69 protein-coding genes and 1 pseudogene (1 of these 70 running past the window's edge) are annotated in these 55,475 nt (G+C 38.3%); 11 read left to right on the top strand and 59 right to left on the bottom strand.

Annotation, left to right across the window (positions count from 1 at the left end):
- A protein-coding gene (locus ADH02_RS04910; protein ID WP_048783018.1) for a UDP-N-acetylglucosamine 1-carboxyvinyltransferase crosses the window boundary here: on the bottom strand, positions 1-589 show its 5' portion. It extends 671 nt beyond the left edge of the window; 589 of the gene's 1,260 nt are visible here — the first part of the coding sequence; its start codon is at positions 587-589; its stop codon lies beyond the left edge, outside the window.
- A gap of 169 nt (positions 590-758) precedes the next feature.
- Here ADH02_RS04910 and ADH02_RS04905 point away from each other — a divergent pair, with 169 nt between their 5' ends.
- Both ADH02_RS04905 and ADH02_RS04900 read left to right on the top strand, forming a co-directional pair.
- A complete protein-coding gene (locus tag ADH02_RS04905) occupies positions 759-1,751 on the top strand; it encodes a biotin--[acetyl-CoA-carboxylase] ligase (RefSeq protein WP_048783016.1) in 993 nt (330 codons plus the stop codon).
- 19 nt (positions 1,752-1,770) lie between these two features.
- A complete protein-coding gene (locus tag ADH02_RS04900; RefSeq protein WP_048783014.1) occupies positions 1,771-2,298 on the top strand; it encodes a biotin transporter BioY in 528 nt (175 codons plus the stop codon).
- A gap of 56 nt (positions 2,299-2,354) precedes the next feature.
- Here the strand turns inward: ADH02_RS04900 and ADH02_RS04895 are convergent, their stop codons facing one another.
- The 8 genes from ADH02_RS04895 to pepF all read right to left on the bottom strand — a co-directional run bounded on the left by ADH02_RS04895 (position 2,355) and on the right by pepF (position 9,333).
- Positions 2,355-3,200, bottom strand: a complete 846-nt coding sequence (locus tag ADH02_RS04895) for a PTS system mannose/fructose/sorbose family transporter subunit IID (protein ID WP_048783012.1) — start codon at positions 3,198-3,200, stop codon at positions 2,355-2,357.
- Positions 3,190-3,996, bottom strand: coding sequence for a PTS mannose/fructose/sorbose/N-acetylgalactosamine transporter subunit IIC (locus ADH02_RS04890; protein ID WP_048783011.1), 807 nt, complete (start codon positions 3,994-3,996; stop codon positions 3,190-3,192). Before ADH02_RS04890 ends, ADH02_RS04895 begins: the two co-directional genes overlap by 11 nt.
- 28 nt (positions 3,997-4,024) lie before the next feature.
- Entirely contained in the window at positions 4,025-4,501 is a 477-nt protein-coding gene (gene agaV, locus ADH02_RS04885; RefSeq protein ID WP_048783009.1) for a PTS N-acetylgalactosamine transporter subunit IIB, read from the bottom strand.
- A 290-nt stretch (positions 4,502-4,791) separates the two neighbouring features.
- Positions 4,792-5,277, bottom strand: a complete 486-nt coding sequence (locus ADH02_RS04880) for a hypothetical protein (RefSeq protein ID WP_048783007.1) — start codon at positions 5,275-5,277, stop codon at positions 4,792-4,794.
- A gap of 11 nt (positions 5,278-5,288) precedes the next feature.
- On the bottom strand, positions 5,289-5,564 hold the full coding sequence (gene yajC / locus ADH02_RS04875) for a preprotein translocase subunit YajC (RefSeq protein ID WP_048783006.1): 276 nt from the start codon (positions 5,562-5,564) through the stop codon (positions 5,289-5,291).
- Positions 5,564-6,010 carry a PTS sugar transporter subunit IIA gene (locus ADH02_RS04870; RefSeq protein ID WP_053091399.1) on the bottom strand — a complete coding sequence of 149 codons (447 nt, stop codon included), beginning with the start codon at positions 6,008-6,010 and terminating at the stop codon, positions 5,564-5,566. The genes yajC and ADH02_RS04870 overlap by 1 nt, the downstream gene beginning before the upstream one ends.
- 177 nt (positions 6,011-6,187) lie before the next feature.
- Complete coding sequence (locus ADH02_RS04865) at positions 6,188-7,339, bottom strand: iron-containing alcohol dehydrogenase (RefSeq protein WP_048783004.1); 1,152 nt, start codon at positions 7,337-7,339, stop codon at positions 6,188-6,190.
- Between the two features lie 185 nt (positions 7,340-7,524).
- Entirely contained in the window at positions 7,525-9,333 is a 1,809-nt protein-coding gene (pepF, locus tag ADH02_RS04860; RefSeq protein ID WP_048783002.1) for an oligoendopeptidase F, read from the bottom strand.
- A 92-nt stretch (positions 9,334-9,425) separates the two neighbouring features.
- Here pepF and ADH02_RS04855 point away from each other — a divergent pair, with 92 nt between their 5' ends.
- Positions 9,426-10,151 (top strand): N-formylglutamate amidohydrolase, encoded by a 726-nt coding sequence (locus ADH02_RS04855; protein WP_048783000.1) that lies wholly within the window; start codon positions 9,426-9,428, stop codon positions 10,149-10,151.
- A 79-nt stretch (positions 10,152-10,230) separates the two neighbouring features.
- Here ADH02_RS04855 and ADH02_RS04850 read toward each other — a convergent pair whose 3' ends face one another.
- From ADH02_RS04850 to ADH02_RS04820, 7 genes are all read right to left on the bottom strand, one after another.
- Entirely contained in the window at positions 10,231-10,494 is a 264-nt protein-coding gene (locus ADH02_RS04850; protein ID WP_048782998.1) for a hypothetical protein, read from the bottom strand.
- Positions 10,495-10,542: 48 nt separating this feature from the next.
- Positions 10,543-12,090 carry a ClC family H(+)/Cl(-) exchange transporter gene (locus ADH02_RS04845; protein ID WP_048782996.1) on the bottom strand — a complete coding sequence of 516 codons (1,548 nt, stop codon included), beginning with the start codon at positions 12,088-12,090 and terminating at the stop codon, positions 10,543-10,545.
- Positions 12,091-12,186: 96 nt separating this feature from the next.
- Positions 12,187-12,969: an ABC transporter ATP-binding protein gene (locus tag ADH02_RS04840; protein WP_048782994.1), complete on the bottom strand. Its 783-nt coding sequence runs from the start codon at positions 12,967-12,969 to the stop codon at positions 12,187-12,189.
- Positions 12,970-13,866: an ABC transporter permease gene (locus tag ADH02_RS04835; protein ID WP_005606919.1), complete on the bottom strand. Its 897-nt coding sequence runs from the start codon at positions 13,864-13,866 to the stop codon at positions 12,970-12,972.
- A gap of 106 nt (positions 13,867-13,972) precedes the next feature.
- Positions 13,973-15,007: a tryptophan ABC transporter substrate-binding protein gene (trpX, locus tag ADH02_RS04830; RefSeq protein WP_048782991.1), complete on the bottom strand. Its 1,035-nt coding sequence runs from the start codon at positions 15,005-15,007 to the stop codon at positions 13,973-13,975.
- 547 nt (positions 15,008-15,554) lie between these two features.
- The gene (locus ADH02_RS04825) at positions 15,555-15,785 is read right to left on the bottom strand and encodes a hypothetical protein (protein WP_048712831.1); all 231 of its coding nucleotides are present in this window, start codon (positions 15,783-15,785) and stop codon (positions 15,555-15,557) included.
- 61 nt (positions 15,786-15,846) lie between these two features.
- Positions 15,847-16,293, bottom strand: a complete 447-nt coding sequence (locus tag ADH02_RS04820) for a flavodoxin (RefSeq protein WP_048712835.1) — start codon at positions 16,291-16,293, stop codon at positions 15,847-15,849.
- Positions 16,294-16,648: 355 nt separating this feature from the next.
- On the opposite strand from ADH02_RS04820, the gene ADH02_RS04815 reads away from it, so the two are divergent.
- Entirely contained in the window at positions 16,649-17,533 is an 885-nt protein-coding gene (locus ADH02_RS04815; protein ID WP_048782989.1) for a cation diffusion facilitator family transporter, read from the top strand.
- Between the two features lie 42 nt (positions 17,534-17,575).
- Here the strand turns inward: ADH02_RS04815 and ADH02_RS04810 are convergent, their stop codons facing one another.
- From ADH02_RS04810 to ADH02_RS04800, 3 genes are all read right to left on the bottom strand, one after another.
- Positions 17,576-18,334, bottom strand: a complete 759-nt coding sequence (locus tag ADH02_RS04810) for a class A sortase (RefSeq protein WP_048782987.1) — start codon at positions 18,332-18,334, stop codon at positions 17,576-17,578.
- A 3-nt stretch (positions 18,335-18,337) separates the two neighbouring features.
- A complete protein-coding gene (locus ADH02_RS04805) occupies positions 18,338-18,958 on the bottom strand; it encodes a class I SAM-dependent methyltransferase (protein ID WP_048782985.1) in 621 nt (206 codons plus the stop codon).
- A 250-nt stretch (positions 18,959-19,208) separates the two neighbouring features.
- On the bottom strand, positions 19,209-19,487 hold the full coding sequence (locus ADH02_RS04800) for a GNAT family N-acetyltransferase (RefSeq protein ID WP_082161707.1): 279 nt from the start codon (positions 19,485-19,487) through the stop codon (positions 19,209-19,211).
- A 168-nt stretch (positions 19,488-19,655) separates the two neighbouring features.
- Between ADH02_RS04800 and cbiM the strand changes: the two genes are divergently transcribed.
- From cbiM to ADH02_RS04780, 4 genes are all read left to right on the top strand, one after another.
- Positions 19,656-20,636: a cobalt transporter CbiM gene (cbiM, locus tag ADH02_RS04795; protein ID WP_048782982.1), complete on the top strand. Its 981-nt coding sequence runs from the start codon at positions 19,656-19,658 to the stop codon at positions 20,634-20,636.
- Positions 20,629-21,417: an energy-coupling factor transporter transmembrane component T gene (locus tag ADH02_RS04790; protein WP_048782980.1), complete on the top strand. Its 789-nt coding sequence runs from the start codon at positions 20,629-20,631 to the stop codon at positions 21,415-21,417. Before cbiM ends, ADH02_RS04790 begins: the two co-directional genes overlap by 8 nt.
- 12 nt (positions 21,418-21,429) lie before the next feature.
- A complete protein-coding gene (locus ADH02_RS04785; RefSeq protein WP_048782978.1) occupies positions 21,430-22,155 on the top strand; it encodes an energy-coupling factor ABC transporter ATP-binding protein in 726 nt (241 codons plus the stop codon).
- A 207-nt stretch (positions 22,156-22,362) separates the two neighbouring features.
- Positions 22,363-22,908 carry a hypothetical protein gene (locus tag ADH02_RS04780; protein WP_048782977.1) on the top strand — a complete coding sequence of 182 codons (546 nt, stop codon included), beginning with the start codon at positions 22,363-22,365 and terminating at the stop codon, positions 22,906-22,908.
- Positions 22,909-23,041: 133 nt separating this feature from the next.
- Here ADH02_RS04780 and ADH02_RS04775 read toward each other — a convergent pair whose 3' ends face one another.
- Genes ADH02_RS04775 through ADH02_RS04760 form a run of 4 tightly spaced genes read right to left on the bottom strand, consistent with a single transcriptional unit; the run spans position 23,042 to position 26,576 of the window.
- Entirely contained in the window at positions 23,042-24,091 is a 1,050-nt protein-coding gene (locus tag ADH02_RS04775) for a HAMP domain-containing sensor histidine kinase (RefSeq protein ID WP_048782976.1), read from the bottom strand.
- Entirely contained in the window at positions 24,084-24,767 is a 684-nt protein-coding gene (locus tag ADH02_RS04770; RefSeq protein ID WP_048782974.1) for a response regulator transcription factor, read from the bottom strand. The genes ADH02_RS04775 and ADH02_RS04770 overlap by 8 nt, the downstream gene beginning before the upstream one ends.
- 38 nt (positions 24,768-24,805) lie before the next feature.
- A complete protein-coding gene (locus tag ADH02_RS04765; RefSeq protein WP_414717659.1) occupies positions 24,806-25,495 on the bottom strand; it encodes an ABC transporter ATP-binding protein in 690 nt (229 codons plus the stop codon).
- Positions 25,485-26,576, bottom strand: a complete 1,092-nt coding sequence (locus tag ADH02_RS04760) for an ABC transporter permease (RefSeq protein WP_048782972.1) — start codon at positions 26,574-26,576, stop codon at positions 25,485-25,487. Before ADH02_RS04760 ends, ADH02_RS04765 begins: the two co-directional genes overlap by 11 nt.
- 156 nt (positions 26,577-26,732) lie before the next feature.
- On the opposite strand from ADH02_RS04760, the gene ADH02_RS04755 reads away from it, so the two are divergent.
- Together ADH02_RS04755 and ADH02_RS04750 are read left to right on the top strand one after the other, a co-directional pair.
- On the top strand, positions 26,733-27,509 hold the full coding sequence (locus tag ADH02_RS04755; protein WP_239681741.1) for a hypothetical protein: 777 nt from the start codon (positions 26,733-26,735) through the stop codon (positions 27,507-27,509).
- A gap of 42 nt (positions 27,510-27,551) precedes the next feature.
- Complete coding sequence (locus tag ADH02_RS04750) at positions 27,552-27,959, top strand: GNAT family N-acetyltransferase (RefSeq protein WP_048712804.1); 408 nt, start codon at positions 27,552-27,554, stop codon at positions 27,957-27,959.
- 284 nt (positions 27,960-28,243) lie between these two features.
- On the opposite strand, the gene ADH02_RS04745 is transcribed toward ADH02_RS04750, so the two are convergent.
- Together ADH02_RS04745 and ADH02_RS04740 are read right to left on the bottom strand one after the other, a co-directional pair.
- On the bottom strand, positions 28,244-28,507 hold the full coding sequence (locus ADH02_RS04745) for a SemiSWEET family transporter (protein ID WP_048714079.1): 264 nt from the start codon (positions 28,505-28,507) through the stop codon (positions 28,244-28,246).
- A gap of 260 nt (positions 28,508-28,767) precedes the next feature.
- Entirely contained in the window at positions 28,768-29,610 is an 843-nt protein-coding gene (locus ADH02_RS04740; protein WP_048714076.1) for an aldo/keto reductase, read from the bottom strand.
- A 157-nt stretch (positions 29,611-29,767) separates the two neighbouring features.
- Between ADH02_RS04740 and ADH02_RS09620 the strand changes: the two are divergent.
- Positions 29,768-29,923 (top strand): annotated as a pseudogene (locus tag ADH02_RS09620) (site-specific integrase); the annotation flags it as partial.
- A 397-nt stretch (positions 29,924-30,320) separates the two neighbouring features.
- Here ADH02_RS09620 and ADH02_RS04735 read toward each other — a convergent pair.
- From ADH02_RS04735 to ADH02_RS04580, 34 genes are all read right to left on the bottom strand, one after another.
- Positions 30,321-31,466: a low temperature requirement protein A gene (locus tag ADH02_RS04735; RefSeq protein ID WP_048782970.1), complete on the bottom strand. Its 1,146-nt coding sequence runs from the start codon at positions 31,464-31,466 to the stop codon at positions 30,321-30,323.
- Positions 31,467-31,797: 331 nt separating this feature from the next.
- Positions 31,798-32,001, bottom strand: a complete 204-nt coding sequence (locus ADH02_RS04730; protein ID WP_048782968.1) for a hypothetical protein — start codon at positions 31,999-32,001, stop codon at positions 31,798-31,800.
- Between the two features lie 182 nt (positions 32,002-32,183).
- Positions 32,184-32,315 (bottom strand): hypothetical protein, encoded by a 132-nt coding sequence (locus tag ADH02_RS09710; RefSeq protein WP_275043193.1) that lies wholly within the window; start codon positions 32,313-32,315, stop codon positions 32,184-32,186.
- A 122-nt stretch (positions 32,316-32,437) separates the two neighbouring features.
- Positions 32,438-33,421 (bottom strand): N-acetylmuramoyl-L-alanine amidase, encoded by a 984-nt coding sequence (locus tag ADH02_RS09725; RefSeq protein ID WP_048782966.1) that lies wholly within the window; start codon positions 33,419-33,421, stop codon positions 32,438-32,440.
- Positions 33,422-33,470: 49 nt separating this feature from the next.
- Positions 33,471-35,042 carry a hypothetical protein gene (locus ADH02_RS09360; protein ID WP_048782965.1) on the bottom strand — a complete coding sequence of 524 codons (1,572 nt, stop codon included), beginning with the start codon at positions 35,040-35,042 and terminating at the stop codon, positions 33,471-33,473.
- Between the two features lie 59 nt (positions 35,043-35,101).
- Entirely contained in the window at positions 35,102-35,365 is a 264-nt protein-coding gene (locus ADH02_RS04715; protein ID WP_048782963.1) for a phage holin, read from the bottom strand.
- Positions 35,365-35,652 carry a hypothetical protein gene (locus ADH02_RS04710; protein ID WP_239681740.1) on the bottom strand — a complete coding sequence of 96 codons (288 nt, stop codon included), beginning with the start codon at positions 35,650-35,652 and terminating at the stop codon, positions 35,365-35,367. The genes ADH02_RS04715 and ADH02_RS04710 overlap by 1 nt, the downstream gene beginning before the upstream one ends.
- A gap of 145 nt (positions 35,653-35,797) precedes the next feature.
- Positions 35,798-36,412, bottom strand: coding sequence for a hypothetical protein (locus ADH02_RS04705; protein ID WP_048782960.1), 615 nt, complete (start codon positions 36,410-36,412; stop codon positions 35,798-35,800).
- A 3-nt stretch (positions 36,413-36,415) separates the two neighbouring features.
- Positions 36,416-36,559: a hypothetical protein gene (locus ADH02_RS09520; protein WP_160312862.1), complete on the bottom strand. Its 144-nt coding sequence runs from the start codon at positions 36,557-36,559 to the stop codon at positions 36,416-36,418.
- An 11-nt stretch (positions 36,560-36,570) separates the two neighbouring features.
- A complete protein-coding gene (locus ADH02_RS04700) occupies positions 36,571-39,522 on the bottom strand; it encodes a phage tail spike protein (protein ID WP_048782958.1) in 2,952 nt (983 codons plus the stop codon).
- Entirely contained in the window at positions 39,519-40,304 is a 786-nt protein-coding gene (locus ADH02_RS04695) for a distal tail protein Dit (protein ID WP_048782957.1), read from the bottom strand. The genes ADH02_RS04700 and ADH02_RS04695 overlap by 4 nt, the downstream gene beginning before the upstream one ends.
- 11 nt (positions 40,305-40,315) lie before the next feature.
- A complete protein-coding gene (locus ADH02_RS04690; protein WP_048782955.1) occupies positions 40,316-43,552 on the bottom strand; it encodes a tape measure protein in 3,237 nt (1,078 codons plus the stop codon).
- Between the two features lie 16 nt (positions 43,553-43,568).
- A complete protein-coding gene (locus tag ADH02_RS04685; RefSeq protein WP_048782953.1) occupies positions 43,569-43,802 on the bottom strand; it encodes a hypothetical protein in 234 nt (77 codons plus the stop codon).
- A gap of 89 nt (positions 43,803-43,891) precedes the next feature.
- The gene (locus ADH02_RS04680) at positions 43,892-44,239 is read right to left on the bottom strand and encodes a tail assembly chaperone (RefSeq protein WP_048782951.1); all 348 of its coding nucleotides are present in this window, start codon (positions 44,237-44,239) and stop codon (positions 43,892-43,894) included.
- Between the two features lie 62 nt (positions 44,240-44,301).
- A complete protein-coding gene (locus ADH02_RS04675) occupies positions 44,302-44,841 on the bottom strand; it encodes a phage major tail protein, TP901-1 family (protein ID WP_048782949.1) in 540 nt (179 codons plus the stop codon).
- Between the two features lie 17 nt (positions 44,842-44,858).
- Positions 44,859-45,245, bottom strand: a complete 387-nt coding sequence (locus ADH02_RS04670; protein ID WP_048782948.1) for a phage capsid and scaffold protein — start codon at positions 45,243-45,245, stop codon at positions 44,859-44,861.
- Positions 45,242-45,634, bottom strand: a complete 393-nt coding sequence (locus ADH02_RS04665; RefSeq protein ID WP_053091398.1) for an HK97-gp10 family putative phage morphogenesis protein — start codon at positions 45,632-45,634, stop codon at positions 45,242-45,244. Before ADH02_RS04665 ends, ADH02_RS04670 begins: the two co-directional genes overlap by 4 nt.
- Entirely contained in the window at positions 45,627-45,932 is a 306-nt protein-coding gene (locus ADH02_RS04660) for a hypothetical protein (protein ID WP_048782945.1), read from the bottom strand. The genes ADH02_RS04665 and ADH02_RS04660 overlap by 8 nt, the downstream gene beginning before the upstream one ends.
- Positions 45,929-46,246, bottom strand: a complete 318-nt coding sequence (locus tag ADH02_RS09200; protein ID WP_053091397.1) for a phage head-tail connector protein — start codon at positions 46,244-46,246, stop codon at positions 45,929-45,931. Before ADH02_RS09200 ends, ADH02_RS04660 begins: the two co-directional genes overlap by 4 nt.
- A gap of 1 nt (position 46,247) precedes the next feature.
- Positions 46,248-46,433 carry a Rho termination factor N-terminal domain-containing protein gene (locus tag ADH02_RS04650; RefSeq protein ID WP_048782943.1) on the bottom strand — a complete coding sequence of 62 codons (186 nt, stop codon included), beginning with the start codon at positions 46,431-46,433 and terminating at the stop codon, positions 46,248-46,250.
- Positions 46,433-47,272 carry a N4-gp56 family major capsid protein gene (locus tag ADH02_RS04645; RefSeq protein ID WP_048782942.1) on the bottom strand — a complete coding sequence of 280 codons (840 nt, stop codon included), beginning with the start codon at positions 47,270-47,272 and terminating at the stop codon, positions 46,433-46,435. The genes ADH02_RS04650 and ADH02_RS04645 overlap by 1 nt, the downstream gene beginning before the upstream one ends.
- 7 nt (positions 47,273-47,279) lie before the next feature.
- Complete coding sequence (locus tag ADH02_RS04640; protein ID WP_048782940.1) at positions 47,280-47,855, bottom strand: DUF4355 domain-containing protein; 576 nt, start codon at positions 47,853-47,855, stop codon at positions 47,280-47,282.
- 177 nt (positions 47,856-48,032) lie between these two features.
- Positions 48,033-48,260 (bottom strand): hypothetical protein, encoded by a 228-nt coding sequence (locus ADH02_RS04635; protein ID WP_048782938.1) that lies wholly within the window; start codon positions 48,258-48,260, stop codon positions 48,033-48,035.
- Positions 48,248-49,603 carry a minor capsid protein gene (locus ADH02_RS04630; protein ID WP_048782936.1) on the bottom strand — a complete coding sequence of 452 codons (1,356 nt, stop codon included), beginning with the start codon at positions 49,601-49,603 and terminating at the stop codon, positions 48,248-48,250. The genes ADH02_RS04635 and ADH02_RS04630 overlap by 13 nt, the downstream gene beginning before the upstream one ends.
- Complete coding sequence (locus ADH02_RS04625) at positions 49,593-50,981, bottom strand: phage portal protein (RefSeq protein ID WP_048782934.1); 1,389 nt, start codon at positions 50,979-50,981, stop codon at positions 49,593-49,595. Before ADH02_RS04625 ends, ADH02_RS04630 begins: the two co-directional genes overlap by 11 nt.
- 2 nt (positions 50,982-50,983) lie before the next feature.
- Positions 50,984-52,258: a PBSX family phage terminase large subunit gene (locus ADH02_RS04620; protein ID WP_048782932.1), complete on the bottom strand. Its 1,275-nt coding sequence runs from the start codon at positions 52,256-52,258 to the stop codon at positions 50,984-50,986.
- A complete protein-coding gene (locus tag ADH02_RS04615) occupies positions 52,236-52,649 on the bottom strand; it encodes a transposase (RefSeq protein WP_048782931.1) in 414 nt (137 codons plus the stop codon). Before ADH02_RS04615 ends, ADH02_RS04620 begins: the two co-directional genes overlap by 23 nt.
- Positions 52,650-52,850: 201 nt before the next feature.
- Entirely contained in the window at positions 52,851-53,300 is a 450-nt protein-coding gene (locus ADH02_RS04610) for a DUF1492 domain-containing protein (RefSeq protein WP_048782929.1), read from the bottom strand.
- Positions 53,290-53,574 (bottom strand): hypothetical protein, encoded by a 285-nt coding sequence (locus ADH02_RS04605; protein WP_048782927.1) that lies wholly within the window; start codon positions 53,572-53,574, stop codon positions 53,290-53,292. The genes ADH02_RS04610 and ADH02_RS04605 overlap by 11 nt, the downstream gene beginning before the upstream one ends.
- An 8-nt stretch (positions 53,575-53,582) precedes the next feature.
- On the bottom strand, positions 53,583-53,819 hold the full coding sequence (locus ADH02_RS04600) for a glutaredoxin family protein (RefSeq protein ID WP_048782925.1): 237 nt from the start codon (positions 53,817-53,819) through the stop codon (positions 53,583-53,585).
- Positions 53,820-53,979: 160 nt separating this feature from the next.
- Complete coding sequence (locus ADH02_RS04595) at positions 53,980-54,168, bottom strand: hypothetical protein (protein ID WP_048782923.1); 189 nt, start codon at positions 54,166-54,168, stop codon at positions 53,980-53,982.
- Positions 54,169-54,170: 2 nt separating this feature from the next.
- A complete protein-coding gene (locus ADH02_RS04590) occupies positions 54,171-54,452 on the bottom strand; it encodes a hypothetical protein (RefSeq protein WP_048782921.1) in 282 nt (93 codons plus the stop codon).
- Positions 54,453-54,818: a hypothetical protein gene (locus ADH02_RS04585; RefSeq protein WP_048782919.1), complete on the bottom strand. Its 366-nt coding sequence runs from the start codon at positions 54,816-54,818 to the stop codon at positions 54,453-54,455.
- Positions 54,819-54,822: 4 nt separating this feature from the next.
- A complete protein-coding gene (locus ADH02_RS04580) occupies positions 54,823-55,305 on the bottom strand; it encodes a hypothetical protein (RefSeq protein ID WP_048782916.1) in 483 nt (160 codons plus the stop codon).
- Between the last annotated feature and the right edge of the window lie 170 nt (positions 55,306-55,475).

Genomic DNA, 55,475 nt, shown 5'->3' with positions numbered 1-55,475 from the left:
CTACATCAATAATTTCTGGTTCACGCGCAGCATTTTCGATAATCGTTTTTCCTTTTGCACGAACAGATGCTAGTAATACATTGATTGTCGCACCTACAGACACAACGTCCATATAAATTTTCGTACCAACTAAGCCTTCTTCGTCCGTAGATAAGTAGATAGCACCATCATGATCTTTCACATCAGCACCAAGCGCTTTGAAACCTTTTAAATGTTGGTCAATTGGACGAGGGCCTAAGAAGCAGCCACCTGGAAGTCCAACAACCCCTTCACCGAATTTAGCAAGAGTTGCTCCCATAAAGTAATACGAAGCACGCATGCTTTGAATTTTCCCTTTTGGCATCGGGATTGATTTCATCTCTCTTGGGTCGATGGTTAACGTTCCATCAACGAATTCTGTTTTTACGTTAAAATCATTTAAAATTTCAATTAAAGCATCTACGTCCTGAATCTCAGGGACACCTTCTAATACAACTGGTTCATTTGCGATAATAGCAGCCGGAATTAAAGCTACTGTACTGTTTTTAGCTCCACTAATGGTTACTTCGCCTTTAAGTGGTTTACCGCCGTTAATGACTAATTTTTTCATACTGAAATTCCTTTCACTAAATGTTCTCAATTATTATACCATGTTCACACAAGAATCCGCTATCTTTTAATCGTTTGCACTTATTGTTAACCTTAACAATATTTACAGTTGACAATCGTTTCGAATCTGTTACACTTAAAAACATGAATACTGATGAAAGGAGGATATTATGAGCACTAAACAGGACGTTTTACGTCTTTTATATAGTACCGTGGACAAACCTCTTTCAGGACAAGATATCGCAGAACAACTGAATCTTTCTCGTACTGCTGTGTGGAAAGCCATCCAGCAATTAAAAAAAGATGGATACGAAATCACCTCAAGTACAAAAGTTGGGTATCAATTATCCAGACAGACGGATTTGTTAACCCTTGAAGGCATTCGCACTCATTTGGGAGAGGCTCTTCAAGATTGGGATATTCAAGTTTTTGAAACAACTACTTCAACCAATGATTTGGCTAAAACATATGGGGCATCAGGCTCGAGAGTCCCAACCTTCTTTATTGCAGAAGAGCAAACGGCAGGTCGTGGTCGACTAGGAAGAACATTCCTCTCTCCACCAAAATCTGGACTTTATATGAGTATCTGCATTTTCCCAGAAGGTGATTTGGACAGCATTTCGCTAATCACTTGTGCTACTGCAGTTGCCGCAACACGAGCGGTGGAATCCTTTATCCATGAAAAAATTGGGATTAAATGGGTGAACGACCTCTACTATCACGACAAAAAAATTGCCGGCATCTTAACAGAAGCCGTGACGAATATTGAAGCCCAAAAAGTCGATGCACTGATTGTCGGAATGGGAATTAACTTGCATATCGATGGCGCTATTATTCCAGAGGATTTAAAACCGATTATCGGTTCCCTCTTTTCTCCACAAGAGATTCCAGATGGTTTTAGCCGCAATGAATTCGTTGCCCGTTTCCTAAAAGAATGGAATCAATGTTACGAAGACATCAATGCCGGTAAGCGAGACTTCATGCAAGAATACAAAGATCATTCCATCATTGTCGGCAAGAAAATCAATGTCATTAGCGGTATGAAAACATATCCTGCCACTGCCAAAAGCGTAGACAATAACGGTCACCTCATCGTCCAAACGGATGACGGAACCATTCATTCATTATCATACGGCGAAGTAAGTATTCGTCCAGAAAACTAAAAGATTAGGAGTTAACCTCATGAAAAAATTATCGATTAAAACCATTGTGCTCGCAGCACTTTTAGGAGCACTCTGCTATGTATCTAGCTACTTAAAAATTCCGATTGGTCCAGTACCATTCTCAGCACAAACAGCCACAGTTATTTTGGCATCATTACTATTGCCACCAGTTGGCGCTTTTGCTGCTCAATTTATTCACTTCCTATTACTTTTCTTATTAGGGGGAGGAACTGCATTATTTATTTCTCCATCATTTGGTTTTGTTATTGGATTTATGGTTGCAGCACCTGTGATTTCATTTATCGGAAACCGCATCAACAATATCTTCGGTTGGGTGATTGCTGCTCTTGTGGGTGAAGTCATCTTCTACCTCATCGGAATTCCATATATGACTTTCGTACTCTTAAGCATTAAGATGCAAGAACTAAGCCTTCAACAAATTCTTGGTTTCGGTTTATATCCATTCATTCTTCCTGACTTAGGAAAATTAGTCGTTGCGGTATTCCTTGCAGATCGTATTAAAGCTATTACGAAAAAACACTTTTAAGAAACAACAAAAAATAAGCTAGGCATGATGCCTAGCTTATTTTTATTGTTCAGGGACTAACCCCAGAATTTAACTCCTAGTAAGTTTCCTAAGAATGCAAGACCGATTCCGGCAACTAATAGAAGAACGATACAACGTAATGGCGTCCATTTTTTACGCGCTAATAAGTAGTAAAGTCCTAAAGTAATTCCTAATGGAATTAATTTTGGTAATACACCATCTAAGATTGCTTGGATAACAATTGGTTTTTCACCATTTGCGATTTGAATTCCTAATTTAGTGCCACCGTAAAGGCTAGTTAAAGCCCCAACAACGAATACCCCTAGGATTGAAGCAGCACGAGTGAATTCTTTGGCATTTGCAGTAAAGATACCGATTGCATCTGTCCCTAAGTTGTAAGACCAGTGCATTAACCAGTAACGAATTGCAAATTGGAAGATATTAAATACCGCTAAGAATAGTAATGGTCCAGCGATGCTTCCTTTTAACGCAAAGTCTGAAGAAATACCGGCTACGATTGGAACTAATGTAAACCAGAATAAAGCGTCACCGATACCCCCCAATGGTCCCATTGCAGCAACACGTACCGCACGGATTGTTGGAATATCTGCTTTGTTTTGTTCAAGAGATAATACAATCCCCATTACGAATGTTACTAAGAATGGGTGAGTATTGAAGAACTCTAAGTTATGAGACATAGATGCAGCTAAGTCATCTTTGTCTGTATGGATTTTTTCCAACCCTGGTAAAATACCGTATAACCAGCCACCTGCTTGCATACGTTCATAGTTGAAAGAAGATTGTAAGAAAATTGAACGCCATGCCATTTTGTTTAACGTTGCTTTATCTAAGCGTGGAGCAGGCGTTTGGTTTTTATAAGAATCTGGAATATTATATGCCATCTTCTTCACCTCCATCGTTCACAATGCTAGCACCCGCTGTTTTGAATTTTGTTTGGATTTGGAAATCCCAGTATGCAATTGCAAAACCAATGAACGCTAATAATACTAATGCAGATCCAGCTAAGCTTTCACTTGCAGAAACAATGTTTGCTAAAGCAAAACCTAAGAAGTAGAAGCCCCATAGTTCTTTAGAAACCATTACTTTTAGTAAGATTGCGAACCCTACGAAGCGCATCATACCACCGGCAGCACCTAATCCTCCCATGAACCATTCAGGAATAGATTTTGTTAAAGTATCCCCGATAGCTTGTCCACCGATGAAGAATAATACAACTACAAGACCAAAGATAGCTCCTAAAGCAGCCATTGCTAAGTAGTTCAAACGAGCAATTCCTTTTGGATTTGCATCTTGTGCATACTTATCAGCCACAGCCATCATTGGTGACATTAAAGCAAAGATTAAAGTAACGCCATATTGACCTAAAAGCGCAAATGGAACAGCAGCACCTACTGCAGCAGCTGGTTCTAATTTAAGGCTGATAGCTAATACTGTCGCCATAATTCCTCCGATTACGGCATTAGGTGGTTGTGCCCCACCGACTGGCATGTTACCGATTGTCATTAATTGGTAAGTACCCCCAACAACTAACCCTGTTTGTACGTCGCCCAAAATAGCTCCGATCACTGGACCCATTACGATAGGTTGGTATAGTGATTCTAAAAAGCTGAATTGGTCAATCGCAGCAACAAAAGTTACAAGGAATACTAATAAGATTTGAATAAAACTTGCTTGCATATTCATTGACCCCTTTTATAAATAAAAATTATTGGAATAATTTCGAAACGTCTTCTTTTCCTTCAGTTGGTACTTTCTGAATTTCAAGTTCGACACCTAACTCCTGCAGTCTTCTAAATGCAGCAACATCTGCATCATCAACCGCAACAACACCTGCAACTTGACGTTTTCCTTCCGCCATGTGCATGTTCCCAATGTTAACCTTCTTGATTGGCACTCCTCCCTCTACTAATTTCACTACGTCTTGAGGATTTTCACAGATAATGAAAATCAACTGACGTTCTGCTGCTTTACCAATGACATTAATCGTTTTTTCAATAGTGAAATAACGCGTTTGCGCACCAGTTGGAGCAGCCATATCCATTAACCCTTGACGCATCGAATCCGCAGCTACTTTGTCGTTAGCAACAAGCAGTAGGTTGGCCCCTAAGTAAGATGACCATTGAGTTGCAACTTGACCGTGAATCATACGATTGTCAATTCGTGTTAATAAAATATTTGGCATTACTAGCTCTCCTTTCATAAAAAGCTAAATTCATTATACATAATCCCTCGATCTTTTGGAAGCGTTTTAGTAAAACTTTTTTAATAAATTCTTCATTTTTGAGTTTTTATCACATTTTTGTATTGCTAATTTGTAAAACATTATATATAAATGCTTTTTCAACCATTTTGATGTCAGACAACTCTCACTAATCTCTACAAATAAATTTGAATTTCTTCACAATTAACAAAGCCCCCCTCTAAATTTTTTCCATAAAAAAAGAAGCTTAGAATTTAAGCTTCCATTTCATTTTATTTTGATTTTCCGATAATAGAACTAGTCCCACTGATAGTGACAATCACGCCGAATGCGATAATAATCATTCGGTTCACCAACTCACCTGAGACAAAGAAACTTCCAGCGATAATCAGAACTCCTGCTAAACTAACGAGTAATGTTTTAGCAAGGAATCCTTGCTGTTCATTTTGCTTTGCTCGGTTCAAGTCTCCTTCTTGAACTCCCTTTTCCACCACGTACTTTGGCAAAATACTCTTCACATATGCCACTGTCGCAAGCGCGTAGAATAACGCTCCTACAAATACGCACAGCAACACGTCTGCTGGAAAGAAACTATAGAAAATAGCTCCTAGCGCAAATGCAATCACAAAGCGATGTCTAAAGGCATTAAAAGTCACTAAGTCATCTGTCGGAATATGATAAACCGTCTTTAAGAATGGCAGATAGAAATAATCCTTACCGTCAGCTCCTGTATAAAACTCTCCAAAAATCGATTGCATACAGTCACCGCTTATAAGACTTCAGAAATTGCAAAACGAGATACCGTAATCACGACGCCTTTTGCAATCTCAACATCCACTTTTTCTTCGTCAACTTTCTTTACAGTACCATATAATCCATTCGCACAGACAACACGTTTTCCAGCTTGTAATGCTTCATGTAATTTCTCAAAATATTGCTGTTGACGTTTCATGTTTTTTCTTGAAAAGATATAATAAATCCCTAAAATTACAACAACGAATACGATGAACGTAAGGGAACTCACTAAAATAATATTGGCAGTCATTAAATCCCATCCTCGTCATCAAATTCATCAATGTCATTATGTTGAATCGTTGGTAAGCTTACTTGTTGGATGGCTTCTTTACCAGCTAATAGGCTTTGTGTTACCACGTCTTGCGCACTTGCAGCAAATTCACGTAACATTGCAATTTCAATCAGCATTGGTAAGTTTGTTCCCACAACAACTTCCACATTTTCAAAATCAACAGAAGCTAACATAGCAGCCTTGAATGGACTTCCTCCTAAAAGGTCCGCAAATACAACGATCCCTTCTGTTTCTTCTTGCAATTCAGCCATTGCATTTCTTAAATTATTTTCAAGAGCATCCATTGGATCACTTTCTAAAAATGGAACCACGCGATATGCCGCTTGTTTTCCAGCGATCATCTCTAACGCTTGTCCCACTCCAACAGCAAATTGTCCATGCCCAGTAAGAATTAACCCTATCATTCCATTTCCTCCTAAATACTTAATATCTTAATACTAGACCAGGTTTCATTAAATAGCAAGCACAAATTAATGCGTTTTCATAAATTTCCGTGAAAATAAAACGTGGAGCATTGACGTTTCACTGGGGGTGACAATACTCCACGTTTAAAAGCTATACGAATATTTTTGTTTTACCGATTAGAACAATTCTTTGTAGAAAGCAATTGTTTCTTCTAATGTTGGCATGAATGGGTTACCTGGTGCACAAGCATCGATTAACGCATTCTTAGATAGATATTCGAAGTCGAAGTCTTTTTCTTCAATTCCTAATTCAGTTAATTTCTTAGGAATACCTACTGTTTCAGAAAGAGTTTCGATTTCTTTGATTGCGTATGCTGCACATTCTTCATCAGATTTACCTTCAGTTTGTAAACCTAAAGCTTTTGCAACATCACGGAATGCAGCTGGAACACGTTTTGCATTTTCGCGTTCGATTACTGGTAATAACATAGCACAGCATACACCGTGTGGAAGTTTGTAAACAGCACCTAATTGGTGAGCCATTGAGTGAACATATCCTAGTCCAGCGTTGTTGAATGACATACCGCCTAAGAAGATTGCGTTCACCATACCTTCACGAGCTTCGATATCATGGCCGTCTTTAACAGCACGTGGTAAGTATTCTTTAATGAGTTCGATTGCACCAATTGATAATTTCTTAGTAACGCCGTAAGCACCTGGAGTTACTAAAGCTTCAACCGCGTGAGTTAAAGCATCCATACCTGTTGCTGCAGTTAATGCTGCTGGTTTAGATACCATTAATTCAGGGTCGTTTACAGAGATTAAAGCTAGGCTGTTTTTATCAACCATTACCATTTTAACTTTTCTTTCTTCGTCTGTAATTACGTAGTTGATTGTAATTTCAGCTGAAGTACCAGCAGTTGTGTTGATAGCAACAACTGGTAAACCTTTTTTAGCAGATTTGTGTAATCCTTCGTAGTCTTGTGGTTTTCCACCGTTTGTTGCAATTACTGAAATACAGCTTGCACAGTCTTGAGGTGATCCACCACCTAAGCTGATAATGAAGTCACAGTTGTTTTCTTTTAATGCAGCAACCCCATCGTTAACATTTTTACAAGTTGGGTTTGGTTCTACATCAGAGTAAATAACGAAGTCTACACCTGCTTCTTTTAAAGGTTCTGTGACTTTAGGAAGAATATCACTTGATTCGATAAATTTATCCGTTACTAAAAGAGCTTTATGATATCCTAGATCTTTTACGTAAGGTCCAATTTCTTTAACGACTCCTCTTCCGATTAAGTTAATTGCTGGTACATAAAATGTTGACATAATTTTTCTCTCCTAACTTTTTATATTTAATGAGCAAAACCACACATTCTCCTTTCCATATTTCTCAGCGCCCCTATTTTTACTCATTTTATTCAAATTAATTTTATCACAATGTTTTCCTTATGTATATACTATAAAACTCGCTACAACAAACTTTTGAAAATCGTAGCGAGTTTTATTATATTTTATGCTTTTAATTCTGCTGTTAAGCTTTCTAATTGGTCTACTAAATGTCCAACGTAAGCAATCGCTTGTTTCAATGGTTCATCTGTTGAAACATCGCAACCTGCATGAATTGCTAAGTCTTTAGCAGACATGCTTCCACCTTTAGATAAAGTATCTAACCACACTTTAGCGTGTTCAGGATTTTCTTCGATTTGGTTCGCAATCGCAGTACCGATTGTCAGACCAGCTGAATACGTATATGGATATAATCCCATGTAATAGTGAGGTTGACGCATCCAAGTTAACTCTGCCCCTTCGTTCACAACTAAGCTGTCACCGAAGAATTCTTGCATCACTTCTTTTTTCACGGTTGATAATACATCTGCGTTTAACATTTCATTGTTATCAATCATCTTGTAAATACGATCTTGGTACACAGCTTCCATGTAGTGCGTTACCATGTTGTGGAAATACGTACGGCTAATCATATTACTGATAACCCAACGTTTGAAACGAGCGTCTGTACTTGTTTTAAGTAAGTAGTTTGAAACGATGACTTCATTACATGTTGAAGGAGCTTCAACGAAGTATAATGAACATTCATTGTTTAAAATCGATTGATGTTTACCAGTTGACATGAAGTGGTATGCATGCCCTAATTCGTGCGCTAACACGAACACTTCGTTCATTTTACCTGTCCATGATAATAGGATAAATCCAGCAACGTTAGGAACAGTTGCACAGAATCCACCAGTGCTCTTACCAATGTTTTGTGGGAAGTCTGTCCAGCGTTTGTCATAACTTTCATCAATCATCGCTTTGTAGTCTTCACCAAGAATACCTAAAGCTTTCTTCAAGTACTCACGAGATTCTTCAATCGTCATATCCACTTCGAATTCTGGATCTAAGTTGATTTTCGCATCCATGAATTGCATATCAGAAATGCCATGCTCTTTCGCTAATAATTTAATATAGCGTTGCATGTGAGGAGCTAAGTCTGTCATGAGCATACGAATTTGACGGTCGTATAATTCACGGTCCCCATCTTGTTCATCTAATAAGTAGTCAATCACGCTGTCATATCCGCGCATTGTTGCCATCATTTTTTCTTTCTTCAATTGAGAAATGTATTCATTAGCAACTGTATTTTTATATGCGTTTAATGTTTTATAGAAGCTCTTAGCCGCAGCGCGACGAACTTCTTTGTCAGGATCCATTTCATGTAAGTTTTCGTATAATACGAAGCTGTTTTCAAGCGTCTTGCCGTTTGCTTCAAATGACTCAAATTGCATATCTTCGTGTTTTGTTACTTCATATAATTGATAGAAACTTGGTAAGCTGCTTAAGTTTGATAGCACTTGTTCTGCATCTTTTGAGAGCGTATGTTTCTTTTGACGAATCACTTTTTCAACAAAGTATGCTAAGTCTGGTCTCTTCTCTGCCACGAATTGGTTTAAGAAGGCTTCGTCTAATGAAATCAATTCCGTCATTACAAAGCTCATGTTTTCCGCATATGATACGCTGACTGCTTCAAACGCTGTCGCATTTTCCACCACTTTTGGATTCAAGCGATCAACTGTCATTGGTAATTCTGCATAATGAGAAGCGCGGTATACTGCTAATTCAATCTCTTCATACTTGCGAATCGCTTCATCCAATACTTCTAAATCGCCTAATTGGTTTTCGTATTTTTCTTTGAAAGCTTTCATTTCTTTCTTTAATTTGTCCAACTCTGCATAAAATGCTTCGTCGCTTGGATAAAGTAAAGTCATATCCCATGTAATAGAAGGATCTACTTCACTTCTTGGTACTAATTTAATTTCAGCCATAAAACTCACTCCTTTTCGATAGTATCCATTATACACAATCTCTGGTTCGTTTGCTATACTAGGAATATTGAAAAACGAAAGAAGGTGCCCTAGTGAAAGTCATTTACGAAAGAACGAATTCTCCTCTTGTGATTTCGATTCCGCATAGTGGAACAGCTATCCCACAAGACATTGCTCCGCTTTGTAATCTAGCAGCCAAGCGTGAACATACGGACTGGTCACTTCAGGAACTTGTGACTCCACTTTCCGAAACGACTCTAGCGGCTACCGTTTCTCGCTATATTGTAGACGTGAATCGTTTTAAACCACGTACAGGGAAAGCAATACAACCCATCATTCCCAGAATTGATGAAGTAGGCAATCAGTTACTTAACAACTATCCTTCGAAGCAAAAACAAGCCGATTGGTTGGAGCGGTATTACACGCCCTACTACCTTCATTTAGAAAATCTATTGAACGAAAAGTTAGAACAGCATGAAAGAGTGTTGTTGGTCGATTTACATAGTTATGATGACAAGCTTTTTGGGACAAGCGACATTATTTTAGGAACGCGCAAGAAACAGACTTTAAGTCAAGATACCTTGAAACAACTCCAACTTCTCTTTCATGATGAAGGATTAACCACTCAAGTAGATACTCCATTTTCTGGGGGCAATATTATTGCGACCTTTGGAAAACAAGCAAGAATTGAAGCCGTTCAAATCGAAGTACCGTATTCACTTTATTTAGAAGGTCACTCGCTTCATCCAGAACGAGCTACTACTTTACAAACCAAATTCCAAACGATTTTTCAAAAAATAAAAATGTATCATTTTTGATACGTATCAAAAATGATACATTTCATTCTTTACAAAAAATCACCTTGAACGATTTATCCGTTCAAGGTGGTTTTCTTTATTAGTTATTTGATTCTTCTTGCATTTTTTTGATTTGCTCTTCCAATTGCTGGATGCGTGTTTCTTGCGCATCGATTTGTTCTTGCATTTGTGTAATCTGATCTTTGTAATTTTCTAGTGGTGTCTTCGTCGATTTCGAGAAACTACGATAAACGAATACGGACACAAATAGAATGATACCAGTAAGGATGATAAACACCCATGCTTGGTTTCTTCTTAAGTATCGATTAAAACTTCTTTGTAATTCATTTCCTTGTTCGCTCATCTGTATCACCTCTTATTTTCACAGTATACCATTTATTGCAAAATAACTCTAGGGAGCTGTCACAAGATGCGTCATCTCTTCTGTCATCTTGCCGACTATTCCTTCATCACAGACCACAATTAGAATGTCGCCACTACGGATAACCGTATCCCCTCGAGCAATAATTTCTTTTGCGCCACGTCGAATGGTCGCAATGATAATTTCTTGCGGCCACTGAATATCGCGAATGGCTTTTTCAACTAGTGGACTATCCACCATCACAGGTACTTCGAAGGTTGTGCGCTCTCCTTTTGTATCCGTTGAATGTTCTTTATCTAAACGCTCTGCTAATACTTCATAGATTGGATCCATCTTCAAGAAGTCAGCTACGATATAAGCCACTAATGTACAAATTCCAAGCGGCATTAATTGGTTCAAGCCACCTACCATTTCCGTTACAAGTAGTAAGGCTGTTAGAGGGGCTTTCCCAATCGCTGCAAAGTATCCTGCCATCGCGAAGAACACGAAGCTCACGCGTACGCTTGGGTCCACTCCTAAGAAATCAATTAAGAATTCTGCATAGGCTAATCCAAGAAGCGCACCTAGAGAAAGAATCGGCAAGAAGATTCCGCCAGGTAGTCCTGTTCCGTATGAAATCATCGAATAAACAAAACGAATGACGAAAAGTCCCACTAAAAATTGAACAGTGTGATTTTCCTTAACGAGTGCTAATACTAACTCGCCACCACCACCTAACACATGCGGATTCCACATGCCAAGAGGAATAATGAGCATAAAGGCAATGATACAGTAATTATATGGTGCTACTTTTGGGAAAAGTGTCTTGTAAATCTTTGGCAAGGCTAATGTAAGGCGATGATACGCTAACCCGAAAATCGCAAGGATGATACCGAGTAAAACAACGTACCCATAATATTCCATCGGGAAGCGTTGGTCGTTACCGAGATTCAGCGAAGGATGAACTCCAAATACATTTAATGAAATGAAGTTGGCCACAATCGCTGCTGTTAGAGTCGTCACGGCAACAAGCGGACTAAATGTATGATGAACTTCTTCTAGTACGAACATAAGCCCTGCAATCGGTGCATTAAACGCAGCTGCTAGTCCGGCACCTGCACCACTGGAAATAAACACATTTTTCTGAACGCGATTGGCCTTAAATGTTTCTGCCACACCTTGACCTACCGAAGCTCCCAACTGGATGGATGGGCCTTCTCGTCCAAGCAATAGCCCTGAACCAATAGAAATCGCTCCACCGACGAATTTCTTCCAGCAGACAGACCACCAATTCATATCCATTTTCCCTTGAAGTTGCAATTCTACTTGCGGAATCCCACTTCCTTTAATATCGGGGTCGCTTTTCACAATTTGTCCTAAAATAACCCCCATTACAAGGCTAAAGAGAATCCATGCCGGAATCCATTGCGGTTGTTCTCTTAAAAACGAATAGACGGTCACTACTTGTTCTAAAATAAAACCAATCATATATCTAAATAAACTAACCGCACTTCCCGCCAGGACACCAATCAAAGCGCCAATAGCAATATACCCTGATTTGCGATATCTTCTAGGGTTCAACTGACTCCAAAATTCCACTTGCACTCATCCTTTACGATTTATTCTCTTTCATTATAACAAAGTCTGTCCATAAAAAAAGGAAGAAATGAAAATTCTTTCACTTCTTCCATTATTTTATTCACCTTGTAAGTCTGCTTCGTCAAGGGCATTCATTAATCGGAATAGTTCTTCCTCTGTTAATGCTGCTTTTTCCTCTTTTGCAAAATCGCGGACGATTTCACCACGATGCATGACAATAAGTCGGTTTCCAAAATGAATCGCGTCAGATAGATTGTGTGTAATCATAAGCGCGGTTAAGTTCTTTTCTTCGATGGTTTCTTGTGTTTTCTGCATAATCTTGCGCTGTGTTTTCGGGTCAAGCGCTGCTGTATGTTCGTCTAAAAGTAATAGCTGAGGAGCGTTCATCGTTGCCATGAGGAGTGAAATGGCTTGACGTTGTCCTCCTGATAATAGTCCGATTTCTGTATGAAGACGGTCTTCTAAGCCAAGTCCTAGGGGGGCTAGTAAGGCCTCGAATTGTTGCAATTCTTCTTTAGAAGACGTTTTAAACAGGCTACGTTTTTGACCACGACGATTTGCCAAGGCTAAGTTTTCAGCCACTGTCATACGAGGAGCCGTCCCTTGCATTGGGTCTTGGAAAACACGGCTAATGTAGGCCGCACGTTCAAAATCCGCCGTCTGTTCGATTTGATGACCACCAAACGAGATTGTTCCTCCATCTAAAGCAAAGTTACCAGCAATCGCGTTTAGGAAAGTCGATTTCCCTGCACCATTTCCGCCGACAATCGTAATGAAGTCTCCTTCTTGAATCGATAAGCTGACGTTTTTTAGTGCCTTATGCTCACGTGAAGTTCCAGGGAAAAATGTTTTTGATAAGTGTTGAATTTCAATACTCATTTAGTTTTCCCCCTTTCTATGACGTGTGCTTTTTTGCTGAATCCAGCTCTTTATTTGTGGCACTGTTAAACAGAATGCAATCAGTGCTGCTGAGATGAGTTTGAAGTCGTTTGCTTGGAAGACATTGAGTAACAACACAAGCATCAATAATAAACGATAAATAATTGATCCGTAAAGGATGCAGACAAGACGTCCAACGAATGATTCGTCGGCGAAAATCACTTCACCGATAATAATCGCAGCAAGCGCAATTACAATCGTTCCAAGACCTGAGTTTACGTCTGCGTATCCATTGTTTTGCGCTAGAATTGCACCGGCTAAGGCGATGAGTGCGTTAGAGAGCATCAAGCCAAATACCGTCATTTTACGCGTGTTAATTCCAAGCGCGCGTGCCATCTTTTCGTTGTCCCCTGTCGCAATCAGTGCTTGTCCAAATTCTGTTTTGAAGAAGCAATACATGAGGAAAATTAAAATCCCAATCACGACAAGCCCCATAATGATAATGTCAAAATACTTTGGTAAGCCTAGTTTTGAAAAGACACTAAAAATCGTATCTTGTCCAAGGAGTGTGATATTCGCTTTCCCCATCACACGTAGGTTGATGGATAAAAGAGACGTCATTGTTAAAATCCCTGCTAATAAACTTGGGATTTTACAAACGGTCATAAGAAACGCTGTGACTCCCCCAGCAAGCGCTCCGGCAATCATCGCTACAAGCGTTGCTAAAAATGGGTTCACCCCTTGTTGAATCAAAATCACACAAGTTGCAGCCCCAAGAGGAAAGCTCCCCTCAGTCGTCATATCTGCAATGTTTAAAATTCGAAAACTAATGAATAACCCGAGAGATAATACGCCCCATAATATCCCTTGAGAAATCGAAGAAATTACTAAATCCATTTCGAAAAAAATCCTCCTCTGAAACGATCAATATGACGTTTAAGTCATATTGTGTATGAACCATCCCCTCTTAGAGTTGTTATCATATCAACGTTTCTAAACTATCTTATTTATTTGTTGGTGTTACTTTTTGTGCATCTTTTAAGATACTTTCTGGAATTGTAATGCCTAATTTTTTCGCTTTTTCTTCATTGACATAAACAACACCTTTGTTTGCTAATGTGATTGGTGTATCGGCTGGGTTTGCACCTTTTAGAACTTTTACAACTACTTTAGCTGTTTCTACACCGATTTGGTATTGGTCAACACCTACACCTAACACTCCACCGTCAGCAACCATTGTATCAGCTGAAGGGAATACTGGCACTTTAACTGCATCTGTTACTTGAACCACTGTTGCCATTGCACTTGCAATTGTGTTATCGATTGGAACGAAGATGGCATCTACTTGGCTTGCTAAGCTTTCAGTTACTTGTTGAATGTCGTTTGTGTTTGCAATTGTAGAAACTTTAACTTCTAAACCTAATTCTTTCGCATATTTTTCAGCTTCTTCGGCTTGTTTTACTGAGTTGTCTTCGCTTGAAGTGTAAAGAATACCGACTTTCTTCATGTTAGGAAGAACTTGTTTCATGATTTCTAATTGTTGTTTGATTGGTGTACGGTCACTAACACCTGTGATGTTGTTTCCTGGTTTTGATTCACTTGCGATTAAACCAGCTTCAACGGGATAAGTAATCCCACCCATGATAATTGGTGTTTCTTTTGTATTGTTCGCTAACGCTAATGTTGCAGGAGTTGTAATCCCTACTAAAATGTTGTTTCCACCTGAAACTAATTTTTCAGACATGCTTGCTAAGTTACTTTGGTCGCCTTGCGCGTTTTGAAGGTCGATTTCTAAGTTTTTACCAACTTCATATCCTTCGTTTTTCAATTCGTCTTGTAATCCTTTATAAATGGCATCTAAAGCTGGGTGGCTAAGTAATTGTAATACCCCAATTTTAACAGTTCCTGTTTGCGTTGATGCTGTGTTATTTGCGTTTGTTTCTTTATTTTTATCTCCTGATTGATTGAAGAATAATGCTCCAATGACTACTAATACTAATAATGCTCCGAATAAATAAATGCTTTTGTTCTTTTTCATGATAAATTCCTCCAAAAATTAAATAAGTTGTCGCAAACTCAATTAAAAAAGAGACTACGTATGTTACTACGAGTCTCTCATACAAATAGAAAGACCACGTCAGCTCTAGTCTATAGATCTACGTGGTCGAGTTTGCTTTATAATTGAAATCCACATAGATACAAGTTCACGTCAATGAAGGTTGTATCTATATGTACAAAAGTACGTTAAGAACAACCTGTATCTAGTGGCTTTGCCAACGCGTATTTAATTCTAATACGATACTTAAGTGTGCCATGTTCTTAACTCCTTTTCTAGTGATGTGTTCATTATGAACTCATTTGTCTTCATTGTCAACTACTTTTTTTCAAAAAAAATTGTTTTTTCAGTGTGTATTTTCATTTTCATAGAATACTTAAATTTACAATTTCTTTTGTCCCTACTCTTTTCGTGAGCGGAAGGGAATTCGCTTCATTATCACTAAGTGAATATCATAATCTCCACAAAACTGAGAAATCGTAAGCAGTATTTTTTAGTTTTGATGTCCTTTGAGCTCTCGCTATGCACCCTAGTCCTCATCCTTAATATCGATATCTTCAGGGATTGGTTCATCCAAGTACTTTTGATATTCTTCCAAAAGACGTTCGCGTTGTTTTAAGAAGAAGTCGAACTGCGCACTGTTTAACAATAACTCGCCATCCACTTCCACCGTCTTCACTTGTTTTGTTTGGATTAAATGCATGAGATATCCTAAGTCGATTTCCAGATTCTCTGCAGTTTGTTGTACGGTATAATACATTCTTTTCCTCCAATAAAAAAGCTACCCTAAACGAATTGTCTAAGGTAGCTAACATTTATCATTATGCTAAAGCGTCAACAAGACTTTGCGCGAAAGCTTGAATATGTTCGATATCTTCTGCTTCAGCGTTTAAGTCTACTAAGACATTTTCAGCACCTTTTTTGGCACCTGTTTTTGCAAATTGCGCATCAAAATCTAATACTGATTGGCAGAACTTATCATAGAAAGTATCTCCTGAACCAAGCGCTCCGTATACTTTTCCTGTTAAATCCTCTTCCTCTAATTCTTCATAGAAGTCGACGATTTCATCAGGTAAGTCGCCATCTGTTCCGTAAGTATAAGTTGCGACAACATTAATATCATAATTATGGAATTCGCTTGCTTGCGCTGAAGTACATTCTTTCATGTCCACTTCCACGCCACGCTCTTCTAATGCTTCTGCTAAAATATCTGCAATCTCTTCTGTATTTCCTGTTAAACTAGCATATACGATCAATGCTGTTGCCATAATACCACTCTCTTTCTCATTCAATAAGAAGATTATAACAAATCCACCAAACGCCGTCTATTGTTTCTGACAAAAAATATAGGAGAGTCTACACCAAACTTCCCTTCCTCCCTGCACCCTTTTCTCTCAAAGATATAACCTATATAAAAGGTGAGGAGCACACATGAACTCTCTGCACCTCTCCATTTCACGAAGGCTCGAATCGGTATCCTATTATGGTAATGATAAAAATAATCCGTAAGGATTCCCAAGAATTGAATTAGCCACCATATCCACCGAGTTTTTTAGGTATACTTTATCTATTGCACCCCCTTTTCAAAAGCATTACTATAATAAACGAATTTATTTTTAGGAGATGACACCTTTGCCATTATCTGCAACGGAGCGCCTTAAACAAGCCGAACGTGGCGCTATCTTAAGTATCGGCACCTATATCTTTTTATCTGCAATAAAACTGATTGTCGGAAAACTCTTCAACTCAGAAGCACTCTTCGCCGATGGTTGGAATAACTTCACAGACGTGATTTCATCGGTTCTTGTACTTGTAGGATTACGCATATCGCAAAAGCCAAGTGATGAAAACCACCCCTACGGTCACTGGAAATTTGAAACCATCGCCAGCCTTGCGACTTCATTTATCATGTTTTTTATCGGGATTGAAGTCATCAGGAATGCCTTCCAAGCATTTCTTAATCCCGTAACGGAAGCTCCATCTCTTATTTCTTCCATCGTTGGATTCTTCTCAGGGGTGATTATGATTGGCGTCTATTTCTACAATAAGAACTTAGCCGCACGCATTCAATCACTGGGGCTTAAGGCAACGGCCAAAGATAACTTAAGCGATGCGATGACCAGTTTCTTGACGGCTTTAGCGGTATTATTCGCATCCCTCGGGCTACACTGGCTCGATAATATCATGGCCTTCGTGGTCGGCCTCCTAATCGTTCGTACAGCAGTCGAAGTATTTAACGAAAGTGCGTTTCAACTGACAGATGGTTTCGACCAAACGGAATTGGATAAATACATTCCTGTTATCTTGCGACATCCTGAAGTGAAAGATATTTGTGAAATAAAAGCGCGTCGATACGGATCAAATGTCTATATCGACTTAACCGTTTGTATGGATAAAGACCTATCAGTGTATAAGAGTCACCAAATTACTGAATTTATAGAAATAGAACTCTATGATGAGTTTGCTATTTCCTTTATCGATATCCACGTAGAACCTTATCAATTCTAACTAAAAATCCCAATCACTGTTTTTAGTGATTGGGATTTTCTGTCATTTAATCGTATTAAAATCAAGTTGGAATGCCTTTTTTACGTCTTCTTTCACATCATTGACTTTTGTTTTGGAAACAAATTTCCCTTTAAATGAATAGCGGTGTGAAGAATAAATATCGTCACATGTAATTAATGTAATTTCTGTCTTTCCAGGAACATCATTAATCACTTCGACTTGAGTAGGTTGAACAATATCAATAGACGTCGTTTCATATTCATATACATACTCTAAATCAGTAATATAAATTTTATCACCAATTTGTAGATTTACTAATGGAGAGAATAACATTGTCATGTCACCAAAATAGTTATGGCTCGCTAAAGCATAATTCCCTTTTCCCATCTTCTGGTCTGGTTTCATTGTTCCTGCCCCAGAAAGCAGTACTTCATTTGCTAAACCTTTATAAATTGGTAAATTCAAATTTACGCTTGGTACGGCAATTTGTCCCAGTGTTAAAAATTTGCCTTTATCAAAATTTGCCTTTAAAACTTGATTTAAATCAATAGCTTCTACTTTCGAGAAGTCAAATTCAGCATCCTGTACTTCATTGGCTTTTACTTCAGCTATAGTAATTTTTGAAGCTGCTTGAATTTGTTCGTTTTGCAGACGTGATAACATATAAGTACGAATCGGACCAGCCGCAAATAATACCCCTGCAATAATAAATAAAATCGTTGCTAGGAAGATGCGCCAGTTAAATTTTTTCTTCGGCTTCTTCGGTTTTTTTTGATTTGTTCTTTCTTCAATCTTTTCCATTTTCTATTCCCCTTTTTCCTTTGTGCTCACAAGAATCCAATACCCTTTATCGAGTGCAATGCGTTCGACATTCCCAAAAACTTCCTGCATTTTCTTTTGCGCACTCGGAGCTCCTTGTTTTTTCTGAATCACTATGACGAGTTGCCCGCCTTCTACTAAGTGGTCGTAAGCCTCTGCTAAAATGCGATGCACGACTTCTTTTCCGGCACGAATCGGTGGATTACTAATAATCACTGAATAATCCTTCGCGTGGACATTGTCATACGTATTGCTTTCATGAATCGTCACGTTCTGAATTCCATTGACCTCAGCATTACGCTTCGCTAAATCCATCGCACGTTCATTCACATCGACCATTTCCACAGACATCTCAGGATAAGCTTTGGCAAATGACAATCCCATTGGACCATAACCGCACCCGACATCTAGAAGTTTTCCTTGTGCAAGATGGGTTGGAACCTCATAAGATTCAATCAGCAATTGGCTTCCAAAGTCAATTGTGTTTTTCGAAAACACTCCATTATCACTAGCAAACTGGAATGTGAATCCCTTTAAAACATAGCTAAAATGTTTTTCTTGGCTCTTACTATTCGGTTGATTTGTATAATAGTGATTTTGATTCATGAGCGCTCCTTTTCTATTGGTCTTTTTCCATACTATCATAAATATCCCTTTTTCCAAAACAAAAAAACCCGCTGTTTGGGAACAGCGGGAAAAGGTTAGGAGGGTTTACTAATAAAAAAATGTTGGGAGTTCATTTTTTTACTTGGGAGAAGTAAACCTTAGGTGTTTTATTGGGTATGGTTAAATTATATTGGTCATTTGTGAAAAAGTTGTGAATTTTAAAAAATATTTGTGTGAATTAATACTTTTTTTATATTTTCACATCGTCGTATTCAGTACTTTTTTCGAATAAAGAAACGATATAAGGACATGTTGCATGAATCTTTAAGTTTTCATCTCTTGCAAAGTCTGCTAATTTGTCCACTAATTGACGTGCAACTCCTTGTCCGCGTAGGCTTGGATCCACAAATGTATGGTTGGCATCAATCACTCCTTCTCCTTTTGGGATATACGTAATTTCTGCATCCATTTCTCCAGTTGCATTATAATGTCTAAATGCTTTTTCTTCTTTAATAAATTCCATTTGCAAATCCTCCTTTACAATTCTATCTATAGTATACGACTCTCACCATAGGAATTCTAAGAAAGTGACTTAGCAAAGAATAGTAACATTTGTTAAACTTATTTTATAACGACCTCATTTTTTTGATTGTGATATTCTGTTAACAGCTTAAAAAATAGGAACGGAGAATTTGCTATGCATATACCAGATAATTACTTAAGTCCCGCATCTTGTGCTGTTTTAGCGGTTGCGGCAGCGCCTGTTGTTGGGCTATCGATCACGAAAGTCAAAGCACAATTAAAGGAAAATAAAGAATTAGCACCGATGCTTGGGATTGCAGCTTCTCTTTCTTTCTTATTAATGATGTTTAATGTGCCAATCCCTGGTGGTACTACTGCTCACGCTGTCGGTGGCGTGTTACTTTCAATCTTAATTGGACCATATGCCGCGAGTCTGGCACTGACCGTCGCCCTCCTCTTACAAGCTCTTCTATTTGGAGATGGAGGAATTCTTGCTTTAGGCGCAAATATCTTCAACATGGCAGTCGCAATGCCATTTGTTGGATACGCTGTTTATAATTTCTTCCGTAAGCAAAACCACGAAACAGCCGGAGTTCTCGTTGGTTCTTACGTAGGGATCAATGTGGCTGCTTTCTTAACAGCCATTGAACTTGGAATTCAACCAATCATTGCCACTCAAGGAGGCGAACCTCTCTATAACCCTTATGGATTAGCGGTTACGATTCCAGCCATGATGGTGACTCACTTAACGATTGCCGGTGCCGTTGAAGTCTTCTTCACTTATGTCATTTATCGTTTCGTGAAACAAGTGGCACCACAAGAACTCTACACATCAACTTCTGTGAATACGACTTCTTTCGTGAAGAAAATCCGCTATGTCTTAATCGCCTTAGTCGTATTAAGTCCACTAGGATTACTAGCAGAAGGAACAGCCTTTGGAGAATGGTCAGCTGATGAACTTGCTGAAATGATGAACAATGTTCCAGCAGGAATCGAAAATGGATTTTCATTCGAAGCACTCTTCAGTGACTACACTATCCCAGGAACAAATATCGCAGTTGGTTATATTTTATCAGCCATCACTGCACTATTAATCTTCTATATTTTAGGAAAAATGATTCGAACAATGAATGGAGCAAAAGCATCTCATGCGTAAACTACCTGACTGGCTACAAAGAGAAGAAGCACTCGCTGCCTCTTCAAAAAGCCATCAATATTTACAAATGAATATCAACTCATTGCGCCGTCTACTCGGCAAAATGAAACAAACGACACCCGCATTTAAGGCGAAATCTTCGTCTTGGATGCGGCTCGTTTACTTTGTGTGCTTAGCCATTCTGATCACACTCAGCCACTCTACTATCCAACTTTGGATTTTGGCGATTTTCCTATTAGCCCATATCGCCTTTCTTCCAGGAGAAGCGCTCCTTCGTCTGTGGAAGGTTCTCACGCGAGTACTCATTTTTACAGCGATTGTCCTCTTACCAAGTATTCTTCTAAGAGGCTTCCAAAACAGCGGCATCTTCCTCGGGCGTACAGGAATTTTGGTCTTAAACTTGTCGCTCTTTTTAGCAACAACGACAAGCGTTCAACTCGTTGAGGCGCTTCGCCAGTTGCATTTTCCAAAAACGATGATTCAAACGATTGAACTCGCGATGAAATACACGTATATCCTTGGAAAACACCTACAGCAACAAATCGAATGTGTTCAACTACGAACCATTGGCCAAAAGGTAAATCTAGGGTTATTTGGTTCAATTCTTGGACTCTTGTATTTATCATCGAAAAACCACACAAAAGAAGTCTACGAGGCCATGACGCTTCGAGGCTACGGAATGGACGTAAAAACCAAAACCCCTTTCTGCTGGAAGAAAGAGGACGTGTTATTATTACTCGAATTAATCGTGCTGGTTGCCGCAACGACCATGCTACGCTAGAAAGGAACGCTTATGATTACAATTCACGATGGAAATTATCACTACAGTGAAGACATTGGAATCCACGACATCAACCTTCATATCGAGAAAGGCGAAACAGTGGCCTTGATGGGACCAAATGGAGCCGGGAAATCCACGCTCTTTAAAATCTTGGTTGGATTACTTCCGCTCTCTTCTGGACAATATCAATTTAACGATTGGACGGTGGACGCAGACTTCTTAAAAGATCCAAGTAATGCCGGTCACTTATACCAACAAGTCGGTTTGATTTTCCAAAACAGCGATATCCAATTATTCAATACGACGGTTGCTGAAGAGCTTGCCTTCGGTCCACGTCAACTCGGATTGTCCGAAGAAGAAATCGAACAGCGAGTGAATGATACGCTGGCGCTTTTAGAAATCGAACACCTAAGGGACCGCATTCCCTATCACCTTTCTGGAGGTGAAAAGAAGCTTGTGGCGATTGCCAGCGTGCTCACGATGAATCCAAGCGTTTTACTATTTGATGAGCCATTTAACGGCCTCTCACCGAAATACCAACGCCTCATCGCGGAATTACTACAAGAGTTAAAAACAGCAGGAAAAACGATGATTATTTCCTCTCATCATTACGAACAAATCCAAGAAGTTATCCAGCGTGTTCTCGTATTTTCAGAAGAACATACTTTAACCGGTGACTTTTCTAAAGAAGAATGGGAAGACAATCCTGAATTCCGAGAAAATTTCCATTTAGGTTAAATCGTAAACAAATAAAAATAGAACAAGGCAACTCAATGGGAGTTGCCTTGTTCTGTTTTTCATTGGACGTTCAGTAACTTCGTCATCTCAGGTACCTCCTCATGTAATCAAATTGAGTTCTTGACAAGCACTAGTAAAAGATTTATATTTTGAGGAAATTAGATTATTTTCTAAGTACTTTTATACTGATGAACAAAGGAGTTCCTTATGAATTTTGCAACTTTATTTATTATCTTAATGATTGTTATTTTTGCGGGTGTGGGCTGGGTTGTTTTCTGGGCTATTAAGCATGCGCAAAAAAATAATGCGGAGTACAAAAACTTTGCTTCCGTTCATGGCTATGAATTTGACAAAGCACAAGGAAACGATAACTATAGAGACTACTCTACGAATGTTACTCGCAATGAAAAGACTTTAACCCTTTCTCAAAGTCCGTTTGTAGAAAAATATGCCAATTTCACACAGTATCCTTTTGGACATGGAACTGAAAGAAAAGTAGCCTATGTCATTTCAGGAAAATATAAGAATACTCCATTCCATGCTTTCACTTATCATTTTATCGGCCAAGACAGCGATCCATCAAAACCAGGCGGTGTTTTCAGCGTTGTTCTCATTCAATGCCCAGACGCGCCTAAAAGACAGCTTACAGACCAAATGTTTTATGAAAATGGATGTCTTTGCGAATACCAACAAGGAAATTTAAATGTAGAAACAATCCACGAGCGCATCGATCATTTAAGAAAGCTAGTGTAAATTCTCCAGCTCTCAACAATAAAACTATCTTTCAATACGAAGAAAATCCAATGGGTCTTCTTTTTTTGTATAACAATAGTTTCCAAATAAATAACCACCAGCTAAGGCCGGTGGTTATTTATTATATTCATTTTTACTTTGGTAGCAGCACTTGGAACACACTGCCTTTTTCGAGTTCACTTTCTACTGTGATGGTTCCGCCAAGGCGTTCTACGATTGTTTTAACAATCGCAAGGCCTAAACCGTTTCCTTCTTGCACATGAGAATGTTCCACTTGGTAAAATTGCTCAAAAATATGTCGTTGGTCTTCCTCGCTCATTCCGATTCCATTATCTGCAATCGTGACTCTAATCGCATCATCAACTTCTTGAATATCAATCGTCAAATGCACGCTATCTCCAGAGTACTTCACCGCATTATCAAGCAGATTCGTCCACACTTGCATGCTTAGATCTGGATCCGTCACACAATGAACGGGCTGACTCGTAAACGTCAAGTCGATCTCTTTTTGCTTCCACTTCTCCGTAATCAAAATCACGGCATGTCGAATTTGTTCATCCAGATGAACCGATTTTTTCTTTGGTTCAAAATCGCGCTCCATCTTCGTGAGTGTCACAATCCCATCGCACAGGCGACTTAATCGTAAACTCTCCGACTGCAAGATAGTCGTCAATTCTTTACGAGTCGTTTCATCTAATTTCTCATCGGCCAACAAATCACTTACCCCAACAAGGGAAGCAATCGGCGTCTTCAATTCATGCGACAGATTGGCGATAAATGCCGAGCGGTGTTCATCCGTCCGCTTCAAGTCCTCCGCCATCTGATTCACATGCTGAGAAAGCTGATCCAACTCGTTATGATATTTTGCAGTATCGTTAGGATAAGGTTTACGCGGAATCTTACGGTTAAAATCTCCTCTAGAAATCGCCTTTACCGATTCATTTAACTCCGAAATTGGCCGTGTTAAATGTACCGAACCGTACCACATCGCAAGGCTTCCTACAACGATAATGACAAAACTAAAAATGAGTAGCCACGATTGAAAACTCACTTCTACATGAAGCCAATGTTTCAACACGAACATGGTCATGAGGGCAATGATACTCGTAGTAACTAACACACTACAAAACATAAATACAAAGTAGTTTCTTAGCGGGAACTGTAATTCTTTTTGTTTATCCATTTTTAACCGTCCCCTTATACCCTAATCCTCTAATCGTCACAATATCAAAGTCCGGATTGTCTTTAAATTTTTGGCGAACCCGTTTAATGCACGCATCCACCAATCGCTCATCGAGGTCTTCTTCCATGCCCCAAATATCATCTAGCAAGTCCAGACGCGTGAAAATCTTCTCCGGATTGCTGAGCAATTTATAAAGCACGTAAAACTCTTTTTTCGGAATTTGATAAATCGTGTCCGTCTCTAAATCTGTTAAGGTTAACGCATTGTAGTCGAGTTTCGTATGTGGAAAACGCAAGACTTTCTCGGTTTCCAACTGCGCTCTTCTCAGCAGCGCTCGAACACGTAAAGCCAACTCTTCTAGTCGAATAGGTTTTACCATATAATCATCGACTCCGAGTGTAAAAGCCTCTTCCAAAGACTCCAGCTGAGACTTTGCCGTAATCATTAAAATCGGCAAGGTATGTTTCGTTTCTCGAAGCGCCTTTACTAGGGAATACCCGTCCATCACTGGCATCATAATGTCGGATATTAATAAATCCACCTGATGCTTCTCCATGACAGACAGGGCATCTTCCCCATTTTCGGCTGTGTAAATTGTATAATTTTCTTGTTTTAACTTGGTTGTAATTAAGGTGCGAATCGCATGATCGTCTTCAGCAACTAATATTCTAAACATAGCTCCACCTTCTTTCTGGAACATTATAGCACAACTGCCTACAGACGAACTAACTTCCCTTTCTTCATCTCATAAACGGTGTCTACATATTCAAGGACAGAGCGGTCATGCGTCACCATAATGGCACTCTTATGTTTCGATTTCACTTCGCGTTGAATCAATTGCGCAATCTCTTGACCACGTTCTGGGTCTAAGCTGGCAGTCGGCTCATCCGCTAAAATGAGTTGTGGGTTTCCGAGAAAAGCACGCGCAATCGCAGCACGTTGTTTTTGTCCACCAGACATTTGATTTGGGTATTGCCCGTAGCAGTCTTCAATGCCTAGTTCTGCTAATAAACCTTTGACTTCTGCTTTACGTTTCGCAGCGTCTTTTTCCCCTTTTAGTTTCGCGACCACTTCTAATTGGTCCCCAATTTTCATATATGGAAGTAATTGATGGTCTTGGAAAATAAACCCAAGCAACTCCAATCTTTTCTTCGTCCATTCACTTTGTTTTACATTCGTTAAGTTTTGTCCGCCGATAATAATCTCACCACTATCAGCCGATAAGAGTAATCCTGCAATAGAAAGAAGCGTTGATTTCCCTGAACCTGAAGGCCCTAAAATAGCCACAAATTCTTGCGGTTCAACAGTTAAACTTAAGTTTTTAATCACATCGTGCATTTGATTGCCGTCTGCGTATGATTTTTTAATCTGTTGTAATTCAATCACTGACATCTTATTCACCATTTCCACCAATCACTTCGATTGGATCCACTTTCTTAATTTTTAATAGAGATAACGCGCCACAAATAATCGAGATGACGATAAAGCTTGCAGAAATCACGACATTATCTTCTGCTCGCATATAAAACGGCATGCTTACCGGTAAGAATGGCGTCAACGCTAAAGCAAGCCCTAGTCCGATACCAATCCCGATGACGGAAAGAATTCCGACTTGCGATAATTGGATTCTTGTAATTTGTCCCATAGACATTCCGATGGCTTTTAACACACCGAATTGTTTTAGTTTTTGCAAGGCTAAAATGTAGAAGAATACTCCTAGAATTGCGGCTGAGGCGATTAGTAATACCCAAGTCATTGTTTTTAAAATCATATTCGTCGCAGTGTATCCTGGGATTTTATTAATGATTTGTTGTTTGTTTGAGACCATCAGCTGTTCGGATAAGTCGTCGGCTGTTACCGCTTGGCTTGTGATGATGGCTTGTGGTTGCCAAGTGTAATTTGGATTTTTCTTTTGACGCATTTCTTCGAGTGTTTTCGAGCTGATGAAGGCCACTGAGCTATGCCCGTATTTTGCATCTTTGGCAAAGGCCACTACTTTAAGCATTACTTCCGAAGATTTGTCTTTAATCGTGTCGCCAACGTGAAGGCCTTTTGCCTTATACGATTCATCTAAAATCACTTCGTTGTCGGCTAAGTCCGCAGCCGTATACCCATCTTCTGTCTTAATCGTCAAATTCTTGTACGTGTCCATCGCAAAGAAGGTCACATCTTGCGAACCTTCCTCGTCCTCTTTCATAAACGTAGAACGTTGAATCACTAGTCCCGTTTCGTTTTCTAAATGAAGGTCTTCAATCTCCGTTAGTTCTGAACTAGTAAGGGTTGAGTAAGGAATCACTCCTTCTGAATCTTTTGAAAGAATATAATGAACGTCCCCAAACGTATCAATTTGCGCCATAATAATGCGCCCTAATCCGTTTGTTAGGCCCGATAGGAAAATGACCATGAACATCATAATCACAATCAGGACTTCAATTAATATAAATTTTTTAGGTTGGTATTTAATTTCATTCCATGCAATTTTCATCTTTTTGCTCCTTTTTCAAATGGTAGTTTCCAGTATACGCGTCTTATATGACCTGAATATGACATTATTTATATAAGGAGAGTTTGTTAGATACCGCGTCCCCCGCTTTGTGGTATAGTAGAAATACATTTATCCAAGCTATTGAAAGGAAAAAGAATGCTAAAGTTTTTACTGAAAAAGAAAGAATCTCCAGAGCCAGCTCCTGGTTCTGGAAAACAAAAGAAATCAAAAAAACAAAGAAGCAATCAAGCTGTCGACCGGTACCATGGTCCATTAATCACGAATGAGGTGAGCCTAGGTTACATTAAATTCTTCCCTTGGCTTATGCTTCCATTTACTGCGTTTCTATATTTTGTTGCTGGGCACGATGATCCTATAGGAATTATTAAGGTCCTATTCTTAAGTGCGACAATTATTAATATCGCTAGCCTTCTCTTTGGACTTTTTACGCCTTTAATCAATCGCTTTAAGTCTCTAACTTATATTCTAGTGGCTTTAGTCGTTTGGACCGTCACACTCACCTTTACCTTTATCTTCCTACTGATGGTTACCGATGATAAAACACCCTTCAGCGCGTTAAAGCTCTACGAGTCCAAGTTGACGCTATTTTATGTCATTCCAATAGTACTTCTATTTATAGTAATGACCATCATTTACGCATGGTATTACCTTCCTCAAAATCAAGGGAAAATTTGGAAGATCAATCGATGGGAAACGTATGAGGAGAATAGTAAGAAGAAAGAACTTCTTTTCAATATTGCTAAAGTCCTGGGCTTTATTCTATTGGTCATCGCCGTGATTACAGACTACATACAAATAATTTTCGGCTTTTTCTCTGGCGCATTAATGGCCTTCGCTTTCCCAGCCGTATTGGTAGATGCCATTTACGCAGCAATCTATATCAAAGACCATCCCGATTATGAAGAGTTGTGATTGCACAAATAAAGAATAAAAAGTTATTGGAGGAATCTTTTTATGGAATTTACTCATAAAATTCCCAGCGTTGAAGCCTATAATCAATTAAGAGTAAACGCTGGAATGAATAGCACTAAACCTCATTCTGAAGTGAAAAAGGCACTTGAAGGAACTCTTTTCTTAGTTTCTGTTTATGAAGATGATGAACTCATTGGTCTAGGAAGAATTGTTGGCGATGGTGGTGTCACTTTTGTCGTATCCGATATTATGGTAGATAAAAAGTTCCAAAGACGCGGTATTGCAAATAAAATAATGGAAATGATTGATCAGTGGTTTGATGAAAACACACATGAGAGTAGTTTTATCACTTTACTAGCTAAAGTTCCTGCAGATAAGCTCTATCGTAAGCATCATTTTTGCTATATTGACGAAAATCGAGTGGGTATGATTAGAGAAAAACAAATGTGAGAATAAACTTTATTTGGTTCTATAATTTTTAGGGTTGATGGAAATTTTCCACCAACCCTATTTTAGTGTATACAAAAAGGCCAACATCCATTATATTAAAAGCGCCTAAACCCAAAACAAAAAGGAATTAAGCAACAATTAGTTACTTAATCACTTCCTAAAATTCTTCATCAACACTATTTGACAAAGAGCCACCAGAATTCAACAGGAGTGTTTTCTTGTGTCTCATTTTATGAGTGCAGTACCAAACTCATCTCAGCTTTTTATACATACTATTAGATTTGTTAAAGTGAAGTCAAAAAAGTGATTCCACCTAAAATAACACCAGCTGAATTTGGAATGATTAGTACCCAATCCTTTTTAGGTTCTTTTGTCCATCCATAAATAACCCAGATTAAGCAAGATACAGCAGCTACTAAAGGTTGAAATGGTTGAGCTTTATTTCCTTGTAAATTGGCGATAATTTGAGGAATGTAGGCAATAAATACTACAATTCCAATAAAGGCACCAATGGAACCTACAATTCGATTAATTTTTTGTTTTATAATATTCACCTCCAATTATTTTGTCATATTTACCTCCGGTTGTAGAGTATCAAAATGATTGTTAACAGGCAAGGAATATGGTCATTTGTTATTATTATCTGTACAAAATAGAATAAAATGTTTATATTTTTGAAGAGGATAGTGTCAATAACTTTGTGTAAATACAAAGAGGAAGTAGACCATGAGCCCGCCAGTAAGCATTCTTACGATGGTCTTTAAACCACATGCTAAAAAGCAACCCTGACGAGTTGCTTAAAATCCTACTAAAAATTAACTGTGTCAGGATTATCCTGAGTTTTGATGCCTTGAATCTTATCCAAGACTGCCATATCTTCCTCTGATAAGTCGAAGTCGAAGATATCCAAGTTAGCTTTTATATTTTTAGGTGTCACAGACTTAGGTAGTGGCAAGAAACCTTTTTGAAGGCTCCAACGAAGAGCAACTTGTGCCACAGATTTACAGTTACGTTCAGCCACTGCTGCAACATCTTCATTTCCAAAAATGCCACCTGTACCTAGTGGACTATAGGCTTCAAGAAGGATATCGCGCTCTTGGCAATAGGCAACTAAGTCTTCTTGGTCACAACCTGGAGCCAAGAGGATTTGATTGACATGTGGAACAATTTCAGCTGTTTCCATAAGAGCTTCTAGGTGATGTTGCATAAAGTTAGACACACCGATAGCACGTACCTTACCTTCTTTGTAAGCTTCTTCCATCGCCTTCCATGCACCCGCATTGCCAGCCTTCCAAGCATCATTCTCACGAAGCGCCTTTGGATTAGGCCAATGGATAAGCAAAAGATCCAAATAATCCACACCGAGTCTTTCAAGAGACTCATCGATTGAAGTCTTAGCCAACTCGTAATCGTGTTTATCATTCCAAAGTTTGGTAGTTAGGAAAATATCCTCACGTGCCACATTACTATCAGCAATCGCCTTACCTACAGAAACCTCGTTACCGTAAATTTGTGCGGTATCAATATGTGTGTAACCCGCCTTAAGTGCGAAGCTAACGCTGTTATAGGCCTCTTCACCTTCAGCAATTTGCCAAGTTCCAAAACCAATTTTAGGAATAGCAACCCCATTTGCAAGTGTATATGTTTCCATGATTTTCACCTCTTCTTTTTTAATAGTACTATGTTAAAAAAGATAAGGCAAAAATGCAAAGATTTGCTACGGCCATTATTATGAAAAGTTCCTTACTTCTTTTTCTGCTTCTTCTTAAAGATAACAGCATTTCTTTAAGACTTTACATCCTATTGGCTTCAAATGGCACAAAGAATTTGACCTTGGAGTTATTGCAAAGATTTTAGGTCATAGAGATATTTCAATACTAGTAGAAGTGTATGGACACATCTTAGAAGAGAAAATTTTTGAAGAATTTAATCAAATTAGAGATGTCTGGAAAGATTGCTCATAAAAAACTGTGGGGCAAATTAGTTATAGACAAGCAAAAAAGCCTTGGAAAACCAAGGCTTTTTGCGTATAATATATGCCCCCTGCATGAATTTGTAAGAACTTTTCATATTGAAAATAAACAAAAATGTTGAAATATAGCTGATTTTAGGGAAATACTTTTAGGTATTTTCAATGTCAGGATTTAAAAATGGGGCAAAAGTGGGGCAAAAACAAATTAACGAAAAAAATATCGAGTTCGTGCATCAAGTAAATGATAAATTGCAAGAATAAGTGCAACATTTACTCGAACTCATCCTCTAGAGCTTCACTAGCAGTTCTGTAAGCTAAACATTTTCGTGGTCGGTGATTGATATCATATAAAGCCTTGGTTCCCAAAGCTTTTTTATGTTATAAACTCATTAAAATAATCCCCAGTTAGATTTGGAATATTTTTTATTCTGTGTCATATAAAAATAAATAAAATGAGTGGCTATAGCTAGAGCTAAAATGGTTGTTATACTCACTACTATTATAGGATTAGAAGCAAAGATTAAAGAGAGAATCAAGGCAGCCAGATAGAGTGTCGCTTGGACACAGTAGTAACTTTTCGAATAGCGAAGATAGTGTTTGTTATAGGGCCCATTTACTAGGACAGCAGCTTGAAAGAGGCCAAATCCGATATAAGAGAAGCTGGTTGCAAAGAGACGATTAACTTCAGGATTCAGAAGAAAACTCATCGATACAGTCATCATAATAAGTCCAATGAAAATAGGATAGTGACTGTAAATTAGAAATAGTCCCTTTTGATTAGATTTTTCATCAATAGCATGGTCGAATTGACCAAAATAAAACAAGAACAGAGAAATCATAATAATGAAATAAAGAACCGAATAAATCGAGAAATTCTCGATTGTAAAGAAGTTAGCTAGCCCCATAATCATCTCTCCAAACGTAATAATGACAAGAAGGGAGATGCGCTCGATTAAATGGGGGAGATTTACCTGGTAATGCTTATCTTTACTAAGCAAGATAATTGGCATAATAAATGTTAGCAGAATACTAGCAAATAAGATAGAGACCCCAACGTAAATAGGAAGAAGAGCTGCTAGATAGACTCCTAAACTTCCTAGACCTGTTATCCATAGAAAACCTTTGATACTTTCCCGATTAGCATTATCGGTTGATTTTCTAAAAAATTCAACCAAATATTGTAAAAATAAGGTAAAGGTTAATGTACCAATAGCCCAACAGAGATAATGAAAATATTGTTGCCAAGCAGGTCCCATCATATCGGCTATAAAGAGTAAAAGTCCCATTTTGATAAACATGATTACCATGTTAAATAAAGAGTTCTTTCCATAGCGATTGGTATAAACGGTTTGAATCATCCAGGAATCGGTGAGAACCAAGACAGCTATGAAAAAATCAAGGAAAGAATTCCAAGTCAAAATACCGTTATGAAGATGGTCAATTAAAGTAGTTGCTTTTGAAATTGCAAAAACAAAAACTAGGTCATAAAAAAGTTCTGAAAATTCTACACGTTTATGTTTAATAAGAGTTGTCATTTTAAGTCCTTTCTATTCTAGAAGTAAAATTAATTATAACAGAAAATGGCAATGAAAGAGAAGGAGATTCTTAAATAACTTCATGTGGCACGAATTGTCAAAACCTTTTTTCTCTCATTTTTTAGTGCTAAGACTACACAAAAAGCCTTAGAAAACCAAGGCTTTTTGCGTATAAAAAATGCCCCCTACAAACTAAGATTAATGTTTCATGACGTTTCATAACGTTAACTTTTATTATAATATCAACGTTTCCGCTTCTTGTTGATTCTTACGTTTTCTGAATTTACGGAACAAATACGGAACAAAAAAGCGGGCTAGTGATAGCCCGCTTTTATCGTTTAAAGTCATCTCTTATAACCCTCTCTGCGCATTCAGTCAGTTTGCTTGCTGTTTCAAAAGAAACGTTTTTCAATTCTCTATCCCCGATTATTAACCGTGCAACTACAGATTGTGCAACCCCGCTCTCTTTAGCGATTCGATATCCTGAATAATTCTCAAATAACCATAGTATTTTTTCTTCATCCGCTCTTAACATATTATCCTCCTATTTTTATAATATTTAATAATAATCTATTTAGCTATCCTTTTTATTTTCCCCTGCATACCACACGATTAAAGCTACTACTAAAATAATAATAATATGTTTCATCTTGATTTCCTCTTTCTACTTATATATAATTGAGGGGAGGGAAGTTATCCTTCCCCTCTTGAAAAACGTCATTTCCTTCTTTTACGTATCGGGTTTTGTCGTTTTTCTTTTTTTGTGGCTTTGTACCACTCTCTAGCCTCTTTTGATATTGCAACCGCAATCCCAACGATTGCTACTAGAGTTGTGATTTTTTCTTCCATTCCCTCACCTCCTTACAATTATATTATACCCTATTTGGCATATATTGTCAACACTTTTTTTAAAATAATTTGAGAAAAATGCAAAAAAATAAAGCCTACCAATTAAGGTAGGCTTTTGTGTTCTATTTAGTTGTAATCAATCCGTCAGGTTCGATTGTGAACTCAGGTTTGTCAGCAAGCGTTCCGTCTGATTTCAAGTAGTACCATCCATCGCCTGATTTCACGAATGCATTAGAAGCCATATTTCCTCTGTCATTCGACATATAATACCACTTATTATTGTATTTCACCCATCCAGTCAACATAGCTCCAGATGTGTTCATGTAAAACCATTCAGTCCCTACTTTTACCCAACCAATCGCCATAGCGCCATTCGGAAGCAAGTAGTACCAGTTTCCGTCTGAATGCTTGTACCATGTGTTAGATTTCATGTATCCACGTTCATCAAAGTAGTACCATACATTATCAATTTTCTGCCATTTATTAGCTGGATAGCTTCCGTCTGCATTTTGATACCACCATCCAGTCGAATTTTTCTGCCATCCTTCCACGTTTGAAGCACCAGCGTTCAACATATCTGTTACTGTACTTCCTAGAGATTGATAGTATTTAATCTTACCAATAACGTAATCTCTTAGACTGTCGTTATCTCCACCGTGTAGCTCAAGTGAACGTGCTGGACATGATGTGCTTGAAAACTCGTTATGGAACTTGATATTGTCATAGTTCGGAGTGTCTCCATAATAAGTCATATCCTCTGCCATTTGCATTAAGACCATATTTTCATTTTCGATGAACTCGTTGTCAGACGTTCCAAATTGTTGACAAACTTCATAGCTTAATGAATTCATGTTTGCATCATAGTTAGCAGCAGACCACGTACCATTATAGGTATCCTCTACTCGTGCAATTGTATTTCTTGTAATGTAATAGTGAGCGAATCCCAGTTCAGATTGACCGTTATCGTAACGAGATTGAAGCCAGTCTACATAGCTTTCAGCACTCATACTTCCTGCATCGTTATGCATAATATAGTATTTAGGTCTTTCAGTTGGGCGCGCACCCGCAATTCCATTAAAAATTGTTTTATTAATAATGTTAACCATTTATATTTCCTCCTTTTTTATGGCAATCTCTCAGGCCACAGCTCACTTGTTACACTGTCGGCCATGGGTCATCAGTAATGTAAGATATATTAGATACAACAATATCGGTAATATTATTGTCGGTTGGTACAGGATTTGTAAAATGGAACATAAAATAATTTCCGTTATTTATTCCACCAAAAAACCATGATCCGTACGGATTGCCCGTACCATCAAATATTTGACCAGATAATGACATTGCCGAACGGTATCCAACCGGTATTCTATTGTTATATAAAAGGTAAACGTTACGTTCGATGTCCGATGCGTGTGAGAGATAACCAGGACCGCCACGACGAACAATTCCAAATAAGTCTTTGTTCAATCCATCAAGTTTATAAGTTACCACATTATTAATTCTACGCACGCGTAAAGTGGATTGTTGATATCCGGACGATATACTTAATCGTTTCCAACCGGTGTCTCCGTACATGACCTCCCAACCTTGATTGTTATCTCCTTTGCGTTTTATCCACTTTAAAGCCCCGTTCGTAACATTCGTATCAATGTAAGTAGTTCCAACTGGTGCTGTGACTTTTCCGTTCGGCATTCCTGTCCCGTGGATTTCATACTCGTTTGATTGACCTGTTCTGCTAGGTGTAGGAGTGGCGTTTGTCGGTAAATTAACACTTCCGCCACCGTCCGAAAGAATTAAGGTATTTCCTGATAAGGTTAATTTTTGAGGAGTTTTAGGAATAGATGCAAGTTGTTCTTTAGTTGCGTAGCTTTCCCCTTTTTGTTCAATAGTAGAAAGTCTTTGCTTAACTTCAGTATCGTTATATGCTTGAGAAATTTCTGATTTTTTAGCGTAACCCTCTAGACTCTGATGTTGTGTAAGATAACCCTTGCCTTCAAGTTCCTGTCTTGTTACTAGATTGCTAGTATCAATGTTATGTTTATTTTCTAAGGCTAATATACGCTGTTTTAAACCACTATCATCATAGACGGTATCTTTATTCGTCTTTGTCTTTAAGGCTTCTATTTCTGTTGAAATATGGCTTATTTCAGCACGCTCAACTTTGTTTTCTAGTTCTTGTTTCGTAGCAAAAGCGCTTGTATCAATTTCTGATTTCGTTTCAAGTGCTTGTAAACGTCGCAAGATTTCTGAATCGTCATATTGTCCACCTGCGACACGAATTTTTCTGATCGCTTCTTGCAATTCCGTTTTGGTTACAATCTCAGTCAGTGCTACGATGCGTTTTGTATCTTTCTCGATTACTGGCAATTCGCTATGTTTATCGATTTCTGACAAACGAACGCCAAACGAGAATTTTAAAATGTCCGCTGATTGTTCTATTTTCTCAGCGTAAACAAACCCATACACGATTTCATCGGTTGTAATTAAGCTAGTATCGAATGGTACTACCGCTACATTTCCTGTCACATTCCCGACCACTTCCAAGAAGCGATTTGTCGTTTTAAAATGGAATAACACTATGATTTTTTCAGCGTTGACTCCATTCAGTTGCAACTCGATGAATGCGTTATTCTTATCATGCGAGTAAAATTCTTCTTTTACTTTGTAAACTTTATCTCGGACATCGACACAAACGCCTGCTTGTCGTTTAATAATTTTTTTCAAAGATTATCCCCCTTTCGCGCAAAATAAAGAGGAAACCTTAAAGGTCTCCTCTTTTAGTTTTAATCTTCGAATGGTTCGTGATAATCAAGCGCTCTCGAGCTGTCAGATAATCCAGCTGTTGTCGGGTCGTTGACAATACCAACAATCATCAAAACAGCAAACAAAGCGTTGATAAAAACTAATAATTTATCGATTGTTTCGCCTAACTCTAAACGAACGTTAAATACAGCTAGAAACGTTTGTAGCAACAGTGCTAAAGCTGGCACTAACGTTAGCCAGAATGTTTTATTTAAAATTCGTACTTTCCAGTTAATTTTGTTCATCATTTTTCCTCCGAAATTTTTAGTTTGAGAAATTTCTCAAACAATATTTTTATAGCGCCATTTCCGCCTAATTCAACATAGCTTTCATAAAGCTTTGAAAGTTCCTCGATTTCATGTTGATTTGTTCGCCCGCGCCTAATTGCTTTTTTTAAGTTTTCTTGCAATCGAAAACGCTGTAACCGTTGCAAACCTTTCCCAATTAGAGAAAGATTATCACGATTTTCTCGCCCGATTTCGTTTATTTCACCAACTGATTTTTCAAGCCCTCCGATTTTATCTGAAAGCACATTTATCTGTTTTTCAGTTTCTTTTGTGTTCTTCGTGCTTTTGAAAGAAAAGTAACTTGGAATTATCACAATTAAAACGGGCGTGAGTTTATCAATTAAAGTTAAAAATCCATATTAAACCACCACCCTTTCATAAAGCAGTGGTCTATTGTACTGGCTGAGTGTCTAAATCGCTTGATGGATTTTCTCGTTTTGGTTCAGTCCACTTCCAGATTCCTAACTTACCGTTTTGTTCAAGTGCTTCAAGTTGCTCAAGTGTTTCACCTTGATATGTGAATGGTTCGTTCACTTGAACCATGACACGGCGCCCTTCTTGATATTTTTCAACATGATTTACATCTTCAAGTGTGAAAATTTCTTGAGGTTGGTAAGTCTTACCAGATTGACCGAGTTCTACCAATTCAAGACCACGCTTGTATAAAACAGGATTGAGTAGATTCTCTGTGTCTGTTACACGAGCTAATACTGCCCAATCAGCAACGGCTTTGACCTCTGCGATTTTTGCATCTTTCTGCTCAAGTTTTACTTCATATTCTTGTGCTTGTGTATGCAAGTCTTCTTGTAGTTTCTTCACTCCGTCGGCTGGATTGAACTCAGTAGTCACTTGTCCAATGACTTCCTTAATTAATTCCTCGTCTGATTCGTTCACACGGTTACCGATTAGTACACGGTCAAAAGCTGTGTATGGATTTTCTTGGCGAATTGCCACGAATGTACGGTTGTTTTCTTGTAAATATTTGTTGATAACTTTAAATGTCATATATTATTCTTCCTTTTCTTTATCTGATTGTAGTTGTTGGATTTTTTCTAGCGCTTCTTCATATAAAGCTTTGTAATTGGCACATTCAATCGTCTTATTTGCTAATTGAATTGCTAAGTCGTTAATAACTTTGTCTTGTGTGTTCATTTTGACCTTCCTTATCTCCAATTATTGTAATAGCCTCGGGTATAATTGCCAGCTTTTGCTCCAAGATTTCTGAAATTATCATAGATATTATCTAAAATTTTCGATAATTGGACACCCTTGATAATAATTTCATCAACACCTGTAATGGCGTTCGTGTCCGTATGAATAGTTAATTCTTTCAAGCCATCTTGTGCACTCTGATTAAATGTTATTTTTCGTCCGTACATATTTATAGCACTTTCAACTCTATCTCCCGTTCGTCCATTCCAGATTTGAAGTCCAGCTGATGTGCTGTCCATCTGTGGTATTCCGTTTCGGTTACTTAGCAAGGCCGTGTATGATCCATCAACACCGTTAATGGTACCACTCCCAAATGCTAAATATTGTAGCGGTCTGTTAGGGAACTGGTTTCTAATACCAACACCAGAACCATTCATATTAATCTGGCCTGTTTGTAAGTCAAATGTAGTATTTCCGTTTAGAGATGAAATTCGACCACCTTTAATGTGATTCCCTGTGAAATCAACATTCTGTATCTTTGTAATCGTCGCTTGCTTTGCGAACAACTCATCGATAAACGCTTGTTGTGAAACTAGTTTTTGAATAAATGCAGTATCAAATTTAACCTTTTCTGCCGTAACTGCTTCCGCTTCTAAAATGTTTGTAGTTACTGAACCAGCTTCAAAATTAGCAGTCTTGAGTTTATCAATCATAGCCGACTTGATAACCGCATTATCAATCAGTGTGTCACCAGTAATATGTGTAGCCTTCCCGATGATACGGTTATTCCCGTTTGCACCAACGTTGATACCAGCAATAATATCTCCAGCGCTATTCAATGCCTTGATAGCAAAACTATCTTGTAACAATGACATAGTCACTCGGCTATACTCGCTATTGTAGTCCGTGCTGTCTACGAACTCATCAGGAATTATGCGTTTATCAATAACCATAGGCTTATGAATAACGATATCGCCAGGACTTGTAAGAGTAAATCTAAGGCTATACTCGTTTAGCTCGCCTGTTCTAGGGATGTCCAAGTAACCTGTGAATACCTGATTTCCAGTTTTAGTAAGTGTAATTTGAGAGTTATAATACATTCCCATTTTTGCAGTGTTATCCAATAATTGGATTAAAACCCTACCATCTTTAGGTACTTTATCAACTTCGATTTCAATGCGATACCCAAGACTCTCACCTTGTTTCACAAACTTCTTAGTAAGAGGGAATCGAACCCCTAACCAGCCTGTCATAGATTCAGTGTAGTTAATTCTGATACCGTCATGGTCACCATAACTAACACGTTCTAAATGCTTATCTGTTGCGACCGATGAAATGTATTTAGGGATTTTTGTAGGAGCATAAAATAGATTCGTATGGTTACTAAATCTCTTTCCTACTTCAACCTCAAACAATTCAGAGGTTAATGCCATGCGGGCGATGTTTGAAGCAACGTTTGAATCAGTACTACCCAACATACGCTCGTATAATTGGTTAGTCTCTTTGACTCTTTGAAAGTCTGCTTTATTTTCGTCTGAAATTCGTTTCGCTTCTTCCGCTAAATTAGCACTCGCACCAGCTTTTTTTAAGGCTTCCTCTGCTTTTGTTTTAATTTCATCTAGTCCAGTTGGGCTGAATTCTTGGAACCTTTGATTGATTTCGTCTGAAAGTTTACGCTTGGTCTCTTCCGCTTTGTTTTTGTATTCTGCGATAGCATTATCAAATTCAAGCTTGTTGATTCGCACCTTCTCATCGAATTCTTTATTTCGTCTTTCAACTTCGTTCGCAACAGCTTTATCAATTAGCGATTCGCTAAAACCGCTCACTACATCTTTGATAGCTTGTTGACGTGTCGCACGGTCTTTAGCTTGAAGAGTTTGATAATCGCCTAATTCAGCGACTGAACGGTTATTATCCAATTTGTCGATTGTTAGCTTATGGATTCTAGCTTCAAAAGCGATTCCGATTTGGTCTCTTACGATTCCGACGCTGTCACCAATCCAAACATCTTGCTCAATCGCATTTGCTAAATCCAAAAGATTAGCTTTGAACGTAACGATTGGAACTGATAAGCGTTGTAACTCTTTGTAAGTCGCTTTTAGCAACTCAACCGGGTCTTCAATATCCTCGTTGGTATAGACGCCGAAACGATGCTTAATAACGCCATTCTGGTGTAAACCGTAGATATTTCTAGCCGTCTCATTTGTTACATAATTCTGCCCTGCAGGTTTGTCTACAGGGTCGCCTTTAGCAGTAGACCAAACAACATCTTTAAACTGGATTCTACGACCATAACCGCCCGTTGCTTCTCCATTTTCATCCGTGCTTTGTTCACCCTTACCACGACCTATAAGTGCCGTTACAACATCATCCGACGATTCTTCGTAGGTAACATCTAGAATGTTAGAGCCATACTCGAATTGATGACCTGTAAAATGACCGAAACTTTGGCTTAGGTCAATGTATCTTCCGATGATTTTGTTTTCTACAAAGGTATATCTAACCTTGAACTCGCAAGCGTACGATTCAATTATTTTAACGAGCGCTTGACGAACTGAAATATAGTAGAAACTCAATTTTCCTGTTCTAGTCAAGCCGTCTACATTCCCTAATTGGTAGCCTGTTCCTTCTAAAATTCCACTCAATACTTGGTCAGCAGTTCCTCTAGGGCGCTTATTCTCGATGATGAATGAATGCAGGTCACTTTCTGCTCTATCTATCCCTTGGATAGTTAAACCGATGTCGTATGATTTTTCCGCGATTCTGAACAAACAAAAAGCCCTGTCTCGTGATTGAAATCCGAAAAACTGGGCTTTTTTGATAATTTCAGGCTTGTAATCTACAGGGATTTCAAAACTTGCTCTATCAAACTGATTCAATTCAATCGTGTGTGTGAAATCTGCAAGGCTCGCTTCATCGATTACATCGATTAGTTCCTCTAGTTGATTAAATAAATAGATCATGCGAACACCTCTTTGTACTCAATGCTATTCAATAGAGCACCTTCAACTTGAAATGTGTTAACGCCTTTTTGAAGTTTAAAATATCGACTGTTAACCATATCGAAGTTTATCAACTCGTTTCTATCGTTTAACGTGATTTCTCTAGTCTCGCAGTTAACAAGTAGATTTGAACCTTGAATGTAAGTAGATATTAATCGAATATATTTTTGCGATTCAAGATGTAAGATACGAATTTCATAACTTTCTTGCGTTGTAAGCCTTAAGATAGGCTCTGTTGGAAAGTCTCCGTTGTAGGTTATCTTGTTAGTTGTTACAGTTTTAGGTTCGGTATACTTGAACGGGTCGTAACAAACGAAATGTAGTTTGATAACCGTATCGTTTGCGTCTTCCAGTTCAGGTTTCTTAACTTTTGAAAAGATAGCTTTATAATATCTTCCTGAGTCATCACCAAACACTAATTTTTTAGCTTGACGAGAAAACAACAAGCGATTTAAACGCTCGTACTGCTTTCTCATTCCCAAATCTGTATAGCCTGTTAGTCTAACCTGTATCTCAATCTCACGCTCTTTATAAGTCGCACCATAGAGATATTGACCGTCTCGACCTTTTATATTCGCTGTTTCATGGTGAAAATCAAGGACGTCCCGTCCCGTGGTATTCGCCACAAAAAACGTTCCGTCCTCGTTATTCATTTCTTGATTGAGACTTACTCCACCGAATTGAACTTCTAAACCAGAGTTAAATGTCGGTGTGCCTTTTGTTGTGTCATTAAAAGTATACATTTAAACCACCATTAAAGGCTTGAAGCCTTCAATCTTATCCTTTCTTCTTTACTTTGAATGTTAGAAATATCTGAAACAAAGGCTCTGAAGTCATTTGAACCTAGAGCAAGGTTAATAACAGCTGGCTCTTTCGTCTGGTTGACTTCATAAGTAGCTGATAATGTGCCTGATACGTTATTAGAGAAATCGCCTTGCAATGCGTTTGACATCGCTGAAACTCTAGAACCTGCATCATCGAACATTGAACGGATACCGCCTGCCATTCCAGATACATTGCCTTTGACAACTTCAAATCCGCTCATTAAAGCTCTATTGAAACCGCCCATAATGGCTTGACCTGCAGGGATAAGCAATCGTCTGTCATACGAGATAGGTCCTTTGTGTGTTGCAATCCAGTTAGCAACGCCACCGATAAAATCAGTAACCGCATTCCATGCTGCTTTCAACCCACCGAGGAAGCCATCCATAATCGCACGACCTGCACCGCTTAAATCAATGTGCCACAATTTGTCAAAGAAACCAGCAACTGCATCGATAGCACTCGAAACTCCACCTTTAAGTGCATCTAAAGCACCCAAGAAACCTTCTTTCAAGGCGTTCCCAACGTTAATTACAGTCTCTTTAATCGCATTGATTGTTGTTGTAATGATGCTCTTGATAGCTTCCCAAATCGCTGAAACGGTATTTTTTATTGCACCTAGTACAGTACTAATAATAGTACTAATCGCATTGATTACTGTTGAAATGATTGTCTTAATGCCTTCCCAAACAGTATTTGCAATCCCTTTAATAGACTCCCAAGCACCGCTCCAATCTCCTTTGATTACAGCCGTTACTGTGTTGATAATTCCAGCAATCACATTCAAGATAGTTGAAATGACCGTTGAAATGTATGTCCATACTGTTTGAACTATTGTTGTAAATACCGTCCAAACCGCATTCCATACTTCTTGGACAACTTGCATTCCTGTTGTAATGACAGTTTGAATTGTTTGAATAGCCGTTGAAATGTATGTCTGAATTGCAGTCCAAACCCCTTCGACAATAGGTTGGATTGTGTTCCATGCTGTAGTAGCAACTGATACAATACCATTCCAAATGCCAGACATGAACTCAGTAAATCCAGTCCACAAACCTTTGATTGTTTCAATGATAGAAGTGATAAACTCAGTAAAACCATTCCACGCGATCGTAGACGCCTCTGTGATACCTTTCCAAAGATTAGTAAAGAATGACACTAGACCGTCCCAAACAGACTTAATCGTTTCAACAATCGGAGTTACAACCGCAACGATACCGTCCCAAACTGTTTTAGCTATTGAAACAATCCCATTCCATAGTGCTGTGAAGAAATCTGCTAAGGCGTTCCAGACATTCATCAACGCTTCCACAATAGGCTGTGCGCCTTCCAAGAAGCTATTCCAAACATTCGAGGCGAATTGTGTAATGCCATTCCAAAGTCCAGAAAAGAACTCTTTAATGCTATCCCATGCGGTTTTAATAGCGTCAATTACTGGTTTTGCTTTCTCTAGGAAACCATTCCAAGCATTTGAGGCGGTTTCTTTCACACCGTTCCACAAATTAGTGAACCACTCTACCATACCGTCCCAAGCGCCTTGAATACCTTTCCAAGCATTTGAGGCAACGTTGACAATTCCATTCCATAAGCCGATAAAGAAGTTTCTGAAACCTTCGCATTTATTCCATAGAACAACGAAAGCTACACCGATTGCTACAACTGCAGCAATAATCAATCCAACTGGACCGAGGAAAGCAACGATTGCAGAAACCGCAGAACCAATCCAACCGCCTACCTTACTAAAGATATTCAATCCAATCATTGCACCCTTAGCAAGTTTTGAACTTCCAGACAAGAATGTTAATGCCGAACTAGCAGCTTGAGAACCTTTAGCGATACCACTTAAAATCTTTGCAACTCTTGCAAAGCTTGCTAAACCGCCAAAAACAGCCTTGATTGCGCCTACTCCTTTGCTCAATCCGATTAAAGCATTTGCCAATAATTTTGTTGACCTTTGTGCCACTTTGAAGCCAATAAAAGCTGTGGCAATAGCTCTTATCTGTTCTGGACTTAGACTTTGAACTATTTTAGCAAATGCCTGTAATGCCTGTGATACCGCACTTAAAGCTTTCCCAATCTTTTCTCCGAAAGAAGTTGTATCACCACCAGCAAGCGATGAAAATACTTTCTTGATAGCTTCTTTAACTTCGCTCAATGCCTGTTTAAAATCTGAGATTGCGCTTGTGTTTGAGAAGCCTTGCCAAAATTCCTTGACTTTAGCTCCAGCTGAACTTACGAATGATTTGATTTTTTCAATCATTGCGTCAAAGTCAATCTTGCTTAACAAACCTTCGAGGCTTGTTGCTAATTTATTGAAATCAACCTTATCAAGCTGATTCATAATCGCTTCAAGCGCCTTGATTCCTGCTTTAGATAATGTATCGAAAGCTGGTTTTAGTTTGTTTGAAAGTGTTTCTTTCAGACCGTCCATCGCTTGGTCAATCGTTTTATAGCTAGTAGCCATATCTTGCATGGTCGCCCCTGCACGTTTAAACGCCTCAGCGAAATCATCGGTTTTGACTTCTCCATTTTGAATCTTGATAATCAAGTCATTTAATGACATTCCCATTTCTTTAGCGACTGCACTCATACCTGCTGGAGCTTGTTCCATCATGATACGGAAGTCCTGCCACGTAAGCTTCGGTTTAGCTAAAGCCTGTACCATTTGTTGAGAAAGGGACGTCATGGCTTGTTTAGGATTCTCTGCGGATGCTGCTAGACCACCCATAGCCTTTACAAGCTCGTTGCTATCATTACGACCGATTGCCGCCATTTGAGAGAACGTACTAGCCATATCTGAAGCTGAGTAGATAGTCTTTGTAGCATAGTCCTGCATAGCCTCTTTAGCTTGGTTAATCTGGTCTTTCCCCCAACCTAACTTACTGAGGTTTCCATCGAACGTATCCCATGCTTTTTTCGAGCTGTTCAACTCTCCGACCATTTCGCTCATTGTACTTTTGATACTTCCAAAAGCGGATGTAATCGCTGACCCAACAAGATTAGCTCCAAGCATCGATTTAAACATCGAACTGCTCTTATTTGAAATAGTATCGAATGCGTTTGATGACTTTTGAAGTCCGTTGATTGCTTTCTGCAAACCGTTCAAAGTAGAACTCATCCCTTTATCGACAGCAGTCAATACCGCTTCGACTGAATAAGTCTCTGCCATTATATTCCTCCTTTCCTTAAGTATTTGCTCTCAGTAAAAGTTCTTTCTCTTTGTCTGAGAGTTGATACTTTTGTTTCGTATCTTTTTTCTTGTAAAAATCACTGTATTTCTTGTATAAAGGAGTTTTTCCGTCCGACTTAGTAGCTTCTACCTGTCTAGTTAACCAAGCAGAACGATGTAAGAGTTCATCTTCATCTTGCTTTCTTAACAACACTCCAGTCATCAACAAGTCATACTCGTACATTGTCATACGACCTATCTCGTTCATGTCTGTAATGTTTAAAAATCGGACACAATTAATAATGATTTCCTCAAACGTTTCAATAGAAGATTTCTCAATTATTTCTTCTTGAGGCCTTGATTCATCTCCGACAGCAAAGACTTACCAGCATTAGACTCACTCAATTCTTGAAGTACATCATCAAACAATTGTTCTAAATCTTCACACTCTTCAACGTATGTTTCAACTTCCGATAATGAAGGGCGTGGGCTTTCTGTAACTGTTCCGTAGTAGATAATATCAGCTAATGAAGCGATATTCTTAGCGTATAATTCAGGGATTTTAGCAGATAGAGCCATTCCGAATTTCAAACCTTGTTGTTCGATTGGATAAGCTTTATCAAGCGCACGAACGAATTTCACTCCGAATTTAATGTTGTAAGTTTTATCATTGATTTTTAATTGCATTGTTATTTCTCCTTTTTCTAAAAAATACAATAAAAAAGAGAGGCGTGAACCTCTCTTAATTTCTAACCACCGACAACTGGTGAACCAGCAACTGGGCTTGCTGGACTAGCTGTTCCTTTTGTTGTATCAGCAAACTCATACTGAACCACTTCCGCTTGGCTAGTGTTAAGTGTTGCATATCCTTTAACCCCTGTACCGTTTACTGCGAATTCAAGTTCTAACTCAATTAAGTCTTCAGCGTTTTTAGTTTTCTTGAATGAAGTCAAGTAACCTTGATAATACACTGACTCGAATTTATCGCCTTTTTTCTTAGCGTTCTTTTCAATTTCCCAAACTTCAACGAGTTCGCCTTTGTCCATAGCTGTTTCTAGCTTAGCGACAAGTTCATCGTCTTCCGCCATGATTGTAGTTGCGGTAATTGAAACCTCAATACCACCGACAGATTGTAAAACTCCGTCTTTAGTTTTGACTGAGTTAGTGTCACGGCTTTTCTCTGTTGAGTGTTCAGTTTGGAATGCTAGTTTAGCACCGTCTGCTTTGCTTGCTTCACTTAACAAGCGAAATAATAGGATACTATCAATCCCTTTTTTTGCAATTGGCATATTTTAACCTCTTTCTTTTATAAAATTGTAAATACTAGACGAACACGACCACGCTTGAGTGGTTCGACTGTCGTGTTATCGTCAAAAATCGATATTGTAGATTGCGAGATATTCAAGGCTACATGATAACCGTCTGCCTCGCTAATCTTCATCGATTCTGCTAGGATACTCGAACACATATCCGATACTTGTTTACGTTTTTTACGGGTACTCCATACCGATAAGACTAACTCAACTGTACCTTTCACGTCCGTTTTATTTGGAACGAGTATAGAAGTTGTATCCTCCAACTCAACGAACGGATAAGGTGCATCATCGTCTGGTTTATAGTCATACGTTTTGTACCCTAACAAAAGACAACGTTTAAACACGCTGTCAAAAACTGCTTGCTCTCTTGATTTCATTTAACCAACCTTTCCAAATCGTCTTTAAATAGTTTTTTCTGGTCATCAAAAGCTGGTTTGATAAACGGTTGTGCGCTCATTTTGCGAGTCCCTAACTCAACGTAAGCAGCATAAGCAGTACCTGGCGCCACTCTATACTTGAATCTATCTATCTTGCTACTGTTAACAGAGATAGAGCGTTTAGTTGCCCCTGTTGGCTTGACAAATCGCTTATTTTTGCCTCTACCTTCGTAGTGCCCTCTAAACTTAGAAGCATTGATAACTGCTTTTTTTTGCATTTCTGAACCGTGTTTCTCAACAATGCGCTCAACCTCTTCCATTTTAGCGACTTTTTGAAGTTTAGCTTGAAGTTTTTCAAGGCCTTTTAATTCGAATTGTAAGCTACCCAACTGAATTATCCTTTTCTAAATAGAATACTCTTCCAGACTGCTTATCTGCTCTACATTTATAGCGTTCTTTTCGATAGTTGAGATAAGTGAATGAGATTTTAGGTGCGTTTTGGAAATAGACCACTTTTGAACCTCGTTTATACTCTCCAAAAACTGCGACTTGTTTATCGATGCCCAAATCCATTACATGAACTGGAACAATAATCCCTTCATCTTCACTAGAAGTATATTCGCCTGTTTCAGGATCATACTCTTCTTGTTTCTTAGTGATAATCTCCACTCTATCATTGTATCTCATAGCATCTTAAACCCCGCATTGAATGTTTTCGAGCAAACTCGTTTAATCACACTATCGTATTCTTTGAAATCATCGGAATCAAACCTCATAGAGGTGCCTTCGAGGGATTGACTACTCATTCCCTCAGCACCAATTCTGTTAAACCGTTTAATAATGACCTCGGTAATAATATACTCAAGGCCTTCTGGGACATCATCCACGCCTGCGTAAGCTAAAAAGTTAGCGGTTGTTAACGTCGCTATTGTTGTTAGTAACTTATCTTGGAGATTGTCCTCAATCCCTAGCAGTATCTTCGCTTGAGTGATATTTTCCATGCTATCCCTCCAATACTGCGATAAGTTCCTCTTTGCTTAATGTTGAATAACCTTCGATTTCGCGCTCTTTTGCGATATCTCTTAACTCTTTAACCGTTAAGTCGTTATAATTAACAACTTCCGTTTCATTAACAACTTCCGTTTCAACAGGCTTTTGTGGGTAATGTCGTCTTAACAACATTCCCATTAAGCACCTCCGAATTTTACAACTTTTGTAGGATCGTATAAGTATACGCCATAGTGCTCATCACCAGTGATAACAGTTGTTTTCTTTAAAATGTCACGGTCTGTTTCGACAACCACGTCACGTTTTAAGTTAATAACGAACGCACCATATTTAGCAACATCGTCTGTATCTGTTTCAACTGGAGAAACTTTAACAAGGAAACCTTTTCCTTTAGTAACTTTCTTAGAGCGTACGATTTGAACACCGTGCGTTTCACCAAAAGTTCCAGAAACAACGGTATTTGCACCGATTTCTGAACCACGTAACCACTCTTTTACTGTGTTACTGCGTAATGCGATTGCATCTTCTGGATTGATAACTGCAACATAATGTGCATCTTCTTCGTCTGAGAATACTGCTAAGGCTTTATCAAGTGCATCTCCTGTTGTAGGTGCATCATCGACATATTGAGTAGCTTTTGCAGCCTCTGTAGCTAAGTCGTTGTCCACTTTGTTTGCAATAGCTAAAGCGATTTGGTGTGCTGCTTGACCTAATGGGTCTCCGTAACCAGATAATAAAGCCTCGTCTGTTACTTCGACACCTTTACCAGCTTTCTTGATTGTCATTGTAGACTTGTCAGTAGTTAATTGGTCTGGGACGATTGCTTCACCCTCAGTGATGTCTTTAGCATCTCCAGAATATACCCATTTAGCTACTGTTACTGTGTTTCCAGGTTGTCCTACTAACTCACGCTCAACGTAAGCTAAAGGTGTAAATTTAATCATTTTTGGTAATTTAGCTGAAACCATATCAGCCATAACTTCTGGATTTACCATTTGTGCAATTTTAGTTTGTGTCATTTATCTATTATCCTTTCAATTTATGGTATAGTTCGGGGTTATTTCGCAGTAATTCATTTCTACTTTGATACCCCATTTTGTTGAATTGTTCTTTGGTAATCTCGCCTGCGGTAGTATCTTCCATCTTCTTAGGCGTTTTACCTTTTAATTTTTCGCCGACTTTCTTGTCAGCTAGTTCATTTATTAAAGCTACAAAGCCTTCTACAGCCTCCTGCGTGCTCTCTGCGGTATCTTTAACGACAATGCCTAGGATTTTATCATCCGCCACGATACCGCCTTCAGAAAGCATTTTTGAGGCTTCTCGCTCTAGTCCACTACGATTGATTTTAGCTTCCAGTTCAGCAATGTAATCAGCTTGTTTCTTACGCTCATACTCAGCTTTCTGATTTTCGTTCATCTCACGTAGTTTTTTCGCTTCGTTCTCCTTAGCTTCCTGCTCTGATTTCCACTTAGCAAATTTCTTATCGATGATAGCATCGACATCTGCGTCCGTGTACTTCTTTTCGTCTTGCGGTTGTTTTTCAGGTTCTGCAGGTACCTTTTGTTCTTCAACCGTTTCGACTGTTTGTGTTTCTTCGTTCATTTCGAACCTCCTATTTTTAAAGTCGTCCCCGACTGTATTTTCCATAGCTTTTAAAGTCTTCAATGCTTGGACAATAAAAAAACCGTACGGGATTCCATACGGTTAAATTATTTTTTGATATTTCATTTCTCACTCATTTCTGAGCACAAAAAAAGCACTTAGATCTCTCTAGGTGCTTTAGCCATATTGTACTTCAACCTCGTTCATGATTTCCGGTAAAGTTTTTCCTTCAATCTGCAAAGAAATCAAATCATCAAAAGAAGATGCTCTATATTCTTTGTCCGCAATAACAACAACAATATCATAAACAGAATTAGGAAAAATGCCACATACTTGACCATTATAATTAAAAGAAGCGTCCCATCCATTATCATATAACGCTTGTAAATCATCTAATATCGCCATAATATATCTTGATTCTCCTTTCTTTCGTCGTCTGTTAATTCCCTAGTATTTCTACTAACAAACTTACCTTCATCGTCAAATACAAAATCATGAGCATGTTCTCCGATTTTTCCATAAGGATGACGTGCTGGTTGTTTATGGTTTGTAAAATGAATATCTTTTGTTTTGAAACCTCTAGCACCATAGTAAGTTCTACCCAGTACATCTCCGTTTGTAGCATTATGCTGAACTACACTATTAGGCAAACCTCTTTTGCCAGGCGGTGTGTGTCCAATTGTAGTCCCTGATACACTTACTATTTTACCACTTTTTATAGCTTTATCAATAGTTTTACGTTCATTGAATTCGCTAATAGTATCTCCGTTCAGGTTTATTTCTTTTTCAGTATCTTTCCCTAAGCGCTTTGGATCTATCATAAAATGCGGAACCGTCGTACATCTACAGTTAGGATGAAATGGTGGAGCGTTCAATGCTGGAACCATCTCTGATACTTTGAATATTCTTCCGTTGAAAGGTTGGCAAATCGGACACGCTTTTAATTCGGTCATGACTTGATACCATTCAACACCGTTAGCCTCATAGTTGGCACTCTGTGCCTCTGAGTATACCCTTGCTGATTCCGTTACTGCTAACCGTCTAGCGTAACCATAGGAAACATCAAACTCTTTTTTAAGACTGTTAATCAGAACGTTTGTGCCTTTACCTCTTAAAACAGTATCAGCAACTCCTTTTTTAACAATGTTTCTTAATTCGTTCTGTCTTTCCCAAACTCTAGACGACCACGTTGCATTGTTGAAATTGGCATACACGATAGAGTCAGCAGATATTTTTGAACTTTCATAACTTCCAAGTGTCATATTCAAGACACCAGCGCTGAATATATTTTCACGTCTGATTGATTCCACCAAGTGCCTGTCAATGATTTCAAACTCACTTAAAGCTAAATCATACTGATGAAGTTTGATATTCGCTTGCAACACTTCTAAACGACTTGTTTTCATTTTTAAGTTATACAATCTCATCAAGTCGTTTTCTGTTCTTGTAAAATCATCACTTGTTACTTTCTTACCACGTTTTCTCAAACGATTAGCGCGCTCGACTAACTGTCTAGCTTTAAACTCAACATTTACCATGTCAAGCTTGTCCGCTCGTTGCTTAGCTTGTAATTTTGTGATGCCTTCGCTATCAGCATACTTTTGCCAGAAACTATCGATTTCTTTTTGAATGTTGTTAGCGTGTTGTTGATAGACTCCCTGCAATTGGAAAGCGACTCTCTTATCCGCCAACCCCCTTGCTTTTTCCTCGGCTCGGTATCTACCTTCCCAGTATTCGTTATTCAACATCGGCTATAACCTTCTTGCTTTCGTCAATCTCAGCATCCGAGTAGATTTTTTGTTTTTCTAATCGTGTCTCAAGGTCGCCCATCGCCTCTTCCTCTTTTTCCATTCTTTGAATTTCTTTCTGCGGATCATCAATGATAGATAGAACAGATAGCTTAGTTTCCTCTGACACTTGACCAGATAATTGACCAACAATCTGTGCTTCTTCCAGAATGTTTCTAGGTACGTTTCTAGTAAACGTGTAAGTCAATCCTGTCCATGCATCCTCATAAACAGTCGTTAACGGAACACTGAACACGATTTGATATAATCGGTTAAATGCAGATTGTAATTTTCTGTCTTTCATCCGAGCAAGATTGTCCATAGCCTGTAATTTGAAAGCTAAAGCCGTACCAGACGAGTTACCGAACTCAGACTCAGACATATTGGCTACCATTGAGATAGCGAAAATAGACTCTTTCAATAAACTAATCAAATTCTCTTGCGTTGTATCTGAACTTGGTTTCTCAAGGAAAGCAACTTCTGGCAAAGCACCGTCGCCATTCTTCCATAGATTGAAAATTCTATTCTCTCTAATCTGACTAGCGTCTTCTTCCTGTAGCTCTACTCCTAGAACTTTCAAATAAGCGTCCGCAAAGTAGTCTACATCGTTCGCTTTTTCGCTTGCTGCTTTATTTAAAGCATTAATCAATGTTTTCACACTCTCGAAAATACATTGTCGCTCTTCATTTTCAATCAACTCAACTACTGGGATTGAGTTGTAAATGTGTTGAGTGCGTTCACCGAACCTTACTGCACCGCCAGTTGTAAATGTAGCATCAATCAATTCGTCGTTTGTGATAACCTGTCCGACTCCTGTTTGATTGTTTTCATTAAACGTATATCTTACAGCGAATATAGGGCGTTCTTCAATACTGTTATCATGGACGATAAACATATTAATCGGACTATTGTATGTCGCTCTAGTTCGTTTATACTCGTCTTGATACACATAAACAAAAGCATGCCCAAACACGCTTGACATTTTTGCAAGCTCGAACTCTGAGTCTTCCATGTCATTGATTTTACGGAAACTTGAGACAAACTCATTCACGTTCTCGTCCTCATGTTTAATCTTAACTGGCACACCAATCTGATAACCTGTGAACGTATCGACAATGTACTTAGCGTAGTTAAACACCAAACGATTATCAGGCTTCCAGCTATCTTTTTTTGCCATTTTCAAAACTTCGTGCTGAGAGAGATACATATCCTCGCTTTCAACATAATTCTTTACTAACTTACTCATGTGAAGCCTAATTGCTTCAGTTACGATTTCTTCAGTCACTACATCGCTTGTTGTTGTTATTACTTTTCGCTTGTTAACAAAAACTTTTGCCAAATTTAAAAACCTCCTTTGAACATTTTGATTTTAGATTGATTGCCGTCGATACATTGCAAGCTGTATCTGAGCGCATCCATCAAGTGATTATTCTTATCCTCTGGTTTATTTAACCAGTTTCCTTCTTTGTCTTGTTGATAACAATAACTGTAAAATTCATCCATGATGTGCGTACAAGATGGATGCACAAAAATAGAGTATCCTTGTAACTTGGATACTCCTGCCATAATGCTATCTTTTCCTTTACGGCTTTCTTTAAGTCGTAAGATGTCATATTCCGTTTGCAACTCCTTAATCAACCTCGGTTCTGCACTATCTGCGATTATTTGAGCCTTAGCATATCCCTTTTCATAAATCATACTCGCAACGTCTTTTGTTATCAATCCAACTTGGTAAGCTTCATCGAATATATATATTTCTTTCTTTTGTTCGTTAATCAAACTCGCACACAAAGCGGTAGGGTCATGCGTGAAACCAAAGTCGAGTCCAATCGCTAACTGATATGCTTTATCTTTCAACAGTTCGTCTTTATCAAAGTTCTTGACCTGGACATTCTCGTATATCAATCCTTCAGCAACGCCCCACTCACCATCGCAAACGATACGAGCACGCCTTGGATTTGTTTTATACAAGTCCTCATACCGTTGTATATCGACATCATCTAACCACTCGTTGCATCTAAACGTAGTCGTGAGCGCTAACGTATCCGCTCTTTGTGTTTTTTCATCGAAGAATACACGTTTCAACCAGTGCCTTTCATTCCACGGGTTAAATGTTACGGTTATCTGTTTAAAAAAGTCTGGAGCATCTAACGTTCCACGGATTGACTCAACAACCGTACTAAATTTTTCTTCATTCTCTATCTGATAAGCTTCTTCAAACCATGCCCAACAAAGAATACCTACATCTACTGTGATAGATGTTATTTTCAACTCATCATCTAAACCTCGAAACAGTATCTTTTGCCCTGTTGCTTTTACGGTTATTTCCGGCAACGACTCGTTAAACTTAAATAAATGAGCAACTTTCAATTTGTTAGCTGCCCATTTAAAATCTGTGTACGTTGATTGCTTATTGGTATTAGAGTACCGTCTGACTACTAGAATGTTTGCCCATGGATATTTTAAAATACGTGTCACAAAATTCAATGCTGTCGTTTTAGATTTCTTAGATCCACGCGAACCTTTTACTACACGATAAAAATTCCTAGAACGCCAAAAAGTCCCGTAACCTTTGCCGATTACAGCAGGCAGGTTAATCTTGGATGTCGTCTTCATTCATAAACACCACCGTGCCCGTAACATCGACTTCTGATTTGTCTGTCCATTGACCTCGTTTACGATTCTTCAGCCAAAAAATTTGAGCCGTTGTGTTAGGCTTACTGTATTTTCTTACTGCGACAACATCTCCTGCGTTAGTCACTGTTTCTTCTTCGTAAACATATCCAATAGCTGTTTTTAAAAGAGCGTTCTCGACTTGTCTGTCTACTACTTCTTTACCTCTCTTTAGGACTGCCGAAATCGCCGAAAATTTCTTTTTCCATTCTCTAAATGTTGAGTAAGAAATACCCATGTTTTGAGCTATTTGCTCATCTATCAAGCCATCTCTTGCCCATCCTTCAATCTGTATCAAACCTTCTTCAGTAAGCCATTCTGTGTACTTTGCCACTTTGCCCATCTCCTAAGTTCTTCGATTGAAAACAATTGATGATGTACTCATCATCGAATGTTCTTTTATCGTTCATTTTCCATCACCTCTTTCATTGCATACAAAAACCCTTCGAGCTGGATGGCCCGAAGGGAAAAAATAATAAAGGAGTTTAAACCACGAGAAAAAAGAATGTCTTTTTTACATCTTTCCACATGATAACTATATCATAGAATCTTTGGTATCGCTTGGTACAGAAACACCTTTTTTAGTACAGATTAAATCTATTTTTTTAATAGCTTCATCATGAAGAATAAATAGTGTTGTTTTAGATATTTTCAATTCTTCAGCGATTTCATCCCAGCCTTTAGAAGAAATATATTTCATCCAAATGATTGTTCGTTCTCTAGAATTATCTAATTGTTCAATCGCTTGGATAAGTTGATATTTTAAATCAATCAATTTGTCTACTTGGTCATTAATGTAATCATTCAAATTGATGATTTTAACGTATGCATCGTCTTTGAGACTTACTTTTGATTCTTGAACGTTTATTTCTTTTAGAGACGGAGATTTCAAGAAAGAATTATTCAAGCGGTCTAACTCTTCCATTTTTGATTTTACTTCCAAATCGATTAAACGAATTTGTTTTAATTGATGTTTAATGCCCATTCTTCACATCCTCTCTAATCCTTTTGACTAGCGTTGGTCCGAAGTCTTCGGTATCTGACAAATAATCAAAATATTGACTGAAAAAGAACCGCTCGCAGTCCATTTTCATATTCCATGCTTTTTGATGATATATTTTCTTGAAATGTGTTTCTCTCAAATTCCAATTTGAATCCACTACACGTTTTGAAAGCAATCGTCTTAACGCTATCTTGTAATCATCAACCGCTCTTTCTATGATTCCAGCACGTAATCTGTAATACCATTTATCTTCCATTATCCACCTCACAATAAAGCTTCTAATTTTTCAATTTGAAATCCTGACCATGTTTTTGATTCGTCGCTCAATTCATCGTCAATCACTACTACAGGCAGTGAGCTGTATCCGTAGTGTTTGAGTAGTTCCAACGCACCTGGATTCACTTCGATGTCCACATTCTCAAACTCAATCTTGTTTTGTTTCAACCACATCTTCGTCATCTCGCATTGCATACATTTAGGCTTTGAATAAACTGTTATCATTTACTATCCTCCTTGAATTTTATTGATATTTTCTTTCCACACCGCTCACATCTACTGACGAACCAAAGCTCCCCTTCTGAATCTACAACAAATACATCAAATCCGAGCTTTAATTTATGATGGTATAATACACCGCATAAAAACTGTTTAATTTTTGTAATCATTTACTATCATCCTCAATCGAAGTAACCCACCCCCAGATTTTTTGTGTGTTGAATTTTGCTCTTTTCTTTTTACCTGTTTCCACACTAACGTAAGTAAAAATTGTAAAATCCACGTCCGCTCTCAATATAGTTACATTTTCAAAGCTTAGTGCTTTCCCGTTTTCTAAATGTATAGTTAGTTCCATTGTTATTTCTCCTTTAAATCAAAAATCTGCTGTAATACTTCATCTCTGGTTTTTTCACTTAAACCACCGATAACATCATTTGTAATTGGAGTGCTGTAATCGATATTCCAATTACCATTTTTATCAAATTTCAATACTGCAATTTCTATTCCAATGTACACGTAATTGAATTTAATTACACTTGCACCATATCCGTTAGGAAACTTGTAAATTGTTTGTGGATATCCTAAATTGTTTTGCACTTCGATGTAATCTTTGAATTTGTTACTGTATGTTAAATCCATTTAATCCTCCTCCAAATCAACAAATGGATTGATATCTTCATCAAAGTCATAAACTTTCGCACTTGGGAAATTAGAAATTTCATCAAGCAGCCCTTGCATTCGTTGTTTAAATTCTTCAGACGTGTCATTCCATAAATGAACAAACATTTCTTCATAGCCATCTGAACATTCCATATCTTCATATATTCTATCCAATACAGTTCCAACGGATAATTTGATTGTTCTTTCTTTTAAAGTTTTCCAACCACTTCTCTCATCCTCATTTAACGAGTTCCATTCACGTTTTAAATCGCATGCGTATATTTGAGAATGGGTTTGTTCGTTAAAAACTAAATCATCGTCTTTTATTTCGTTAATTGTTATCATTTACCTATCCCTCATAATCAACAAACAATTCTTTGATTTCGTCACCAAACAATTCGATTGCACGTTCGGCATCTTCTTCATTTTTGAAGTATCCGAAATTATAGAAATAATCACCCAAAGTTACGCAATCTACTTTAATGCGGTTTTCTACAATTGAACAAAATAAATAATATTTATCTTGTTTAAAATCTTTCCAATCAGGTTTCCATCTATCATTACATTTATCTCTGAATATTCTAAAAAGATGCATCAATCTTCTTTTTTTAGCTTCTAAAATTGCTTCTTGCTCAGTATGAAAAATATGTCCTTGATAAAAACAAGAATCAATCCATGCGCTTTTGTCCCAACGAGCTTGTTGATTGTTTCCATAGGCATCGACGAACCAAAATACTTCGCCTTCCTGAAACGTGCTCTCTGCATATTCTAGAAGTTCAATCTTCATATTCAGTTTCTCTTGTTTATTTTTAAGTGTTTCTATTGTTTCCATTACTATTCACCCTCTTAAGTCGCACTCATTAGTCCACATTGTTCGAGCGGTTTATCTAATCTCCGAGCTGCATTCTTGAGCTTATCGCTTTCTTTTAAAGTAATAGTTTCCACTGCCTTCAACGATGCTTCAAAACCTAGCAAGAAAGCAAATCGTTCATTGTAGCTCAT

This window comes from Streptococcus sp. 263_SSPC, assembly GCF_001071995.1.
In the GTDB taxonomy this organism is placed as follows: Bacteria; Bacillota; Bacilli; order Lactobacillales; family Aerococcaceae; genus Granulicatella.
This window is presented reverse-complemented; position numbering and strand designations above follow the sequence as displayed.

What these genes read in the sequence shown, in the direction of transcription:
- ADH02_RS04905 (WP_048783016.1), top strand. Translation starts at nt 759, where the DNA reads ATGAGCACTAAACAGGACGTTTTACGTCTTTTATATAGTACCGTGGAC.
- ADH02_RS04900 (WP_048783014.1), top strand. Translation starts at nt 1,771, where the DNA reads ATGAAAAAATTATCGATTAAAACCATTGTGCTCGCAGCACTTTTAGGA.
- ADH02_RS04895 (WP_048783012.1), bottom strand. Translation starts at nt 3,200, where the DNA reads ATGGCATATAATATTCCAGATTCTTATAAAAACCAAACGCCTGCTCCA.
- ADH02_RS04890 (WP_048783011.1), bottom strand. Translation starts at nt 3,996, where the DNA reads ATGCAAGCAAGTTTTATTCAAATCTTATTAGTATTCCTTGTAACTTTT.
- agaV (WP_048783009.1), bottom strand. Translation starts at nt 4,501, where the DNA reads ATGCCAAATATTTTATTAACACGAATTGACAATCGTATGATTCACGGT.
- ADH02_RS04880 (WP_048783007.1), bottom strand. Translation starts at nt 5,277, where the DNA reads ATGCAATCGATTTTTGGAGAGTTTTATACAGGAGCTGACGGTAAGGAT.
- yajC (WP_048783006.1), bottom strand. Translation starts at nt 5,564, where the DNA reads ATGACTGCCAATATTATTTTAGTGAGTTCCCTTACGTTCATCGTATTC.
- ADH02_RS04870 (WP_053091399.1), bottom strand. Translation starts at nt 6,010, where the DNA reads ATGATAGGGTTAATTCTTACTGGGCATGGACAATTTGCTGTTGGAGTG.
- ADH02_RS04865 (WP_048783004.1), bottom strand. Translation starts at nt 7,339, where the DNA reads ATGTCAACATTTTATGTACCAGCAATTAACTTAATCGGAAGAGGAGTC.
- pepF (WP_048783002.1), bottom strand. Translation starts at nt 9,333, where the DNA reads ATGGCTGAAATTAAATTAGTACCAAGAAGTGAAGTAGATCCTTCTATT.
- ADH02_RS04850 (WP_048782998.1), bottom strand. Translation starts at nt 10,494, where the DNA reads ATGAGCGAACAAGGAAATGAATTACAAAGAAGTTTTAATCGATACTTA.
- ADH02_RS04840 (WP_048782994.1), bottom strand. Translation starts at nt 12,969, where the DNA reads ATGAGTATTGAAATTCAACACTTATCAAAAACATTTTTCCCTGGAACT.
- ADH02_RS04835 (WP_005606919.1), bottom strand. Translation starts at nt 13,866, where the DNA reads ATGGATTTAGTAATTTCTTCGATTTCTCAAGGGATATTATGGGGCGTA.
- trpX (WP_048782991.1), bottom strand. Translation starts at nt 15,007, where the DNA reads ATGAAAAAGAACAAAAGCATTTATTTATTCGGAGCATTATTAGTATTA.
- ADH02_RS04825 (WP_048712831.1), bottom strand. Translation starts at nt 15,785, where the DNA reads ATGTATTATACCGTACAACAAACTGCAGAGAATCTGGAAATCGACTTA.
- ADH02_RS04820 (WP_048712835.1), bottom strand. Translation starts at nt 16,293, where the DNA reads ATGGCAACAGCATTGATCGTATATGCTAGTTTAACAGGAAATACAGAA.
- ADH02_RS04815 (WP_048782989.1), top strand. Translation starts at nt 16,649, where the DNA reads ATGACACCTTTGCCATTATCTGCAACGGAGCGCCTTAAACAAGCCGAA.
- ADH02_RS04810 (WP_048782987.1), bottom strand. Translation starts at nt 18,334, where the DNA reads ATGGAAAAGATTGAAGAAAGAACAAATCAAAAAAAACCGAAGAAGCCG.
- ADH02_RS04805 (WP_048782985.1), bottom strand. Translation starts at nt 18,958, where the DNA reads ATGAATCAAAATCACTATTATACAAATCAACCGAATAGTAAGAGCCAA.
- cbiM (WP_048782982.1), top strand. Translation starts at nt 19,656, where the DNA reads ATGCATATACCAGATAATTACTTAAGTCCCGCATCTTGTGCTGTTTTA.
- ADH02_RS04790 (WP_048782980.1), top strand. Translation starts at nt 20,629, where the DNA reads ATGCGTAAACTACCTGACTGGCTACAAAGAGAAGAAGCACTCGCTGCC.
- ADH02_RS04785 (WP_048782978.1), top strand. Translation starts at nt 21,430, where the DNA reads ATGATTACAATTCACGATGGAAATTATCACTACAGTGAAGACATTGGA.
- ADH02_RS04780 (WP_048782977.1), top strand. Translation starts at nt 22,363, where the DNA reads ATGAATTTTGCAACTTTATTTATTATCTTAATGATTGTTATTTTTGCG.
- ADH02_RS04775 (WP_048782976.1), bottom strand. Translation starts at nt 24,091, where the DNA reads ATGGATAAACAAAAAGAATTACAGTTCCCGCTAAGAAACTACTTTGTA.
- ADH02_RS04770 (WP_048782974.1), bottom strand. Translation starts at nt 24,767, where the DNA reads ATGTTTAGAATATTAGTTGCTGAAGACGATCATGCGATTCGCACCTTA.
- ADH02_RS04765 (WP_414717659.1), bottom strand. Translation starts at nt 25,495, where the DNA reads ATGGTGAATAAGATGTCAGTGATTGAATTACAACAGATTAAAAAATCA.
- ADH02_RS04760 (WP_048782972.1), bottom strand. Translation starts at nt 26,576, where the DNA reads ATGAAAATTGCATGGAATGAAATTAAATACCAACCTAAAAAATTTATA.
- ADH02_RS04755 (WP_239681741.1), top strand. Translation starts at nt 26,733, where the DNA reads ATGCTAAAGTTTTTACTGAAAAAGAAAGAATCTCCAGAGCCAGCTCCT.
- ADH02_RS04750 (WP_048712804.1), top strand. Translation starts at nt 27,552, where the DNA reads ATGGAATTTACTCATAAAATTCCCAGCGTTGAAGCCTATAATCAATTA.
- ADH02_RS04740 (WP_048714076.1), bottom strand. Translation starts at nt 29,610, where the DNA reads ATGGAAACATATACACTTGCAAATGGGGTTGCTATTCCTAAAATTGGT.
- ADH02_RS04735 (WP_048782970.1), bottom strand. Translation starts at nt 31,466, where the DNA reads ATGACAACTCTTATTAAACATAAACGTGTAGAATTTTCAGAACTTTTT.
- ADH02_RS04730 (WP_048782968.1), bottom strand. Translation starts at nt 32,001, where the DNA reads ATGTTAAGAGCGGATGAAGAAAAAATACTATGGTTATTTGAGAATTAT.
- ADH02_RS09710 (WP_275043193.1), bottom strand. Translation starts at nt 32,315, where the DNA reads ATGGAAGAAAAAATCACAACTCTAGTAGCAATCGTTGGGATTGCGGTT.
- ADH02_RS09725 (WP_048782966.1), bottom strand. Translation starts at nt 33,421, where the DNA reads ATGGTTAACATTATTAATAAAACAATTTTTAATGGAATTGCGGGTGCG.
- ADH02_RS04715 (WP_048782963.1), bottom strand. Translation starts at nt 35,365, where the DNA reads ATGAACAAAATTAACTGGAAAGTACGAATTTTAAATAAAACATTCTGG.
- ADH02_RS04705 (WP_048782960.1), bottom strand. Translation starts at nt 36,412, where the DNA reads ATGACATTTAAAGTTATCAACAAATATTTACAAGAAAACAACCGTACA.
- ADH02_RS09520 (WP_160312862.1), bottom strand. Translation starts at nt 36,559, where the DNA reads ATGAACACACAAGACAAAGTTATTAACGACTTAGCAATTCAATTAGCA.
- ADH02_RS04700 (WP_048782958.1), bottom strand. Translation starts at nt 39,522, where the DNA reads ATGATCTATTTATTTAATCAACTAGAGGAACTAATCGATGTAATCGAT.
- ADH02_RS04695 (WP_048782957.1), bottom strand. Translation starts at nt 40,304, where the DNA reads ATGTATACTTTTAATGACACAACAAAAGGCACACCGACATTTAACTCT.
- ADH02_RS04690 (WP_048782955.1), bottom strand. Translation starts at nt 43,552, where the DNA reads ATGGCAGAGACTTATTCAGTCGAAGCGGTATTGACTGCTGTCGATAAA.
- ADH02_RS04685 (WP_048782953.1), bottom strand. Translation starts at nt 43,802, where the DNA reads ATGACAATGTACGAGTATGACTTGTTGATGACTGGAGTGTTGTTAAGA.
- ADH02_RS04680 (WP_048782951.1), bottom strand. Translation starts at nt 44,239, where the DNA reads ATGCAATTAAAAATCAATGATAAAACTTACAACATTAAATTCGGAGTG.
- ADH02_RS04675 (WP_048782949.1), bottom strand. Translation starts at nt 44,841, where the DNA reads ATGCCAATTGCAAAAAAAGGGATTGATAGTATCCTATTATTTCGCTTG.
- ADH02_RS04670 (WP_048782948.1), bottom strand. Translation starts at nt 45,245, where the DNA reads ATGAAATCAAGAGAGCAAGCAGTTTTTGACAGCGTGTTTAAACGTTGT.
- ADH02_RS04660 (WP_048782945.1), bottom strand. Translation starts at nt 45,932, where the DNA reads ATGAGATACAATGATAGAGTGGAGATTATCACTAAGAAACAAGAAGAG.
- ADH02_RS09200 (WP_053091397.1), bottom strand. Translation starts at nt 46,246, where the DNA reads ATGGAAAATATCACTCAAGCGAAGATACTGCTAGGGATTGAGGACAAT.
- ADH02_RS04650 (WP_048782943.1), bottom strand. Translation starts at nt 46,433, where the DNA reads ATGGGAATGTTGTTAAGACGACATTACCCACAAAAGCCTGTTGAAACG.
- ADH02_RS04645 (WP_048782942.1), bottom strand. Translation starts at nt 47,272, where the DNA reads ATGACACAAACTAAAATTGCACAAATGGTAAATCCAGAAGTTATGGCT.
- ADH02_RS04640 (WP_048782940.1), bottom strand. Translation starts at nt 47,855, where the DNA reads ATGAACGAAGAAACACAAACAGTCGAAACGGTTGAAGAACAAAAGGTA.
- ADH02_RS04635 (WP_048782938.1), bottom strand. Translation starts at nt 48,260, where the DNA reads ATGGCGATATTAGATGATTTACAAGCGTTATATGATAATGGATGGGAC.
- ADH02_RS04630 (WP_048782936.1), bottom strand. Translation starts at nt 49,603, where the DNA reads ATGTTGAATAACGAATACTGGGAAGGTAGATACCGAGCCGAGGAAAAA.
- ADH02_RS04620 (WP_048782932.1), bottom strand. Translation starts at nt 52,258, where the DNA reads ATGAAGACGACATCCAAGATTAACCTGCCTGCTGTAATCGGCAAAGGT.
- ADH02_RS04610 (WP_048782929.1), bottom strand. Translation starts at nt 53,300, where the DNA reads ATGGGCATTAAACATCAATTAAAACAAATTCGTTTAATCGATTTGGAA.
- ADH02_RS04605 (WP_048782927.1), bottom strand. Translation starts at nt 53,574, where the DNA reads ATGGAAGATAAATGGTATTACAGATTACGTGCTGGAATCATAGAAAGA.
- ADH02_RS04600 (WP_048782925.1), bottom strand. Translation starts at nt 53,819, where the DNA reads ATGATAACAGTTTATTCAAAGCCTAAATGTATGCAATGCGAGATGACG.
- ADH02_RS04595 (WP_048782923.1), bottom strand. Translation starts at nt 54,168, where the DNA reads ATGGAACTAACTATACATTTAGAAAACGGGAAAGCACTAAGCTTTGAA.
- ADH02_RS04590 (WP_048782921.1), bottom strand. Translation starts at nt 54,452, where the DNA reads ATGGATTTAACATACAGTAACAAATTCAAAGATTACATCGAAGTGCAA.
- ADH02_RS04585 (WP_048782919.1), bottom strand. Translation starts at nt 54,818, where the DNA reads ATGATAACAATTAACGAAATAAAAGACGATGATTTAGTTTTTAACGAA.
- ADH02_RS04580 (WP_048782916.1), bottom strand. Translation starts at nt 55,305, where the DNA reads ATGGAAACAATAGAAACACTTAAAAATAAACAAGAGAAACTGAATATG.